Source organism: Aureimonas frigidaquae, assembly GCF_001463905.1.
Classification (GTDB): Bacteria; Pseudomonadota; Alphaproteobacteria; order Rhizobiales; family Rhizobiaceae; genus Aureimonas; species Aureimonas frigidaquae.
Genome location: NZ_BBWR01000020.1, coordinates 1 through 57671, shown reverse-complemented (window position 1 = coordinate 57671; position 57671 = coordinate 1). Strand labels below are relative to the sequence as shown.

At 67.6% G+C, this 57671-nt stretch carries 48 protein-coding genes (1 of these 48 running past the window's edge); 23 read left to right on the top strand and 25 right to left on the bottom strand.

Going from position 1 to position 57671, the window contains the following annotated elements:
• On the bottom strand, positions 1–331 hold the start of the coding sequence (locus tag AUL30_RS18955; protein ID WP_062229470.1) for a putative DNA modification/repair radical SAM protein. It extends 908 nt beyond the left edge of the window; 331 of the gene's 1239 nt are visible here — the first part of the coding sequence; it begins with the start codon at positions 329–331; its stop codon lies beyond the left edge, outside the window.
• Positions 332–654: 323 nt separating this feature from the next.
• On the opposite strand from AUL30_RS18955, the gene AUL30_RS18950 reads away from it, so the two are divergent.
• From AUL30_RS18950 to AUL30_RS18895, 12 genes are all read left to right on the top strand, one after another.
• Entirely contained in the window at positions 655–2604 is a 1950-nt protein-coding gene (locus tag AUL30_RS18950; RefSeq protein WP_244490904.1) for an autotransporter assembly complex protein TamA, read from the top strand.
• The gene (locus AUL30_RS18945; protein ID WP_062229468.1) at positions 2604–7973 is read left to right on the top strand and encodes a translocation/assembly module TamB domain-containing protein; all 5370 of its coding nucleotides are present in this window, start codon (positions 2604–2606) and stop codon (positions 7971–7973) included. The genes AUL30_RS18950 and AUL30_RS18945 overlap by 1 nt, the downstream gene beginning before the upstream one ends.
• A gap of 144 nt (positions 7974–8117) precedes the next feature.
• The gene (locus AUL30_RS18940) at positions 8118–8354 is read left to right on the top strand and encodes a hypothetical protein (RefSeq protein WP_062229467.1); all 237 of its coding nucleotides are present in this window, start codon (positions 8118–8120) and stop codon (positions 8352–8354) included.
• A gap of 172 nt (positions 8355–8526) precedes the next feature.
• On the top strand, positions 8527–10140 hold the full coding sequence (gene pgi, locus AUL30_RS18935; protein ID WP_062229491.1) for a glucose-6-phosphate isomerase: 1614 nt from the start codon (positions 8527–8529) through the stop codon (positions 10138–10140).
• Positions 10141–10143: 3 nt separating this feature from the next.
• Positions 10144–12663 (top strand): glycogen/starch/alpha-glucan phosphorylase, encoded by a 2520-nt coding sequence (locus tag AUL30_RS18930; RefSeq protein WP_083508082.1) that lies wholly within the window; start codon positions 10144–10146, stop codon positions 12661–12663.
• A gap of 138 nt (positions 12664–12801) precedes the next feature.
• Positions 12802–14067: a glucose-1-phosphate adenylyltransferase gene (glgC, locus tag AUL30_RS18925; RefSeq protein WP_062229466.1), complete on the top strand. Its 1266-nt coding sequence runs from the start codon at positions 12802–12804 to the stop codon at positions 14065–14067.
• Positions 14068–14072: 5 nt separating this feature from the next.
• The gene (glgA, locus tag AUL30_RS18920) at positions 14073–15518 is read left to right on the top strand and encodes a glycogen synthase GlgA (protein ID WP_062229489.1); all 1446 of its coding nucleotides are present in this window, start codon (positions 14073–14075) and stop codon (positions 15516–15518) included.
• Entirely contained in the window at positions 15515–17146 is a 1632-nt protein-coding gene (locus tag AUL30_RS18915) for an alpha-D-glucose phosphate-specific phosphoglucomutase (RefSeq protein ID WP_062229465.1), read from the top strand. The genes glgA and AUL30_RS18915 overlap by 4 nt, the downstream gene beginning before the upstream one ends.
• A 13-nt stretch (positions 17147–17159) precedes the next feature.
• A complete protein-coding gene (locus tag AUL30_RS18910; protein ID WP_062229464.1) occupies positions 17160–17732 on the top strand; it encodes a DUF2585 domain-containing protein in 573 nt (190 codons plus the stop codon).
• Positions 17729–19774: a glycogen debranching protein GlgX gene (gene glgX / locus AUL30_RS18905; RefSeq protein WP_062229463.1), complete on the top strand. Its 2046-nt coding sequence runs from the start codon at positions 17729–17731 to the stop codon at positions 19772–19774. The genes AUL30_RS18910 and glgX overlap by 4 nt, the downstream gene beginning before the upstream one ends.
• Before the next feature lie 66 nt (positions 19775–19840).
• Positions 19841–21700: a DNA mismatch repair endonuclease MutL gene (mutL, locus tag AUL30_RS18900; RefSeq protein WP_062229462.1), complete on the top strand. Its 1860-nt coding sequence runs from the start codon at positions 19841–19843 to the stop codon at positions 21698–21700.
• A gap of 66 nt (positions 21701–21766) precedes the next feature.
• Complete coding sequence (locus AUL30_RS18895; protein WP_062229461.1) at positions 21767–21991, top strand: DUF2093 domain-containing protein; 225 nt, start codon at positions 21767–21769, stop codon at positions 21989–21991.
• 50 nt (positions 21992–22041) lie between these two features.
• On the opposite strand, the gene AUL30_RS18890 is transcribed toward AUL30_RS18895, so the two are convergent.
• Positions 22042–23169 carry a saccharopine dehydrogenase family protein gene (locus AUL30_RS18890; RefSeq protein ID WP_062229460.1) on the bottom strand — a complete coding sequence of 376 codons (1128 nt, stop codon included), beginning with the start codon at positions 23167–23169 and terminating at the stop codon, positions 22042–22044.
• A gap of 125 nt (positions 23170–23294) precedes the next feature.
• Here AUL30_RS18890 and AUL30_RS18885 point away from each other — a divergent pair, with 125 nt between their 5' ends.
• Positions 23295–23726, top strand: coding sequence for an Lrp/AsnC family transcriptional regulator (locus tag AUL30_RS18885; protein ID WP_062229459.1), 432 nt, complete (start codon positions 23295–23297; stop codon positions 23724–23726).
• A gap of 11 nt (positions 23727–23737) precedes the next feature.
• Here the strand turns inward: AUL30_RS18885 and lpxK are convergent, their stop codons facing one another.
• The 7 genes from lpxK to AUL30_RS18850 all read right to left on the bottom strand — a co-directional run bounded on the left by lpxK (position 23738) and on the right by AUL30_RS18850 (position 29638).
• Entirely contained in the window at positions 23738–24760 is a 1023-nt protein-coding gene (lpxK, locus tag AUL30_RS18880) for a tetraacyldisaccharide 4'-kinase (protein ID WP_062229458.1), read from the bottom strand.
• The gene (gene waaA / locus AUL30_RS18875; RefSeq protein WP_062229457.1) at positions 24760–26094 is read right to left on the bottom strand and encodes a lipid IV(A) 3-deoxy-D-manno-octulosonic acid transferase; all 1335 of its coding nucleotides are present in this window, start codon (positions 26092–26094) and stop codon (positions 24760–24762) included. Before waaA ends, lpxK begins: the two co-directional genes overlap by 1 nt.
• Positions 26095–26099: 5 nt before the next feature.
• Positions 26100–26885 carry a lysophospholipid acyltransferase family protein gene (locus AUL30_RS18870; protein WP_062229456.1) on the bottom strand — a complete coding sequence of 262 codons (786 nt, stop codon included), beginning with the start codon at positions 26883–26885 and terminating at the stop codon, positions 26100–26102.
• Between the two features lie 13 nt (positions 26886–26898).
• Complete coding sequence (locus tag AUL30_RS18865) at positions 26899–27138, bottom strand: DUF4170 domain-containing protein (protein WP_062229455.1); 240 nt, start codon at positions 27136–27138, stop codon at positions 26899–26901.
• A gap of 97 nt (positions 27139–27235) precedes the next feature.
• Complete coding sequence (locus AUL30_RS18860) at positions 27236–28021, bottom strand: 3'(2'),5'-bisphosphate nucleotidase CysQ (protein WP_062229454.1); 786 nt, start codon at positions 28019–28021, stop codon at positions 27236–27238.
• A 1-nt stretch (position 28022) separates the two neighbouring features.
• Positions 28023–29360 (bottom strand): TldD/PmbA family protein, encoded by a 1338-nt coding sequence (locus AUL30_RS18855; RefSeq protein ID WP_062229453.1) that lies wholly within the window; start codon positions 29358–29360, stop codon positions 28023–28025.
• A gap of 68 nt (positions 29361–29428) precedes the next feature.
• On the bottom strand, positions 29429–29638 hold the full coding sequence (locus tag AUL30_RS18850; protein WP_062229452.1) for a hypervirulence associated TUDOR domain-containing protein: 210 nt from the start codon (positions 29636–29638) through the stop codon (positions 29429–29431).
• 122 nt (positions 29639–29760) lie between these two features.
• Between AUL30_RS18850 and AUL30_RS18845 the strand changes: the two genes are divergently transcribed.
• Entirely contained in the window at positions 29761–30804 is a 1044-nt protein-coding gene (locus AUL30_RS18845; protein ID WP_244490902.1) for a DNA topoisomerase IB, read from the top strand.
• Between the two features lie 3 nt (positions 30805–30807).
• On the opposite strand, the gene AUL30_RS18840 is transcribed toward AUL30_RS18845, so the two are convergent.
• From AUL30_RS18840 to AUL30_RS18815, 6 genes are all read right to left on the bottom strand, one after another.
• Positions 30808–31788 (bottom strand): asparaginase, encoded by a 981-nt coding sequence (locus AUL30_RS18840; RefSeq protein WP_062229451.1) that lies wholly within the window; start codon positions 31786–31788, stop codon positions 30808–30810.
• An 11-nt stretch (positions 31789–31799) separates the two neighbouring features.
• Positions 31800–32726: a patatin-like phospholipase family protein gene (locus AUL30_RS18835; protein WP_062229450.1), complete on the bottom strand. Its 927-nt coding sequence runs from the start codon at positions 32724–32726 to the stop codon at positions 31800–31802.
• Positions 32727–32736: 10 nt separating this feature from the next.
• On the bottom strand, positions 32737–34065 hold the full coding sequence (locus AUL30_RS18830; RefSeq protein ID WP_062229449.1) for a M16 family metallopeptidase: 1329 nt from the start codon (positions 34063–34065) through the stop codon (positions 32737–32739).
• Between the two features lie 3 nt (positions 34066–34068).
• Positions 34069–35547 carry a M16 family metallopeptidase gene (locus AUL30_RS18825; protein WP_062229487.1) on the bottom strand — a complete coding sequence of 493 codons (1479 nt, stop codon included), beginning with the start codon at positions 35545–35547 and terminating at the stop codon, positions 34069–34071.
• 156 nt (positions 35548–35703) lie between these two features.
• Positions 35704–36261: a 16S rRNA (guanine(966)-N(2))-methyltransferase RsmD gene (gene rsmD / locus AUL30_RS18820; protein WP_062229486.1), complete on the bottom strand. Its 558-nt coding sequence runs from the start codon at positions 36259–36261 to the stop codon at positions 35704–35706.
• Between the two features lie 12 nt (positions 36262–36273).
• Positions 36274–38433 carry a pseudouridine synthase gene (locus AUL30_RS18815; RefSeq protein ID WP_083508081.1) on the bottom strand — a complete coding sequence of 720 codons (2160 nt, stop codon included), beginning with the start codon at positions 38431–38433 and terminating at the stop codon, positions 36274–36276.
• A gap of 131 nt (positions 38434–38564) precedes the next feature.
• Here AUL30_RS18815 and AUL30_RS18810 point away from each other — a divergent pair, with 131 nt between their 5' ends.
• On the top strand, positions 38565–38999 hold the full coding sequence (locus AUL30_RS18810; RefSeq protein ID WP_083508084.1) for a nucleoside deaminase: 435 nt from the start codon (positions 38565–38567) through the stop codon (positions 38997–38999).
• A 4-nt stretch (positions 39000–39003) separates the two neighbouring features.
• Here AUL30_RS18810 and AUL30_RS18805 read toward each other — a convergent pair whose 3' ends face one another.
• The 4 genes from AUL30_RS18805 to AUL30_RS18790 all read right to left on the bottom strand — a co-directional run bounded on the left by AUL30_RS18805 (position 39004) and on the right by AUL30_RS18790 (position 44779).
• On the bottom strand, positions 39004–39651 hold the full coding sequence (locus AUL30_RS18805) for a hypothetical protein (protein WP_062229447.1): 648 nt from the start codon (positions 39649–39651) through the stop codon (positions 39004–39006).
• Between the two features lie 102 nt (positions 39652–39753).
• Positions 39754–42714 (bottom strand): isoleucine--tRNA ligase, encoded by a 2961-nt coding sequence (gene ileS / locus AUL30_RS18800; RefSeq protein ID WP_062229446.1) that lies wholly within the window; start codon positions 42712–42714, stop codon positions 39754–39756.
• Between the two features lie 230 nt (positions 42715–42944).
• Positions 42945–43943, bottom strand: a complete 999-nt coding sequence (locus AUL30_RS18795) for a bifunctional riboflavin kinase/FAD synthetase (protein WP_244490901.1) — start codon at positions 43941–43943, stop codon at positions 42945–42947.
• Positions 43940–44779, bottom strand: a complete 840-nt coding sequence (locus AUL30_RS18790; RefSeq protein ID WP_062229484.1) for a TIGR01459 family HAD-type hydrolase — start codon at positions 44777–44779, stop codon at positions 43940–43942. The genes AUL30_RS18795 and AUL30_RS18790 overlap by 4 nt, the downstream gene beginning before the upstream one ends.
• Before the next feature lie 285 nt (positions 44780–45064).
• On the opposite strand from AUL30_RS18790, the gene groES reads away from it, so the two are divergent.
• The 5 genes from groES to AUL30_RS18765 all read left to right on the top strand — a co-directional run bounded on the left by groES (position 45065) and on the right by AUL30_RS18765 (position 49536).
• A complete protein-coding gene (gene groES / locus AUL30_RS18785) occupies positions 45065–45361 on the top strand; it encodes a co-chaperone GroES (protein WP_062229445.1) in 297 nt (98 codons plus the stop codon).
• 75 nt (positions 45362–45436) lie between these two features.
• A complete protein-coding gene (gene groL / locus AUL30_RS18780; protein WP_062229444.1) occupies positions 45437–47071 on the top strand; it encodes a chaperonin GroEL in 1635 nt (544 codons plus the stop codon).
• Between the two features lie 190 nt (positions 47072–47261).
• A complete protein-coding gene (locus AUL30_RS18775; RefSeq protein ID WP_062229443.1) occupies positions 47262–47447 on the top strand; it encodes a CsbD family protein in 186 nt (61 codons plus the stop codon).
• A gap of 183 nt (positions 47448–47630) precedes the next feature.
• Positions 47631–49025 carry a class II fumarate hydratase gene (gene fumC, locus AUL30_RS18770; protein WP_062229442.1) on the top strand — a complete coding sequence of 465 codons (1395 nt, stop codon included), beginning with the start codon at positions 47631–47633 and terminating at the stop codon, positions 49023–49025.
• A 136-nt stretch (positions 49026–49161) separates the two neighbouring features.
• A complete protein-coding gene (locus AUL30_RS18765) occupies positions 49162–49536 on the top strand; it encodes a DoxX family protein (protein ID WP_062229441.1) in 375 nt (124 codons plus the stop codon).
• Between the two features lie 33 nt (positions 49537–49569).
• Here AUL30_RS18765 and hisG read toward each other — a convergent pair whose 3' ends face one another.
• The 4 genes from hisG to AUL30_RS18745 all read right to left on the bottom strand — a co-directional run bounded on the left by hisG (position 49570) and on the right by AUL30_RS18745 (position 53738).
• Positions 49570–50271, bottom strand: a complete 702-nt coding sequence (hisG, locus tag AUL30_RS18760) for an ATP phosphoribosyltransferase (RefSeq protein WP_062229440.1) — start codon at positions 50269–50271, stop codon at positions 49570–49572.
• A complete protein-coding gene (locus AUL30_RS18755) occupies positions 50268–51416 on the bottom strand; it encodes an ATP phosphoribosyltransferase regulatory subunit (RefSeq protein WP_062229439.1) in 1149 nt (382 codons plus the stop codon). Before AUL30_RS18755 ends, hisG begins: the two co-directional genes overlap by 4 nt.
• Before the next feature lie 3 nt (positions 51417–51419).
• Entirely contained in the window at positions 51420–52955 is a 1536-nt protein-coding gene (gene hisS, locus AUL30_RS18750) for a histidine--tRNA ligase (RefSeq protein ID WP_062229438.1), read from the bottom strand.
• A gap of 129 nt (positions 52956–53084) precedes the next feature.
• Positions 53085–53738 (bottom strand): DNA-3-methyladenine glycosylase I, encoded by a 654-nt coding sequence (locus AUL30_RS18745; protein WP_062229437.1) that lies wholly within the window; start codon positions 53736–53738, stop codon positions 53085–53087.
• A 181-nt stretch (positions 53739–53919) separates the two neighbouring features.
• On the opposite strand from AUL30_RS18745, the gene AUL30_RS18740 reads away from it, so the two are divergent.
• Positions 53920–54633: a DUF2927 domain-containing protein gene (locus tag AUL30_RS18740; RefSeq protein ID WP_062229436.1), complete on the top strand. Its 714-nt coding sequence runs from the start codon at positions 53920–53922 to the stop codon at positions 54631–54633.
• A 5-nt stretch (positions 54634–54638) separates the two neighbouring features.
• On the opposite strand, the gene dhaL is transcribed toward AUL30_RS18740, so the two are convergent.
• Both dhaL and AUL30_RS18730 read right to left on the bottom strand, forming a co-directional pair.
• Positions 54639–55268, bottom strand: a complete 630-nt coding sequence (dhaL, locus tag AUL30_RS18735; RefSeq protein WP_062229435.1) for a dihydroxyacetone kinase subunit DhaL — start codon at positions 55266–55268, stop codon at positions 54639–54641.
• A complete protein-coding gene (locus tag AUL30_RS18730) occupies positions 55268–56284 on the bottom strand; it encodes a dihydroxyacetone kinase subunit DhaK (protein ID WP_062229434.1) in 1017 nt (338 codons plus the stop codon). Before AUL30_RS18730 ends, dhaL begins: the two co-directional genes overlap by 1 nt.
• A gap of 182 nt (positions 56285–56466) precedes the next feature.
• Between AUL30_RS18730 and AUL30_RS18725 the strand changes: the two genes are divergently transcribed.
• Entirely contained in the window at positions 56467–56778 is a 312-nt protein-coding gene (locus AUL30_RS18725; protein WP_157070319.1) for a hypothetical protein, read from the top strand.
• Between the two features lie 145 nt (positions 56779–56923).
• Entirely contained in the window at positions 56924–57637 is a 714-nt protein-coding gene (locus AUL30_RS18720; protein WP_062229432.1) for a L,D-transpeptidase, read from the top strand.
• The last annotated feature ends 34 nt before the right edge of the window (positions 57638–57671 follow it).

Here is a 57671-nt window from a genome sequence, read left to right as displayed (position 1 = left end):
ACAGGCCTTCGATATAATTGCGCCGGTAGAAGTTCAGTGTCAGATCCACGACCTCTTCCACCGAAAAGCGCGCCCGCCGCACATTGGAGGAATGGCGGTTCACGCAGTAGACGCAATCGTAGATGCAGAAATTGGTCAGGAGGATCTTCAGGAGCGAGATGCAGCGCCCATCCGGCGCGTAGGCATGGCAGATGCCCGACCCTTCCGTCGAACCGATGCCCCCGCTCTTCAAGGAATTGCGTTTTGCCGACCCGCTCGACGCACAGGAGGCATCGTATTTTGCGGCATCGCTCAAGATGGCGAGCTTGTCGAGAAGGTTCGTCTTGGCCATGGGCTAGAGTTTAGCGTTCTACATATGTTCCTGCCAAGCGGCGGATTGTCGCGCGAGAGGCCATGATTATGGTTACGATCCGATTAACGTTACTTTATAATTATAGATCAATGGCTTAGATGCGACGGGCACGGTTCGGGGGTGTGACCCTTCGCCCACAACGGGGGCGCCGAATCCGCTCTTTGCGTGTCATTGCCCGCCTGGCAACGCGTTCGTAGGTTGTCATTTACCGACCGGTCGGCATGTTACCCATTCGATGCGACGGCAGGCCTTCGGGGGACGTTGGCTCGCATGTCGATAACGGATGGAGGGATAGAGCGGGCGTGGCTTTGCGACGGGGACTGATCCTGACCTTGATGGCTTCGGTCACGTCGGTCGGCCTTCTGGCCGGCACGCTGCCGGCTGCCTCCTTCGAGCTGTTCGGGTTCAAATTCTTCGAGCGCGACGACGAGGACGCCGAGCCGATCCTGGATCCCGTGACCTACAGTGTCACGCTGACCCTGACGCAGGAGGTCGAGGGGCTTCAGGATGCGCTGGAGGCGGCCTCCACGCTGGTGGCGGACGAGGACGAAGCCGTTTCCGGCTCGCTCGGCCTGCTCGCCAAAGCCCGCAACGACCGCAAGCGCCTGGTGGCGGCGCTCTTCGAAAACTCCCGCTACGATGGCATCGTCACCATCCGCATCGAAGGGCAGGATATCGCGACCCTGGCGCCCGATACACAGTTCAACACGAGCGGAACGGTGCCTGTGACGATCACCGTCCAGCCCGGCCAGCTCTACAAGGTGGGCCGTGTCCGGGTGACGACCGATGGCGAGCCGGTCATCGATGCGGACGAGTATGAGCTGACGACGGGCTCCTCGGCCGACAGCACCCGCATCCTGACGATGCAGAATCGCATCTACCGCGCCATCGAGGATACGGGCCGCCCCTTCGCCGCCATCGAGCATCGCGACGTGATCGCGGATTCGTCCCGCGGTGCGCTGGACTATGAACTGGACCTGTCGCCCGGACCGAAGGTCCCCTTCGGGGTCACGACGGTCAAGGGCGCGGAAGCGGTGCGGCCGGGCTTCATCGCCTACATGACCGGCATCCAGCCGGGCACCGTCTATTCGCGGCAGGATCTTGCCGATGCACGTGAGCGCCTGTCCAAGCTCAACGTCTTTTCGAGCGTCAACGTGCGGGCGGCGGATGGGCAGCTTGCCGACGGCACCGTCCCCGTCATGGTGGAGGTGGCCGAGCGTCCCTTCCGCGTCTTCGGCGCCGGCGCCACCTTTTCCAACACGGACGGGGCGGGTGTGAACGCCTATTGGCAGCACCGCAACCTGTTCGGCGGCGCCGAGAGCATCCGCCTGGAGGGAACGGTCAGCCGGATCGGCGCCAACGAGATTTCCGACACGGGGCGAGAGACCGACGGCTTCGACTATCGGGGCTCGGCCGTGTTCCGCAAGCCTGGCGTGCTCGGGCCGGACTCGGTTTATATCGGCTCGCTCACGGCGCTGCGCGAGCAGCCGCTGGCCTATGACCGTGCGTCCGTGGCCGGATATAGCGGCGTGGAATACCGCATCGACAAGCGGCAATCCGTCACTGCCGGCATCCTGATCGAGTATGAGGAAATCACCGACTATCTCGGCACCGAGGATTTCCTGATCGGCTCCGTTCCGCTCAGCTACACGCTGGATGCGCGCAACAACGAGTTGAACCCGACCAGCGGCTACATGCTGAAGGCCACGGCCGAGCCGTCCTACGATGCGCTGAACACGGTGCCCTTCCTCAAGGCGCGCGGCGATGCTTCCGCCTATCTGTCCTTCGACGAGGACAGCCGTTTCGTCATCGCCGGGCGCGCTGCCTATGGCACCATCCTCGGCGCCGATCTTCAGGACATTCCCAATGACCGCCGGTTCTTCGCCGGTGGTGGCGGCTCGGTGCGCGGCTACGTGTTCCAGTCGATCGGGCCCTACTTCCCCGATGTCGCCCTGCCCGGCACCAACCCGGACTTCGTCGATACGCCGACGGGCGGCCTGTCGCTCTTCGAAGCCTCGCTCGAACTGCGCATCGGCGTAACGGAGACGATCCAGATCGTCCCCTTCGTGGATGGCGGCACCGTATCGGACGATCTCTTCCCCGATTTCGGAGAGTTCAAGGTGGGCGCGGGTGTCGGCGCGCGGTACCTGACGAGTTTCGGTCCCATCCGCGTCGATGTCGGGTTTCCGCTCGATCCCGGCCCGCGCGATGGCGATTTCCAGATCTATGCCGGCATAGGGCAGGCCTTCTGATGCTGATGCTCCCCGCGCTCCGCACCCGCTTCCTTGCCCTGGCCGCGCTTGCCGGCGCCGTTCTTATGCCGGCCGCCCCGGCGCAGGCGCAAAGCTTCGTCGCCACCCAGTTGCAGAACCTCATTTCCACCGAGAACGCCGAGGTCCGGATCGAGGGCCTGTCCGGCGCCTTCTCCGGCGCCGTGCGGATCGAAAGCCTGACCGTCTCCGACCCGGACGGCGTCTACCTGACGGCGCGTGACCTGGCGCTCGACTGGTCGCCGACGGCGCTGATCCGCCGTACGGTCGAAATTCAACGGCTGACGGCCGGCACCATCGAGTTGACCCGCCTGCCCGCCGGGACCGCATCGACGGCGGAGGACGAGAGCAGCGGCGGCGGCGGCTTCTCGCTGCCCAACATCACCGCCAATGTGGGCGAAATCTCCATCGGGCGCTTCACGCTCGGGCAGGATGTGGCGGGCGTGGCGGCCGAGTTGTCGGCCACCGGTTCGCTGCAGCTCACACCGAGCCCAGCGGCGTTGAACGTATCCTTCGATGTCGAGCGACAGGACCGCCCGGGGACGATCCGTGCGCAAATCGCCTTCGCGCCGGACGACAACCGCCTCGTGCTGAACGTCAATGCCAACGAGCCGGAAGGCGGCATCATCGCCGGGCTCCTGAAACTGCCGGGCGCGCCGCCCGTCACGGTGAGTGTCGATGGCAACGGGCCGCTCAGCGACTTCACCCTGTCGGGCGGCCTCGACATCGCCACCGAGCGCGCGATCACCATCGATGCTTCCGTCAAGGACGGTGCGGACGGACGGCGCCTGACCGCCGACGTAACGACCATCACCGGCCCCTTCGTCCCGGCCCAGTATGCCGACATGGTCGGCCCGTCCGCCACCGTGGCGGCCGACGTGCTCCTGCGCAATCAGGGCGGCATCGTGGACATTGCCCGCGCGCAGCTCGTATCCGGCGCGCTGCAGCTCGACGCCGCCGGCACCTACGATCCGCAGGGGTCGACGAACGATCTGCGCATCATGCTGGCGACCAGCGAAGGCGACCCGGTGCCCCTGTCCTTCGGCGCGCTCGGTTCACGCAGCTACCTGGAAATATCCTCGCTGAATGCAACGCTGCGCGGGGCCCTGTCCGCCGCGGCGCTGGAGGTGAGCGCGGCGGCGCGCACGGCGGGCTACGAGGATTACCTGGCGCGCGATATCGACCTGCGCGCATCCAGCCCCGGCTTCGATCTCAACGCCATCTCCGGCCCCTTCCGGCTGGCGCTGGACGCCGCCACGGCCAGCGCGCCGGAAGGCGTGGCGGCCAATATCCTGACGGGCCCCATCGCCCTGTCCGTCGATGGCAGCCTGACCGAGGGCGAGATTGTCATTGATTCCAACAGCCTGACCACGGGGGCAGCCAGCGCGGCCGTCACCGGCCGTGCGGCGCGCGATTTCTCGACCTTCGATCTTGCCCTGCGCACGGAGGCGGAAAGCGCCGCCCTGTCGCAGACCCTCGTCGATTATGCGGGCGAGCGCATCAGCCTGCGCGCCAACCTTGCCCGGACGGCCGAGGGCTATGCCGGCCGCGACATCGCGCTGGAAGGCACCGGCCTTTCGGTGACGGGGTCGGCCAGCCTCCTCGGTGAAGCGGTCGCCGCCGATCTGTCCGGCACGCTCGACCAGACCCGCATCGCCGATGCCGGCCTGACGGGGACGGCCAATTTCGACCTGCAGGCGGCCGGCACCCTGTCGGCGCCGCAGATCGACCTGACGCTCAACGGCGCCGATCTCGACATTGCCGGGCGCACGCTGCAGGAGGTCGAGGCGAGCCTGTCAGGCACCTTCGCGCCGGATGCGCCGCAGGGCGCGCTTGCCGTCAATGGCCGCTTCAACGAACAGCCGCTTGCCATGACGGCCGATTTCGCGACCGAGAACGGCACGCGATACTTGCGCAATCTCGATGTCACGCAGGGCGACAACAAAATCACGGGTGAGATCGCGCTCGATGCGCAGAGTGTCCCCAGCGGCGCGCTCACCATCGCCGCGCCGGACGTATCCACCCTGGCGGGCCTGTTCGGCCAGGAGGCGAGCGGCGCCGTGAACGGCGATCTCGCCTTCCGGCAGAACGCGGACGGCGTGCCGGAAGCCACGATCGACATCCGCTCCGGCGCCCTGGCGATCAACCAGATCACCCTGGCGGACGCCGTGATCGACGTGTCGCTCTTCGACTATGTGAACCAGCCGCAGGCTGAGGGACGCGTCGAGGCCGCGGCGCTCAGCCTGCCCTCGCTCGACATTGCGGCGCTTGCGCTCGATCTGTCGCGCCTGAACGAGACGACCGTCGTCGACGGGCGCACCACGGTGAACGGCGTCGACACGGCCATCAACGGCACCGTCTCGTCCATCCAGGGCGAAACGCGGATCGATTTGCGGCAGCTCGATGCGGCAATCAACCAGGCGGACATCGCCCTGCGGGAGCCGGCCCAGATCACCATTGGCCAGAACGGCGTCAATCTGGGGCAGATCCGCCTGTCGGTCGGCAGCGGCGGCCTGGCCCTTGCCGGCGCCCTGTCCGACGAGATCGCGCTGGACCTGACGCTCGACGCCTTCCCGCTGGCGGTGGCCAACCCCTTCGTCGACGGGCTGGACGCGGCCGGAACGCTGACGGGCGATATCAAGACCGCCGGTCCGTCGGACAACATCCGTGCCGATTTCAACCTCGCTTTGGCTGGCCTTGCGACCAGCCAGACGCGGCAGGCCGATCTGCCGGCCGTCGATGGCACCGTGGCGGGCCGCTACCGCGGCGGCATTGCGAGCCTCGACACGGCGCGGCTGACCATTGGCTCCGGCACCGTGGCGCTGACGGGCGATGTCGGCGAAACGCTGGACGCGCAGCTGACCCTGACGGACATTCCCGTCGCGCTCGCCAACGGCTTCGTGGACGGGCTCGGCGCCAGCGGCACCATCAGCGGCCAAGCCGAGGCGACCGGCGCCATCGACAACCCCGTCATCGCCTTCGATCTGGACGGGCGCAACATCACCGCCGAGCGCGTTGCAGCCGCTGGCACGGGCGCCATGACGCTGGACGTCACCGGCCGCCTCGCCAATTACACCGTCCGCTTCGACACGGCCGAGGCGCGGATCGGCAACGGCACGGTCAGTGCCGTGGGCAGCGTCGGCCGCGATCTCGACCTGTCGCTCGATATCGACCGGCTGCCGGTCGCCATCGCCAACGCCTTCGTCCCCGGGCTCGGCGCCACCGGCTCGGTGTCGGGCACGGCAACGGCCGGCGGCACGCTCGGCCGCCCGGAGGCGAGTTTTTCGTTGAATGGCAACGATATCGCGGCGCAGGCCCTCTCACGTTCCGGCGTGCAGCAGGTGGCGCTCGACATAGCGGGCGCCTATCGCAACGACGTGTTGAGCGTGGAACGGGGCCGGATCCAGGCCGGTGGCGGAACGCTCGACATTTCGGGAACGGTCGGCGACACGCTCGATCTGCGCCTCGCCATGCAGAACCTGCCGTTGGCGCTCGCCAATGCCGCCTCACCCGATCTCGGAGCACAGGGCACGCTCTCGGGCACGGCCAATGCCACCGGCAGCCTTGCCAGCCCGGCGGCGAGCTTCGACGTGACCGGAAGCAACTTGTCCGTCGCGGCCGCGCGCGCCGCCGGCGCTCCGGCGGCGAACCTGAACGCGGCGGGCCGCTATGAGCGCGAAACGCTCAACCTCCGCACGGCCCGGGTGGACCTTGCCGGCGGCGGCAACATCACGGCCACCGGCAGCGCCGGCCGCCAGCTCAATCTCGACGTGACGCTGAGCGGCGTGCCGGCAGCCATCGCCGCCGCCGCCGCGCCTGACATCGCGCCGCAGGGCACGATCCGCGGGAGCGTCCAGGCGCGCGGCACGCTGGCGCGTCCCAGCGTGAACTACGACCTGGCGGTCGATGCGCTCTCGCTCGCCCAGACGCGGGAGGCAGGCGTCGGCCCGCTCGACGTCGCGGCACGGGGCGCCTATGCCGGCACCCGCGTCACCCTGGACGGACGCCTCGCCGGCGCCGGCCTCGCCTTCACCGCCAATGGCGCGGTCAACCTGGCGGGCACGCCGGCCTTCGACATCCAGCTCAACGGCAATGCACCGCTCGCCCTCGCCAACCGCATCCTGGCGGAAGGCGGACGCTCCATTCAGGGCGAGGTGCTGGTCAACGCCCGCGTGGCGGGAACGGCCGCTGCACCCAACGTCACGGGCACCGTGTCCACCAGTGGTGCGCGCTTCGTGGATACCGGCATCAACCTGGCGATCGACAATATCAACACCACCATCGCGCTCAGCGGCAACCGCGCCACGATCAGCGCCTTCTCCGCCAGCCTGGCGAGCGGCGGCAACATCGCCGTCTCCGGCGGAATCGGCCTCAATGCCGGCTTCCCGGCCGATATCGTCGTCACCATCCGGGATGGGCGCTATGCCGACGGCGAGCTCTTCTCGACCCGCCTGAACGCAGACCTGACCCTGCGCGGCCCCCTGCTCGGCGCGGCCGTGCTGGGCGGCACGATCAATGCGCAGGAAATCGCCATCGTCATCCCCGACCAGCTCCCCTCCTCCCTGGCCGAGCTGGACGTGCGCCACGTGAATGCGCCGCAGGCGGTCTATGTGCAGCAGCGCCAGATCGACCCGGATGGCGGAGCCACCGGAACCTCCGGCGGCGGCATCGCGCTCGACCTGACATTGAACGCACCCAACCGCGTCTTCGTGCGGGGGCGTGGGTTGGACCTGGAGCTCGGCGGCACGATCCGCATCACCGGCCCGGCCTCCAATCTCGGCATCGTGGGCGGCTTCGACCTGCAGCGCGGGCGCCTGCAGATCCTGAGCCGACGCCTGGATTTCGAGCGCGCCTCCCTGTCCTTCACGGGCAACCTCATCCCGACGGTCGACTTCCTGGCGCAGTCGGATACGGGCCAGGCGACCGTCTACGTGGCGGTGACGGGGCCGGCGCAGGATCCGTCCTTCACCTTCACATCCAGCCCGGCCCTGCCGCAGGACGAAGTGCTCGCCCGGCTGATCTTCGGCCAGGCGACGAGCGATTTGTCGCCGCTTCAGATCGCGCAGCTTGCCTCGGCCGCGGCGTCGCTCGCCGGGGTCGGCGGCTCGACCGGCCTTCTCGACAGCCTGCGCTCGCAACTCGGCGTAGACGATATCGACATCCGCACGACGGCCGATGGACAGGCCGCCGTGGGTGTCGGCCAGTATTTGAACGAAAACACCTATATCGGCGTCGATACGACGGGCCGCGTATCCATCGATCTGGATCTGGGCCGGGACATCAAGGCCCGCGGCGCGGTCAACGCCAATGGCGGCGGCGAGGTCGGCATCTTCTACGAAAAGGAATATTGAGCGCCGACGCTGCTTTGGCGGAACCTTTCCGCCTCACGCCTCATTTCGGACGGATGTGGGTGTTGCAACCCACCTGTGGTCGCCCGTGCGGGAGTGCCGCCCCGGGCGACTTTTCAATCCGTCAACCGGCATGGAGTGTGAACCATGAGCGAAGCACAAGAACCGTCCGAAATTGCCTACAGCGTCGGCAGCCATTTTCAGGAACCGGGCGAAGTCATCGACGACACGCACCTGTCGCGTGGTGAGAAAAGACAACTGCTGGAGGACTGGCGTTTCCGGCTTGACGCACGCGTAGCCCGCCGCGGTAGCAGCGAGCTTGTTCGCCGCCGCCAGATGTCCCTTGCCAAGGCTTTGGAAACGCTGGAACATACCCAGCACTGACGCCGGAACCCCCTCTTTTTTGCTGTTCGCCACGGCTGCGCCCCTTCCCGAATGCCGCAAGGCATAAGATAGTGAGCGGGAAGAACGCGCCGCAACAGACGCATGTTGCGACGCGCCAAATGACAAGCAAGGCAGGCGGCACGTGGCGGATCAAACGATTGAAAATGGCAGAATCCTCGAGCTGACGACATTGGGGCACGCAGCTGCCGAGCGCGGCATCAAGTCCTTGTTCGCGCAGGATCCGGCCCGTTTCCAGAAGTTCAGCGCACAGGCTGTCGGGGTGATGCTCGACTATTCCAAGACGGCGCTGTCGGTCGCGGACCGCGCTGCGCTTTTGGACTTTGCCCGGGCGAGCGGCCTGGAGCAGCGCCGCGACGCCATGTTCGACGGCGCGCGAATCAACGCGACGGAAGGCCGGGCCGTTCTGCATGTCGCCCTGCGCGGCCAGCCTGCGGACGGTTACCGCGCCGCCGGCGAGCCCGTCGGCGAAGAGGTCGAGGCGGTGCTGCGCGCCATGACCGAATTTGCCGAAGGCGTGCGCGACGGAACAATCGCCCCCTCCGGCGGCGGCCGCTTCACCGACATCGTCAATATCGGCATTGGCGGCTCCGATCTCGGCCCCGTCATGGCGACGCTGGCCCTCGCCCCCTATCACGACGGACCCCGGACCCACTACGTCTCCAACGTCGACAGCGCGCATATCGCCGATACGCTGAAGGGGCTGGATCCGGCCACGACGCTCTTCATCATTGCGTCCAAGACCTTCACCACCATCGAAACCATGACCAATGCGGCGACCGCGCGGCGCTTCATCGCCGATGCGTTGGGCGAAGCGGCGGTCGGGGCGCATTTCTGCGCCGTGTCGACCGCGCTCGACAAGGTCGCGGCCTTCGGGATCGATCCCGCGCGCGCCTTCGGCTTCTGGGATTGGGTCGGTGGCCGCTACTCGATCTGGTCGGCGATCGGCCTGCCGCTGATGATCGCCATCGGCGCCAGCCGCTTCCGTGAATTCCTGGCCGGCGCGCGCGAGATGGACCAGCATTTCAGGACCGCGCCGCTGGAAGAGAACCTGCCTGCCCTTCTGGGGCTCGTCGGGTGGTGGCACCGCGTGGCGCAGGACTACCCTTCCCGCGCGGTCATTCCCTACGACCAGCGGTTGGCGCGGCTGCCCGCCTATCTGCAGCAGCTCGACATGGAATCCAACGGCAAGCATGTCGGGCTGGACGGCCGCCGCGTCTCCACCCCGACGGGGCCGGTCGTCTGGGGCGAGCCCGGCACCAACGGTCAGCATGCCTTCTTCCAGCTCATCCACCAGGGGACGACGGTCATTCCGGTGGAGTTCATCCTGGGTGCGCGCTCGCACGAGCCGGCGCTGCAGGAGCACCAGGACCTTCTGATCGCCAACTGCCTCGCGCAGAGCGAAGCGCTGATGAAGGGGCGTACGCTGGAGGAAGCGCGCGAGCAGCTTCTGGCCGCCGGCCGCGCGCCGGACGAGGCCGAGCGCATCGCGCCGCATCGCGAGTTTTCGGGCAACCGTCCCTCGCTGACCATTCTCTACCCCACGCTCGATCCGGCGACGCTCGGCAAGCTGATCGCGCTCTACGAGCACCGGGTCTTTGTCGAAGCGCAGCTCTTCGGCATCAACGCCTTCGATCAATGGGGCGTTGAACTGGGCAAGGAGCTGGCGACTGGCCTCCTGTCCGTCGTCCGGGGCGAGGTGTCGGCGCAGGGGCGCGACGGCTCGACCGCCGGCCTCGTATCGGCAATCGCCAACATGAAAGGCTGATTCATGGCCAATGACGCCATCCTGGATGCAAAGGGTGCCGAGCCGGTGCCCGCCCCCCGTGCGACCCTCAACCCCTTGCCGCGGGGCAACGATGCCGACACGCTGGCGCTCGAGATCGTCGAAAAGCTGACCTACGCGCTCGGCAAGACGACGTCCGTCGCGCGCATGCACGACTGGATGGATGCGACCTGCCTGACCGTGCGCGACCGCATCATCGACCACTGGATCGCCTCGACCCAGAAGGTCAACAAAGAGCAGTCGAAGCGCGTCTGCTACCTGTCGATGGAATTCCTGATCGGCCGCCTCCTGCGCGATGCGATCAACAATCTGGGCCTTGCCGAGCCTGTGCGTCAGGCGCTTGCCCGCTACGGCGTGGAGCTCGACCTCGTCGAGCTGCTGGAGCCGGACGCCGCGCTCGGTAATGGCGGTCTTGGCCGTCTGGCGGCCTGCTTCATGGAAAGCATGGCCTCGACCGAGGTGCCGGCCTTCGGCTACGGCATCCGTTACGTGCACGGCTTCTTCCGGCAGGAAATCGCTGACGGCGCGCAGGTGGAGCTGCCGGAAGACTGGCTCGCCCATGGCAATCCGTGGGAGTTCGAGCGCCGCGAAACGGCCTATGAGATCGGCTTCGGCGGCAAGGTCAGCATGGTCGAGGAAGCCGGACGGCCGCCACGCTATGTCTGGCGTCCGGCCGAGCGCGTCCTGGCAGTGGCCTTCGACACGCCGATCGTCGGATGGCGCGGCAAGCACGTCAACACGCTGCGCCTGTGGAGCGCGCAGGCGCTGGATCCGATCCTGCTCGACGCCTTCAATTCGGGCGATCATATCGGCGCCCTTCTGGAATCGAACCGCGCCGAAGCCATCACCCGGGTTCTCTACCCGGCGGATTCGCACCAGGCCGGCCAGGAACTGCGTCTGCGCCAGGAGTTCTTCTTCTCCTCCGCCTCGTTGCAGGACATTCTGCGCCGCCATCTGCAGACCTACGACACGCTCGACAACCTGTCCGACAAGGTGTCGATCCAGCTGAACGATACGCACCCTGCCGTGTCGGTCGCCGAGTTGATGCGCCTCCTGGTGGATGTGCATGGCGTGGAGTGGGAGAAGGCCTGGTCGATCACCCAGGCGACCTTCTCCTACACCAACCACACGCTCCTGCCCGAGGCGCTGGAAACCTGGCCCATCCATCTGTTCGAGCGGCTCCTCCCCCGCCAGATGCAGATCATCTACGCCATCAATGCCGACCTGATCCGCCATGCGCGGCAGGACGCCGGTCTCGATGGCGCGGAAATTTCGGGGATATCGCTGATCGACGAGAATAACGGCCGCCGGGTGCGCATGGGTCAGCTCGCCTTCGTGGGCTCGCATGCGGTGAACGGTGTGTCGGCACTCCACACCGAGCTCATGAAGGAGACGGTGTTCCACGATCTGCACAAGCTCTATCCGACCCGGATCGAGAACAAGACCAACGGCGTGACGCCGCGGCGCTGGCTGTTCGAGTGCAATCCGGACCTGTGCAGCCTTCTGGACGAGACGATCGGAACCGGCTACCGCGACGATATCGAAAAGCTCGCCGAGCTGGATCGCTTCGCCGACGATGCCGCCTTCCGCGAGCGCTTCGCGGCCGTGAAGCTGTCCAACAAGAAGCGTCTCGCCAAGCTCATCGAAGAGCGCCTCGCCACCTATGTGGACCCGCGCGCCATCTTCGATATCCAGGTCAAGCGCATCCACGAGTACAAGCGCCAGTTCCTGAACATCATCGAGACGGTTGCGCTGTACGACCAGATCCGCTCCTCGCCGCATCTGGACTGGACGCCGCGGGTCAAGGTCTTTGCCGGCAAGGCGGCTCCGAGCTACCACGAAGCCAAGCAGATCATCCACCTGATCAACGACGTGGCGCGTGTCGTCAATGCCGACCCGGCCGTGCGCAACCTTCTGAAGGTCGTCTTCATACCGAACTACAATGTCAGCCTGGCGGAGATCATCATGCCGGCGGCCGACATTTCGGAGCAGATCTCGACCGCGGGCCTGGAAGCATCGGGCACCGGCAACATGAAGTTCGCCCTCAACGGCGCGCTGACCATCGGCACGCTCGACGGCGCCAATGTCGAGATGCTGGAGCATGTCGGCGACGACAACATCTTCATCTTCGGCCTCAAGGCCGACGAAGTGGCGCGTGCGCGCGCCAACGGACATCGCGGCCAGCCGATCATCGACGAGCAGCCGCTGCTGCGGGCGGCGCTCGATTCCATCGAGGGCGGCGTCTTTTCCGATGGCGATACGGAACGCTATCGCGGCCTGACCGGCTCCCTGCGGGACCGTGACTGGTGGATGATCGCGGCCGATTTCGAATCCTACTGGCAGACGCAGCGGCGCCTGGACTCCCTGTGGAACAACCGGGCCGACTGGGACCGGATCGCCGTGCACAACACGGCGCGGATGGGATGGTTCTCCTCCGACCGGTCCATTTCCGAATATGCCCGGGATATCTGGCATGCCGGCGCCTTTGAGGGAGCGCGTCGCTGAATTATCGGCACGGCCTCCTGCATTTGGGTGGGCCGTGCCGCAATCTCCCATGCCGGACATATGGCCTGCATCGGCACGACCGCTAGTTTGAGTATGAATACGGTGACCGGCCGGAAAGGCCAGCCAGGGAGGGAATCAATGACGAACAACCGCCACATGGCGCCGATTTCGCGCGATACGATGGCCTACGTCCTGGCCGGCGGACGCGGCAGCCGGCTGATGGAACTGACAGACAGCCGCGCCAAGCCGGCCGTCTATTTTGGCGGGAAAAGCCGCATCATCGATTTTGCACTGTCCAATGCCGTCAATTCCGGCATTCGCCGTATCGGCGTCGCCACGCAATACAAGGCGCACAGCCTGATCCGGCACCTGCATCGCGGCTGGAACTTCCTGCGCCCGGGGCGCAACGAAAGCTTCGACGTCCTGCCCGCCTCTCAGCGCGTGTCGGAAGACCAATGGTATGCCGGCACGGCCGACGCCGTCTATCAGAACCTCGACATCATCGAGGCCTATGGCCCGCAATACATGATCATTCTTGCCGGCGACCACGTCTACAAGATGGATTACGAGATCATGCTCCAGCAGCATGTGGATACCGGCGCCGACGTTACGATCGGCTGCCTGGAGGTCCCGCGCATGGAGGCGCGCGGCTTCGGCGTCATGCATGTGGACGACAAGGGCCGCGTCACCGACTTCATCGAAAAGCCGGAAGATCCGCCGGCCATCCCCGGCCGGCCGGACACGGCGCTCGCCTCCATGGGCATCTACGTCTTCAGCACCAAGCTGATGGCCGACCAGCTCCGGCGCGATGCGTCCGATCCCAAATCCTCGCGGGATTTCGGCAAGGACATCATCCCCCATATCGTGCGCCATGGCACGGCCTATGCCCATTCCTTCAACCGGTCCGTCGTGCGGTCATCGAACGAGCCGGGCGCCTACTGGCGCGATGTCGGCACGGTGGATGCCTACTGGCAGGCCAATATCGACCTGACGGATGTCGTCCCCCAGCTCGATATCTACGATCGGGACTGGCCGATCTGGACCTATGCCGACGTAACGCCGCCGGCTAAGTTCGTGCATGACGAGGACGGGCGGCGCGGCAGCGCCGTGTCCTCGCTCGTCAGCGGCGACTGCATCATCTCCGGCGGATCGCTGCGCCGCTCGCTGCTCTTCACGGGCGTGCGGGTGCGCTCCTATTCCAGCCTGGACCACGCCGTCGTACTGCCGGGCGTGACGGTAAGCCGGCATGCGCGGATCAGCCATGCCGTGATCGACCGCGGCGTGCACATTCCCGAAGGCCTGGTCATCGGCGAGGATCCCGAGCTCGACGCCCAGCGGTTCCGCCGCACGGCGAGCGGCATCTGCCTGGTGACCCAACCGATGATCGACAGGCTTTCCCTTTGAAGGCAATCAAGGTTCTCTCTGTCGCGTCGGAAGTGTATCCGCTCGTCAAGACGGGCGGGCTTGCCGATGTTGCGGGTGCGTTGCCCCTAGCGCTGGAGCGCCTGGGCGGCGACGTGCGCACCCTGATGCCGGCCTATCCCAGCGTTCTGAACGGGGTGGGCCCGGTCTCTCCGGTGGCCCAGTTCGAGGATTTGATGGGCGGGCCGGCCACCGTCCTGTCGGCCGAGGCGCATGGCCTGAAGCTCCTGCTCCTCGATGCGCCCCACCTCTATGACCGGCCGGGCGGCCCCTATGTGGGCCTGAACGGCTACGACCATCCCGACAACTGGGCGCGGTTCGCCGCGCTCGGCAAGGCCGCGGCGCAGATCGGCCTCGGCGCGTTCGAGGGCTGGCAGCCCGATATCGTCCATGCCCATGACTGGCAGGCGGCGATGGCACCGGTCTACCTGGCCTTTTCCGGCCGGCCACGGCCGCGCACCGTGCTCACCATCCATAACCTCGCCTTCCAGGGCGCGTTCCCGCACACGATCCTGCCGGAGCTCGACCTGCCCGAAAGCGCTTGGTCGCTGGAAGGCGTCGAATATTACGGCTCGGTCGGCTTCTTGAAGGGCGGGCTGCATGCCGCCGATATGATCACGACCGTCAGCCCCACCTATGCCGCGGAAATCCTGACGCCGCATGGCGGCATGGGACTGGACGGCCTTCTGCGCGGCCGTGCCGACCGGCTGGTCGGCATCGTCAACGGTGTCGATGTGGACACGTGGAATCCCGCCACGGACACGGAGATCGCCGCCAATTACACGGTGGGCGATATCTTCAAGCGCGCCATCAACAAGCGCGCCCTGGAAGACGAATTCGGCTTTGCCAACGAGAGCGGGCCGATCCTGGCCGTGGTGTCGCGCCTGACCTGGCAGAAGGGCCTCGACATTCTGGTGGAGGCGGTGGAGGCGATCGTGGCCGGCGGCTTCCGGCTGATCGTCGTCGGCTCTGGCGACCGGCTGCTCGAAGGCGAGTTTCTCGCCGCTTCGGCCCGGCATGCGGGGCGGGTCGGCGTGCGGATCGGCTATGACGAACCCCTGTCGCACCGCGTTCAGGCAGGCGCCGACGCGCTTCTGGTCCCCTCGCGCTTCGAGCCGTGTGGGCTGACGCAGCTCTATGCGCTGCGCTACGGGTGCCTGCCGGTCGTCTCGCGCGTTGGGGGGCTTGCCGATACGGTGATCGACGCCAATGTCGCGGCCCTGACCGCGAGCGTCGCCACCGGCGTCATCTTCGAGCCGGTCACGCGCGATGCGCTGGTGAAGGCGCTGGTTCGCCTGCGCCGCCTGTACGAAGACGAGCCGCTCTGGCGCGATATCCAGATTCAGGCCATGCGCAGCGATGTATCCTGGGCGCTGAGCGCACGCCGTTACGCAGATCTCTACAATGACCTATTGAAAGACGAGAGCCGATGAGCATCCAGACGGTTGAAACAAAGCCCTATGATGATCAGAAACCCGGCACGTCGGGTCTGCGCAAGAAGGTTCCCCACTTCCAGCAGCCCAACTATGCGGAAAACTTCATCCAGGCCACGTTCGACGCGGCCGACAGCCCTGCCGGCGCCACGCTGGTGATCGGCGGCGATGGCCGCTTCTTCAACCGCGAGGTTGTTGGCAAGGCCATCCGCATGGCGGCGGCCAACGGCTTCGGACGGGTGGTCGTCGGGCAGGACGGCCTCCTGTCGACGCCGGCCGCCTCGAACCTGATCCGCAAGCGCCAGGCGGCGGGCGGGATCATCCTGTCGGCGAGCCACAATCCGGGCGGCCCCGACGGTGATTTCGGCATCAAGTTCAACGTGTCCAATGGCGGGCCTGCCCCGGAAGGCGTCACGGAGCGCATCTATGCGCGCACACGGTCCATCACGCAGTATCGCATATCGGACGCCCCGGCGCCGGACCTGTCGAAGGTCGGCCTGTCGCGCATCGAGGATATGGAGGTCGAGGTCGTCGACCCGGTCAGCGACTACGCGCAGCTCATGGAGGAGCTGTTCGATTTCGACGCCATCCGCGCCGCCATTGCCGGTGGCCTGACGCTTCGCTTCGACGCCATGCATGCCATCACCGGCCCCTATGCGCGGGAGATCCTCGAAGGCCGGCTGGGTGCGCCCGTGGGGACGGTCGTCAACGGCATCCCGCTCGAGGATTTCGGCGGCGGCCATCCCGATCCCAACGTGGTCTGGGCCGCGCCGCTGGTCGATCACCTGATGAGCGCCAACGCGCCCGATTTCGGCGCCGCCTCCGACGGAGACGGCGACCGCAACATGATCCTGGGCCGCGGCATCGTGGTAACGCCGTCCGACTCCCTTGCCATCCTGGCCGCCAATGCGCACCTGGCCAAGGGCTACACGCGCGGGATCGCGGGCATCGCCCGCTCCATGCCGACAAGCCAGGCCGCCGACCGCGTCGCAGCGGCCATGAAGATCGGCATCTACGAAACGCCGACCGGCTGGAAGTTCTTCGGCAATCTCCTGGATTCCGGGAAAGTCACCATCTGCGGCGAGGAAAGCTCCGGCACCGGCTCCGACCATGTGCGCGAGAAGGACGGCGTCTGGGCCGTGCTCCTGTGGCTGAACATCCTGGCCGTGCGCAAGCAAGGCGTGGCCGAGATCGTCCAGGACCATTGGAGCCGCTTCGGGCGCAACTACTACCAGCGCCACGACTATGAAGAGGTCGACAAGCCGGCGGCCGAAGGGCTGATGGAATCCCTGCGCGACCGGCTCGCCTCCATGGCGGGCCAGCGTTTCGGCACGCTCGTCGTGTCCGAGGCGGACGACTTTTCCTACAAGGATCCTGTCGACGGCTCGCTGTCCACGGGCCAGGGCGTGCGGATCATTTTCTCGGGCGGCTCGCGGATCGTCTATCGCTTGTCCGGCACGGGCACGAAGGGCGCGACGCTGCGCGTCTATCTGGAGCGCTTCGAGGCGAGCCCCGACCGGCACGACCTGCCGGTCGAGGAAGCCCTGAAGGAACTGATCGAAACGGCCGACGCCATCGGCGAAATCCGCAAGCGGACCGGGCGCACCGAGCCGGACGTGCGGACCTGATGCGGGGAGCGGCATGCGCTCCGTGACATCCATCGGATGGCGTTGGTGGCTGGCGACGCTCGGCGTCGTCCTGGCCGCCGCCGCCATCCTCTACGCCATGGGGCGGGTGCCGATCTGCGAATGCGGAACGGTCAAGCTGTGGCATGGCACCGTGCAGAGTTCCGAGAACTCGCAGCACCTGTCCGACTGGTACACGCCCTCGCACATCATCCACGGCTTCCTGCTCTACGCCTTCCTCTGGTGGATCGCTCGGGATCGCAGCATCGGATGGCGGCTCTTCATTGCCACCATCATCGAGGCTGGCTGGGAGATCGCCGAAAACAGCGATGCCCTGATCGCCCGCTACCGGGATTCGACCATCTCGCTCGACTATTTCGGCGACAGCATCGTCAATTCCGTCTCCGATATCGGCTTCATGATCGTCGGCTTCCTCCTGGCGGGGCGGCTGCCCATCCCGGTGACGATCGGGCTCGCCATTCTGTTCGAGCTCTTCACCGGCTACATGATCCGCGACAATCTCACCCTCAATGTGCTCATGCTGGTCTGGCCGGTGGAGGCCGTGCGCAGTTGGCAGGGCGGCGCATGACGGCACAGCCTGCGCGGATCACCGCCGAGCGCGGCGCCCCGTCGCGTCCCGGCGCAGTCGTCGATAGCGGCGGAACACATGTTTCCGTCGTGTCGCAGAATGCGGACTACATCGAGCTCTGCCTCTTCTCGCCCGGGCTGCCGCAGGAAGATTGCCGCCTGCGCCTGCCGGGGCGGCAAGGCGATGTGCATTACGGCTTCGTGCCGGACCTTGCCGCCGGCGCGCTCTACGGGCTGCGCGCGCACGGCCCCTACGATCCCGCAGCAGGACACCGCTTCGATCCGTCCAAGCTTCTGGTCGATCCCTATGCCCTGACGCTCGATCGGCCGTTCCGCTACGATCCGAGCCTCTCGGCCCCGCCACAGGCGCAGATCGATACCGCGCCCATCGTGCCGCGGGCCATCGTTACCGCGCCGGGCCGCGCCGCGCCCCCCTTGCCGCCGGCCGCACCGGGCTTCACCTACGAAATCCTGGTGCGCGGCTTTTCGATGCGCCATGACGGCGTGGCGGCATCCCTGCGCGGCACGCTTGCGGCGCTGGCGGAGCCTGCCTGCCTGGACCACATTGCCGGGCTCGGCGTCGATACGGTCGAACTCATGCCCATCGCGGCGGCCGTGGACGAGCGGCACCTCTTTGCGCTCGGGCTGCACAATGCATGGGGCTACAATCCCATCACCCACATGGCGCTCGATCCGCGCCTGGCACCGGGTGGCCATGCCGAGCTTGCACGCGTCGTGGCGGCATTCCATGCCCGCGGCATCCGCGTGCTCCTGGACGTCGTCCTGAACCATTCGGGCGAAAGCGACGATGGCGGGCCGACGCTCTGCTACCGCGGGCTCGACAACCGGCTCTACTATCGCACCCATCCGGACGATCCGGGGCTTCTCATCAACGATACGGGCTGCGGCAACACCTTCGCGCTGGAGCGCCCCGCCGTGGCGCGCCTGGCGGTGGATACGTTGCGCACCTTCGTCGAAAGCTGTGGCGTGGACGGTTTTCGCTACGATCTCGGGACGGTGCTGGGGCGCGGGCAGGACGGCAGGTTCGATCCCGGGGCACCGCTCCTGTCCGCCATTGCCGGCGATCCCGTCCTGACGGACCGTATTCACGCCATGGAGCCCTGGGATATCGGCCCCGGCGGCTACCAGGTCGGCCGCTTCCGGCCGCCCTATCTGGAATGGCAGGATCGCTTCCGGGACGATGTCCGCCGCTTCTGGAAGGGCGAGGACGCAATGATCGGGCCGCTGGCGACCCGCCTTGCCGGATCGGCCGACCTGTTCGAACAGTCCGGGCGCGATGCGGCCGCTTCGGTCAACTTCGTGGCCGCCCATGACGGTTTCACCCTGGCCGACGTGACGGCCTACCGGACCAAGCACAACGAGGCCAATGGCGAAGAGAACCGCGATGGCCACCACGACAACCATTCCTGGAACTGGGGGGTGGAAGGCCTGACACAGGATACGGCCGTCCGTGCCGCGCGGGACAGGGATGTGCGCGCGCTCCTGGCCACGCTCTTCCTGGCGCGCGGCACGCCGCTCCTGACGGCAGGGGACGAGATGGGCCGCACCCAGCTCGGCAACAACAATGCCTATGCCCAGGACAATGACATGGTGTGGCTGGACTGGGCCGGGGCGGATCTGGCGCGCGCCGCCTTTACCGGCCGGCTGGCGCGGTTGCGGGCCGCCCATCCCAGCCTGTCGCAGACGCGCTGGCTGACGGGCGAGCCGCTTGCCGGCACGAACGTTCCCGACGCCGCCTGGCTGCGCGAGGACGGGCCGATGCGCGGGCCCGACTGGTCGGACCCGGCGCGGCGGTGCATCGGCCTGTTCCTGCGTACGACGACGGAGGGTGTCCTCTTCTACCTGAACGCCGGAATGGACGAGGTGGAGATCACGCTGCCGCAGCCCCGGCCAGGTGCGCGCCTCGATCTCGTGCTGCGCTCCGATACGCCGGACGATCCGGTCGAGCCGCAGGCGGTCGATGCACCGGCGCTCAAGATCGGGCCCCGCTCGGTCACGATTCTGGTGGAAGCCGTCGATTGACGGTCGCAATGGCGGGGGTACGCCCCTATCCTGGCGCCACGCCAGGAGAAGGCCGAAGACCCGTCCATGCCCATTCGCCAACTGTCCGAAACACTGATCGACCAGATCGCCGCGGGTGAGGTCGTCGAGCGGCCCGCCAGCGTCGTCAAGGAACTGGTCGAGAATGCCCTGGACGCCGGCGCACGCCGCATCACCATCGTCACGGCGGGCGGCGGCAAGAGCCTGTTGCGCATCGCCGATGACGGGCACGGCATCGATGCGCAGGAACTGCCGCTGGCGGTGCGGCGCCATTGCACCTCGAAGCTGGCCGATGGCCTCACCCAGATCGCTACGCTCGGCTTTCGGGGCGAAGCCCTCCCCTCCATCGGGTCGGTGGCCCGCCTGTCGCTCCGCTCGCGGCCGCGCGGCGCGCAGGATGCGGCAGAGATCCGGGTCGACAACGGTGTGGTGGACGGGCCGCGGCCTGCGGCCCTGTCGCAGGGAACGGTGGTCGAGGTGCGGGATCTTTTCTATTCCGTTCCGGCGCGGCTCAAGTTCCTCAAGAGCGAACGCGCCGAATCCAGCGCCATCACCGATGTTGTGCGCCGCATCGCCATCGCCTTTCCGCAGGTGCGCTTCGAGCTGACGGGCGAGGATCGCACGCCCACCATCCTCGACGCGACGGAGGATCCGCTCCGGCGCATCGCCGATGTGATGGGCAAGGATGTCCACGACAACGTCCTGGCGCTCGACGCGGAGCGTGAGGGGGTCGTCCTGTCCGGCTATGCCGGCCTGCCGACCTACAATCGGGGCAATGCGCTCTACCAGTTCTTCTATGTCAACGGACGGCCCGTCCGGGACAAGATGATGCTGTCGGCCATTCGCGGCGCCTACATGGACACCGTCCCGCGTGATCGGCACCCCGTGGCCGCGCTGTTCCTGACGATCGATCCGCGCGATGTGGATGTGAACGTCCATCCGGCCAAGGCGGATGTGCGGTTCCGGGACCCCGGCCTGGTGCGCGGGCTGATCGTGGGTGCCATACGTGAACGCCTGTCGGCCGGGGGCTTGCGCGCCTCGACGCGCGGCGCCAGCGACATGCTGGCGGCCTTTCGGGCCGAGCCGGGCCCGAGCGTGTCCGAACCCGTCGGCTTCGACGTCAAGCCGCGCAATCCCTTCTCGTCCGGCTACCGGGCCGAGCCGGCGCCGGGCGGCTACACGCCCGAGCTTTCGCCCTTCCGTCCGCTCGGCGCAGCGGGACGGGCGCAGGGCATGTCCGATCCGGGGCCGCTTGGCGGGTCCCCCACGCTCGACCGCTTCCAGCCACAGGCCCGCAGCGAGCCTTCGGCACCCGCGGAGACGCCGGACTATCCGCTGGGCGCCGCCCGGGCGCAGATCGACAAAGCCTTCATCGTGGCGCAGACGCAGGACAGCCTCGTCATCGTGGACCAGCATGCCGCCCATGAGCGCCTCGTCTATGAGGCGTTGAAGCTGGCCCTGCACGGCGCGCCCCTGCCCTCGCAACTCCTGCTCATACCGGAGATCGTCGATCTGCCGGAGGGCGATGTCGACCGCCTCGTGGAGGCGGCGGAACTCTTGGCCCGCTTCGGCCTGGCGTTGGAGCGCTTCGGCCCCGGCGCCGTGGCGGTGCGGGAGGTTCCCGCCATGCTCGGCATGGTGGATGCCACGCGTCTGGTGCGCGACCTTGCCGATGAATTGTTAGACCAGGGGACGGCCGAAGGCCTCAAGGCCCGCATCGACCATGTCGCGGCCACCATGGCGTGCCACGGCTCGGTCCGGTCCGGGCGCGCGCTGCGCGCCGAAGAGATGAACGCCCTCCTGCGCCAGATGGAATCGACGCCGGGCTCGGGCCAGTGCAATCATGGGCGGCCCACCTATATCGAACTGAAGATCGCCGATATCGAGCGGCTGTTCGGCCGCCGTTGACGGGCGGCCGTCAAACTGATTGAACCCCGCAATGTCATTCCTGCCCCAATCCGAAAGGCCCCGGCCATGATGAACCGCATGGACAGTGGCGGCGAAGCCAAGATCAGCTATCTGGACGGCGATTTCGAAGTTATCCGGCCCGGTGCCTATGTCACCTGTGCGGTGACGGGCCAGACGATCCCCTTGGATCTCCTGCGGTATTGGAGCGTCGCCCGGCAGGAGCCCTATGTGGATGCCGCCGCCAGCCTGAGCCGCGAGCTGGAGCTGAACCCGGCCCTGCGCAAGCGCTGATCGGGCGGCCGCAGCGCTCCCAGCGCCGCGGCCTGCAAGGCCCATGGGCGTCAGGCAGCCTCCCGCATCGCGCCTTGAAGGCCGCCGGCGGCCACATCGGCCATCCCGCCATAACGCCGGCCGAAGCGGTTGGACAGAAAATCGCCGAGGGCGATGTCCTCCTGGCGCAGGAAGCCTTTGGCGGGCAACCTGCCTTCGTGCAACAGGTCCAGAACGGCGCAGATTCCCGCCGCGGTGGTGATCTGGATGGCGCTGTGCGCCAGGCCGGCAATCTCCCCGCTCAGGATGCGCCGCGCGTCCGTCGCCTGCATCAGGCGCCCGTCCTTCTGTCCGGTGACCGTTACGAAGGTGACGACCATGTCCTGCATGGTCGCCGGCAGGGCATGTTCCAGAATATCGCGGAGCATGTCGCGCCGCTCGCGCAGGCGCAGATCGTTCAACAGGGTCTTCATCAGCGCCGCATGGCCGGGATAGCGCATGGTCTTGTAGTTCAACACACGCACCCGCCCCGCATAGGTCTCGCAGAGCGAGCCGAGCCCGCCTGACGTGTTGAAGGCTTCGAAGGCCGTTCCGTCGATGGACAGGGGCTCGACCTCCTCCATGCTCGGCACGCTGACGCGCCGGCCGTCGCGTATGGCCTCGCAGGGTTCTATATATTCGTTGATCACCCCTTCGGTGCTCCAGGTCAGGTTGTAGCCGAGCGCGTTGGAGGGATATTGCGGCAGGGCGCCGACCCGCAGCCGCACCTCGTCCAGCCGATCGAAGCGGTGCGCCAATGCATGCGCCATGATGGAGATGAAGCCCGGCGCCAGGCCGCATTGGGGCGCGAAGGCGCTGCCTGCGCCTTCGGAGAGGTCCCGCACCCGCCGCGTGGAAGCGACATCCTCCGTCAGGTCCAGATAATGCACGCCGGCCGCCGCCGCGGCCTCCGCGATCGGCACCGTCAGGTGAAACGGCGCCGCGCTCAAGACGGCGAAACGACCTTTGAGGAGCGCACGCAGAGCCGCCGCGTCGGTGATGTCGAGGCCCGACGATGCGATGGCGGGGTGGCGCCGGGCGGCCCCGGCAAGCTCGGCATCCCGATCGACAATGGTGACGCGGTAGTCCCCCGTATCGGCAAGCATCAGGGCGATGGCCGATCCGATCTTCCCGGCACCCACGACGACGATATCCCGCATAATCTTTCCCCTCTGTCCGACTGCATTGGTGCGCCAAGTCGGCCATGTTGGGCTTTGCATATCAAACCGTGTTATCTCACCTTCTGCTGCATATTTTCGTCGATCTGCCGTAGGAGTTCGTCACAGTGAGCAAATCCGACCGCGATGACCAACTCCTGGCGCTTCTGGCCGACAATGCCCGCGCCCCGGTGGCGGAGCTGGCCAGGCGGCTCAACCTGTCGCGCACCACGGTGCAGGCGCGCATCGAGCGGCTGGAGCGCAATGGCACGATCGAAGGCTACACGCTGCGTCGTTCCGTGGCGGCGGAGCGGGGCATGGTGCGGGCGCATGTGCTCATCACCGTCAAGCCCAAGCAGACCGCGCCCACCGTGGCGGCCCTGCGGAGCATGGCCGAACTTCGCAGCCTGCACTCGGTCAGCGGCGAGGTCGACCTGATCGCCGTGGTGGCGGCAGGTTCGGTCGATGCGCTGGACGCGGTCCTGGATCGCATCGGGCTTCTGGACGGGGTCGAGCGCACCCAGACATCCGTCATCCTGGCCACGAAACTGGAACGCTAGCTGCGGAGAGTTCAGCCGAACTTGCGGCGCCGGAAGGCAGTGCGCGTTTCTGCAATGAAACGCGCGGCGAGCGCTTCCGGCTCGAAGACCAACGCGACATCGAGGACATGCGTCTCCGCCAGGAGTTCCGCTGCGGCGGGCTCCCCGGAAAGGCGCACCGCATCCTTGCGGGTCGTCACCAGTTCGAGCCCGTCCCGGCGCGCATCGGCCAGGAGTTCGGTGATCTCGTCGGATGAAAGCGGATGATGATCGGGAAAATCCCGGCGGCGCACTGGGGTGGCGCCGATCTGCCCAAGGCTGCGGTAGAACTTGTCGGGATCGGCGATGCCGGCAAAGGCCAGGAGCCGCCGCCCGGCCAGATCGTTGGCGGCCGGCTCAAGGCGTGCCTCGAAGACGGGCTTGCCGCCGCGTGCCGTCATACGGATGGCGGCCTGCCCGCCCTGGCCGCGCCCGATGACCAGGAGCGCGTCGGCATGGCGGATCTGCTCGGCGAGCGGCGCGCGCAACGGCCCCGCCGGAACCACGCGGCCATTGCCGAGGCCCCGCCCGGCATCGATGGCAATCAGGCTGAAATCGGCGTGGACGCGGGCGCTCTGGAACCCGTCATCCATGATGATGAAATCCACCCCGACGCTGTCCTGAAGGTATTTTGCCCCGGCCGCCCTGTCCTTTGCGACGACAGTCCGTGCCTGTGCCGCAAGGAGCAGCGGCTCGTCGCCCACACTGTGCGCGCCATGCTGCGCCGGGTCCACCAGGATGGGCCCCGCTTCGGCGCCCCCGTAACCGCGCGACAGGAAGCCCGGCGAAAGGCCGGCCGCGCGGGCGGCTGCGGCCAGGGCCAAGGCGGTCGGCGTCTTGCCGCCGCCGCCGACGGTGAAATTGCCGACACACAGCACCGGAACGTCGAGCGCAAGGCGCGGCCCCCGCGCCATCCGCCGCGCGGCGATGCTTCCGTAAAGCCGCGCCGCCGGCGCCAAAAGGGCGGCCATCCATTGTGATCCCCCCCACCAGAAGGCGGGGGTTTCGCCACCCATCACCGGCCGTTGCCCGATCGCTGCCGCCGCTCGAAATTCAAAGCCAGACGGAGCGGATGCAGAAACGGCTCGAGGGCCTGCATGGTGCGCGAGAGAGCGCCCCGCATTTCCTGGACGCTGGCCTTGCCCGAGCGGATCATGGCGGCGCGGGCCTCTGCATCGCCGAGCAGCGCATCGACCTCTGCAACGAGCTGGTCGGCATCCTTGACCAAGCGTGCGCCACCATTGTTCAGGAGGCGCTGGTAAATATCGCGGAAGTTCTGCACATAGCGGCCGGACAGGATGGCCGTGCCGAGCATGGCGGCTTCCAGGGGGTTCTGCCCGCCCTCGCCGGCCAGCGACTTGCCGATGAAGGCAACCTCCGTCAGCCGGAGGTAAAGGCCCATCTCCCCGATCGTATCGCCCAGATAGATGTCCGTCGTGGGATCCGGCAGTTCACCTTCCGAGCGGCGGGCGACACGCAGCCCCTTGGCGGTCAGCTCACGCGCAATGTCGGCCGACCGCTCCACATGGCGCGGAACGATAATCGTGAGAAGCCGCGGCCGGTCCTCCGCCAGCCGGCGGTGGACATCGGCAATCAAACTCTCCTCACCGGGATGGGTCGAGATCGCCGCGAAGGTCGGGCGGCGGCCGATCGTCTGGGCGAGCGCCAGCGCAGCCTCCCGGTCCGGGAGCGGCGGGGGCGGCGTATCGGCCTTCAGATTGCCGGCCACGGTCACGTTGCGCACGCCGAGCATGTTGAACCGCTCGCCGTCCACATCCGACTGCGCGACGATGAGGGAGAGATTCTCGAACAGCGCTTCGGCCAGCGCCGGAACCCCGCGCCAACGCTTGAAGGAGCGGTCCGACAGGCGGGCATTGACGAGCACCTGCGGTATGCGCCGCTGCGACAGTTCCATGAGCGTCATGGGCCAGATCTCGCTCTCCGCCACGATGGCGAGGTCCGGGCGCCAATGGTCCAGGAAGCGGCCCACAGAGGGTTTGAGATCCAGCGGAACATATTGGTGGATCACCACGTCCGACAGTCGCTGCTCCACAAGGGTTGCGGAGGTGACCGTCCCCGTCGTCATCACGATGCGGAAGCCTTCGCCGGCAATCTCGCGGATCAGGGGCGTCACGGCCACGCTTTCGCCGATCGAGGCGGCATGGACCCAGATGAGCGGGCCACCCTCGGGCCGCTCGGCGGTGGTGATTCCGTAACGCTCGCGCCGGCGCGCCTTGTCTTCCTTGCCACGCGCCGCGCGCCAGCCGACATAGCAGCCCACCAGCGGATAGGTCAGTGAACCCGCCATCCGGTAGGCTGTCAGCACACCCCGCGCCCAGCGGTCACTCATGGCCTTTATCCGTCACGTTTCGTCCCCGCATCGGCAAGTTCGATCGCACGGCGATTGGCCTCTTCTATGGCAAGGGTCAGCGCGGCGCGGATCTCTTCCATGCGCGCATCGTCGGCATCGGCCGGCACGTGGATGGGATCGCCCATGCAGACGGCGATCCGGCCGAAGGGCAGCGGCACGGTGGTCTTGTCCCAGCTCCGGGCGATCACGTGGCGGCGGCTCGTGACCGCGGCGGCGGGAATGATGGGCCGGCCGGACAGGCGGGCCAGCGTCACCACGCCGAGCCCGGCCTGGCGCGCCTGCCCCTTGGGCACATCGGCGATCATGCACACGCCGAAGCCCTCGCGCAGGCGGCGGCGCAACTGGATCAGCGCACGCGCGCCACCCTTTTCCGAAACGGCGCGGCGCACGCGCCCGCCCGATCCGCGCACCGTATCGATCCCGAAGCGCTCCACCACGTCGGCATTGATGGCCGCATCCACATTGCGCGACAGGAGCGCGACATAGGGAAGATCGCGCGGGCGGAAGAAGGGCGCGAGAAGATGCTGCCCGTGCCACAAGGCAACGATGGCCGGGTGCTCCCGATGCAGGATCTCATCGAAATCGGATGAGCCCTGTGCCGGGCGCTGCATCGCATGGATGCCGCGCAGAAGCCCGTATATGCCGAGCCCACCCAGCTTGACGGCCGCAGCGGAGCGGCCGAGCGCACGCAGCGTGCGCCGGAACGGGCGCCGACGCTCCCGGCGCCCTCCGCTGTCGTCACTGTCGCTGCGCACCGCCACGTCCTCCATTGCGTCCCTGCCCTCAGGCGGACGGCTCCGGGTCGAGCAGGCGGTGCATGTGCACGATGAAGTAGCGCATGGCGGCATTGTCGACCGTCGCCTGCGCCTTGCCGCGCCAGGCCGCCAGTGCCGATGCGTAGTCCGGGAAAATGCCGACGATGTCGAGATTGTCGAGATCGGCGAAGGAAATGCCATCCAGGCTTTCCAGTTCACCGCCGAACACCAGATGAAGCCTCTGCCGAGGCACCGTCTCCTCTGTCATCGCTGTCGTATCCTGTTGCCGATGGGTCGATGCTGCGCCGCGCTGCCGGACCCTGCGGTCCGGCGGCCAAGACGGCCGATGCTTGCCATGAAATTGCCTATGCGCGCAAGGAAGCAGCCACGTCTTGCAGGCGGGCGATCCGGTTTTCGCCGGCGGCGATCAGCAGCCCATGGCGGCGCGGCTCCAGCGTGTAGCGATGGGTGCCGCCGTCCGCCGTCAGGAGAGCGCCGCCATTGCGCTGCAGGATCAGGTCTGCGGCGGCGATGTCCCAGTCATTGGCGCGCGGCTGGACGAGCGTCCCGTCCAGTCGTCCGCGTGCCACCTGCGCCAGACGATAGGCGAGCGAGGGAATGGACGGCGCGAAATCGATATCCCGGCTCACAGGCTCCGGCAGCCTGCGCCGCAGCCCGTCGGGCATGGACAGGAGCATCCGGCCATCCGTGCGTGCCTGTGCGGGCGCCATGGGCAGCCCGTTCAGAAGGGCTGGGCCGTCGATCGTCGCCGTATAGATTTCGCCGGACACGGGGGCATGGATCAGCCCGGCCACGGGGCGGCCGGCCTCGATGACCGCCAGTGCGATGCACCAGGTCGCCTCGCCGCGCAGGAAAGAGCGGGTGCCGTCGATCGGATCGACCACGAAGAATCGTGTTTCCGCGCCACTGGGCGGTTCGGTCGCCGTTTCCTCAGAAACCCAACCGTAGCGCGGCCGGGCGGAAAACAGGAAATCGCGCAGGAAGCCATCCACCGCCAGGTCCGCCTGGCTGACGGGCGAGTTCCCCTCTTTCCAGAAGACCTCCGGATCCTGGCGGAAGAAGGCAAGCGCGATGCGCGCGGCCTCCGCGCCCGCCCGGACCAGAAGCTCGAGATCGTCGACGGAGCGCACCCTAGTTTCCTGCCACGGTCAGCTCTCCCAGTCCCAGTGTCGGGCAGACGATCGCATGGCGCGGGTCCGCATCGTCGGCCAGCTGAAGCGCCGCAAGCATGGCCGCCAGATGGCCGGCGATGGTGAACTCCGCGACCGGCGCGTCCAGCGCGCCGTTGCGAATGCGAAAGCCCGCCGCCCCGCGCGAATAGTCCCCCGTCACGATATCGGCGCCGTGGCCGATCAACTCGGTCACGTAGATGCCGCCCTCCGCCGCGGCCAGAAGGGCGTCCACGCTGTTCTGCCCCGGCGACAGGACGACATTGCTGGCCGACGGCATGACGCCGCCGCCGCCCCGTGCGGCGCGGCCATTATTGGCAAGGCCGAGTTCCCGGGCCGTCGCCGTATCCAGGAGCCAGGCCGAAAGAACGCCGTCCCGCACCAGGTCCAGCGGTCGGCTGGCGACGCCCTCCCCGTCGAAGGGGCGCGAGCCCCAGCGGCGGCGCAGCGTGGGATCGTCCCGGATGGTCAGGCCCGCCGGAAAGACGGCCTGGCCCATGCGATCCTTGAGGAAGCTGGTGCCGCGGGCGATGGCGGCGCCGTTGATGGCCGACAGGAAATGGCCGATCAGCCCCCTGGCGATGCGCGGGTCGAAGACGATCGGATAGCGCCCGGTGGCGATCTTGTCGGGGCTGAGCCGCCGCACCGTCCGCTCTCCGGCCCTGCGGCCGATCGCCTCGCACGTGTCCAGATCCGACCGGTGGATACGGGAATCGACATCGTAGTCGCGCTGCATGCCCGTCCCCTCGCCCGCCACCGCGCTGACGGAGCGCGAGAAGCCGGACCGCCGGCGGGCGCCAACGAAGCCGTCCGACGTCACGAGGACGAGGCCGCCAATGCCGGCCGTGGCGCTGGCCCCACCGGAATTGCTGACGCCCGACACGCCGAGCGCCGCGGCCTCCGTCGCCAGGGCCTCCTGCGCAAGCTCCTCGGAGCTGACATCCGTGTCATCGACGAGGTCGAGATCGGGAAACTGGGTTGCCAGAAGGTCGGGATCGGCCAGGCCCGCATAGGGATCTTCCGGCGACACCCGCGCCATGGCAACGGCACGCTCGGCGATCCGGTCGAGATCGCCCGCAAGGTCCGCCCCCACCGTGGCGACACGTTGGCCCACGAAGACGCGCAAGGAAATGCTGTCCGATTCGGAGGATTCGGTTTCCTCGACCTTGCCGAGGCGGACCTCGACCGAACGGGCGTTCGAGCGTGCGATCGCCGCATCCGCCGCGGTTGCACCGTGACGCCGGGCAGAGGCGATGAGCGCCTGCCCCGCGTCGCGTAACTGTCTGGTTCTATCGTCCATGAAGCCGGCCTGTGGGACTGAAGATCCCACATGTACCAATTGCGCCGGTTCCATCAACCCACCCAGCGTCAGCCACGTGAGAGTTCGGATTCGCTTTTCAGGGCGCGGTCGCCATCCTCCTGCCGGACGAGGTAGGCGGGATTGTCGCCGTCTGCCTTGCGGGTGATGGACTTGCCCTTGATCTTGCGCGTCACCTTGTCGGTGAAGCGTTCCTCGACCTTGCCGTGCGCCGTGCCGTTTCCCCACGACCACGATACCTTCTGCCCTTTGCGAAACATGGTGACATTTCTCCGCTCGTTCGTTGCAGCCACAATGCCGGCCGGGGCATCCTGTTCCGCCGAACGGCTGTCAGGAACCTGGGCCCCGCAGCGGCGTTGATGGGCTCCATAGGTCTGTCCCCATGCAGCACATCGCCAAACGCCTCGAATTCCATGCCACGTCGCTCGGCCTCGCCATGGTCGACCCTGCCGACTTCACCCTGGAGCGGCGGCCGCACGGGCGCGGGCACAAGGTCTGCTTCGCCAATGGCGACAAGGTCACCGACCGTCGCCTGAAGGAGCGTATCCGGCAGCTCGTCCTGCCACCGGCCTGGAAGGACGTGCGCATCTGCGTGGACGAGAACGGCCATATCCAGGCAACCGGGCGCGACGAGAAGGGCCGGCTCCAATACCGCTATCACGACCGCTGGGTGAATGTGCGCAACGCGGTCAAGACGGAACGGCTCCTGCGCTTCGGCCGTGTCCTGCCCCGGCTGCGCCGCCGGATCGACCTGGACATGCGGCGCTCCGAGCAGGACGAGCGGATGACGGCCGCTGCCGCGGCGCGGTTGATCGATATTTCCGCCATGCGGCCGGGCCACGAAAAATACGCACAGGATGGCGGGCGTGGCGTCGCCTCGCTCGACAAGGGGAACTTGCGGATCGGCCGGCAGGGCGCAGTCCTGAGCTTCGTGGGAAAATCCCGCAAGGAGCACCGGATCGAGGTGAAGGACAGGCGGTTGATCAACAGCCTGACCCGCATCCGCAAGGGCAACGGCAAACGCCTGTTCCGCTTCAAGGACAAGGACCGCACGAGCCACATCCTGACCGCCAACCGCCTGAACGCCTATCTCCACGAATCGGGCCATGCACGCATTTCGGCCAAGGACTTCCGCACGTTCCGCGGCTCGGCCGAGGCGCTGCGCCATCTGATCGATGTGGAAGGCCCGGTTGCGGATACGCAAGCCAAGCGCCGCCGCGCGGTGGCCCGGGCCATGCGCGCCGTCAGCGACGTGTTGCGCAACACGCCGGCCGTGGCGCGCACCTCCTACGTGCATCCGGACATTGTCCTTGCCTTCGAGGAAGGCCGCCTCGACTTCGATCTCCTGAAAGGGCGCAGCCGGACGGGCCTGACGCGGGAGGAAACCGGGCTGATGCGCTTTCTGGAAGAGACGGCCGCGCGCTGACGCTCAGCCCGCCATTTGCGCGAAACGCTCCCGCAGGCGCGCCGCGCCATCGGGCGCTCCAAGACAGACCGCCGCCAGGATCCGGGCCTTCACGCCGCTCAGATCGCCCGCAAAGATGGCGCCGGCGCGTTCGATGTCACGGCCGCCGCCATTGCCGTAGACGGGCTTGACCCTGCCTTCCGGGCACCGCGTGCACATGATCACCTGCGTTCCCGCCGTGACCGCGTCCTCAATCGCGGCGGTGACGTCCGGATGCGCATTGCCCCGGCCGAAGCCCTCCACCACGACGGCACGGGCCCCGCGCTCGACGCAGAAGCGGATATAGTCGCCGTTCAGCCCGAGCGCGGATTTGAACAGGCCGACCCGCGTTTCGATCCGCTCCGTAGGAATGTGCGCCCGCAAGGTGGGGCGGCGGTGGACGGTCACGACGTCGCCATCCACCTCACCCAGCTTGCCATGCTCGCCCGAACGGAACGTATCGGTGCGCGATGCATGCGTCTTGGTCACGTCGCGGGCGACGTGGAAGTCGTCCTCGAACAGGATCATGGTCCCGAGGCCCCGCGCCTGCGGCGCGGCCGCCAGCCGGCAGGCGGAGGCCAGGTTGCGCGGCCCGTCCCCATCGGCGTCCTCGGCGCTGCGCTGCGCGCCGGTAAAGACGACAGGCGTATCACCGGGAACGACGAGATCCGCCAAAAAGGCGCTCTCCTCCATGGAATCGGTTCCGTGCGTCACGACCACGCCGTCGCAATCGGCCCGGGCGGCATGGTCGGCGATGCGCCGGGCCATGGCGAAGGCCATGTCGAGATCCAGGCTGGAACTGTTGACGCGCAGATAATCATCGACCGTCAGCTCCAGGCCCGCTGGCAGACGGGCCCCGAGCGACTGCGCCAGCGCATGGCCGCCGACCTCTGCGGTCACATCGCCGCCAATGGCAGCGCGGGAGGCGATGGTGCCCCCCGTGGTCACGAGTGCGATCCTGGCCATGGACGATTCTCCTATCCCTCGATGGGTGTGGAGGCGTTTTCACCATCGATCCGGTAATCGTGCAACTCGCACAAGGCGCCGATCTTGCGCTTCATTTCCTCGCGCAGGCCGGCGGTCTCGGCCAGGATGGTGCGCACGCGCAGGAAATCCAGGACGCGGTACCGGCTGACCGGCGGCGCCAGCACCAGGTCCGGCGGGGTACAGGTCAGCTTGGCCTGGATGATGGCGTGCATCATCAGTTGCGAAGCGCCGAACATCGCCTCGGTGGGTGTCGGCAGGGCGTTGGACGTCGCCATCGGCCCGCCCGTCACATCCACGGCGATGTTCAGATCGACCCGCCCGGTCAGCATGTCGAACGGCAGGGGATCGCAAATGCCGCCATCGATCAGGACGAGTCCCTCCCGGCGCACCGGACGGAAGATCGCCGGCAGCGCTGCGGAGGCGGCCACGGCGCTGAGAAGATCGCCGCTCTCCAGCGCCATGACGCGGCCGGCATAGAAATCCGTCGCGGTGACGGTCAGAGGGATGGAGAGTTCCTCGAAGCGGGCCGGCATCTCCAGCGGCAGGAAGGCGCCCACGACCCGTTCGGCATTGAGCTGGCCGAGCCGGAAGCCACCATCGGCCAGGAACTGCGAAAAGCTGCTCGGCCGCGTGCTCCACAGCCTTCCTGCCACCAGGCGTTTGTTGCCCAGCATGTCCAGCATGAACTCTTCGATCACACTGGCCGACAGGCCCGATGCATAGGCGGCGCCGATCAGCGCCCCGATGGAGGTTCCGGCGATGCGATCGGGCTTGATCCCCAGATCGTCGAAGGCATGCAGCGCGTGGATGTGGGCAAGCCCCCGCGCGCCGCCGCCGCCGAGCGCCACGCCGATGCGCGGACGCCCGGCCCGCGGCGCCGCCGCGTCCTCGACGATGGGCGCTACGGCTTCGTCCATGCGCGGGCCCTCAGCCCTCTCCCTGGCCGACCGTGATGATGGTCGGGTCCACATCGAGGAGCTTCTGCGCCATGGCCTTCACGTCCTCTGCGCTGACGGCGTCGATCAGCGCCTCGCGCTTGTCGATATAGTCGATGCCAAGCCCGTCGAGCTGGATTCCCACCAGCGTCGAGGCGATCGAAAGCGAGGATGACAGGTTCTGCACCGCATAGGCGCCCTTCACATAGGCCTTGGCCTTGGCCAGTTCCTCTGCATCGGTGCCGTCCTTGGCCAGGCGCGCCATCTGCTCGCGGATCACCGACACGCTTTCATCCGCGCGGTCCGCCCGCGTGGCGGTCGACGCCGCCAGGAAGGAGGCATGGTCGTAATCCACGAGGTAGGAGCCGACGCCATAGGCAAGGCCCCGCTTTTCGCGGACCTCTTCATAGAGGCGCGATGAGAAGGTGCCGCCGCCCAGTATGTGATTCATCAGATAGGCCGCGAAGAATTCCGGATCGTCGCGGGCAATGCCCGGCAGGGCGAACTGGATCGTCGTCTGCGGCACGGCCAGCTCGACATGGTCGCGGGCGCCCGTCACGGGCGTCACATCGGGCACGGCCACGAGCTCTGCCTTTTCGCGGAGCGGACCGAAGACCGCATCCAGCCGCTTGCCGAGTTCCTCGGCGTCGATGGCGCCGACGACGCCGATCACCAGATTGTCGCGCCCGAAGGCGGTATCGCGGTGGTGGCGCAGATCCTCCACCGTGACGGCCCGAAGGCTTTCGACCGATCCCTCCTGCGAGCGCGCATAGGGATGGTTCGGGAAGACGGTCTGCCGGAAGGCTTCGCCCGCCAGCGTGCCGGGATCGTTGCGGTTGGCGATGATGCCGGTTTCGATCTGGCCGCGGATGCGATCCACCGGCTCGGGGTCGAAGCGCGGTTCGTTAAGGGCGAGCCGCAGGAGATCGAAGGCGACGTCCGAATGTTCCACGATGGTGCGGAAATTGCCGCTGAAATTGTCATAGGTCGCGCTGAAGGACAGGCTGACGCCGAACTCGTCCAGCTTGGCCTGGAACGCCTCGCTCTCGATGTCGCCGGCACCCTCGTCCAGAAGCCCGGACAGAAGATTCACCGTTCCCTCGCGGCCCTGCGGGTCGGCCGTCGTGCCGGCGCCCTTGAAGGCGAAGCGCATAGCGATCAGCGGATTGGTATAATCCTCGACCAGGAGCGCGTGGATGCCGCCGGGGCTGGTGACCTCCTGGATCTCGATGGCGGCAGCGGGCGCCGCGCAGGCAAGGCCGCCGCACAGGGTCAGGAGCGCCAGGCCGCCCCGCATGAACTCACGTCGAAAACCGGTCATGCTTCAACCCTCCACGTCGGTCTTGGCCGGCATGGCCGGGGCCGCTTCGCCCGCGCCGGTGCCGCTGGCAGTGGCCGGATCGTCTCCGGCCGGCAGGAGATAGCCGATCACCCGTCCGGTTCCGTCCAGATAGTCCCGCGCCACCTGGCGCACATCGTCCACCGTCACGGCCTCGATCCTCTCTGGCCAGGCTTCCACATCCTCGATGGTCCGTCCCGTCGACAGGGCGACGCCGTAGCGGCGGGCCAGCGAGGTCTGGCTGTCACGCTGGTAGATGAGCGCGTTGCGCACGCGGTTCTTGGCCGCGGCAAGCTCGTCTTCCGTGATCCCATCCTTCACGATGGCGGCGAGCTGCGCGTCGATGGCGGCTTCGACCTGTTCCACCGTGGCATCGCCACGCGGTGTCCCGTAGGTGATGAACTGGCCTTCCATGAGCGAATCGCCCTGGTAATAGGCGCCGACGCCGGCGGCGATCGGGTTCTCGACCACCAATGCGCGGTACAGGCGGCTGGTGCTGCCGCCACCCAGCACGTCCGCCAGTATATCCAGCGCCTCGGACTGGTGCCCCTCTGCCAGCCGCTCGGACGGCACGACATAGGCGGTCTGGACGCTCGGCTGGGTGACGCGCGCATCGCGCAGCGTCACCGTGCGCTCCGTCAGCGCCTTGGGCTCACGCGGGCGGTTGCGCTCACCGGGTTCAGCGCGCCGCGCGACCTTGCCGAACGTGTCCTCTGCCAGCGTGCGGACCTGATCCAGCGTCACGTCGCCGGCCACGATGAGGGTCGCATTGTTGGGCGTGTAATACTGGTCATAGAAGGCGATGGCATCCTGGCGGGAAAGTTGCTCCATCTCCTCTTCCCAGCCGATGATCGGCGTGCCGTAGGGGCTGTTGACGAAAAGCGTCGCGCCCATGGCCTCGGCGAGCTGCGCGCCGGGATCGTTGTCGACCCGCATGCGGCGCTCCTCCAGGATGACGTCCCGCTCCGGCAGGACGGCCGCGTCGTCGAGGACGAGGTTCGTCATGCGGTCCGCCTCGAAGGCCATCATCTGGCCGAGCGCCGACACGGGCACCTGCTGGAAGAAGGCCGTGTAGTCGTAGGAGGTGAAGGCGTTCTCCTCTCCGCCGATATCGGAGACGGCGGCCGAGAAGTCGCCGGCCGGATGGGTCTTGGTGCCCTTGAACATCAGGTGTTCCAGGAAATGCGCAATGCCCGACACGCCGCGCGGCTCGTCGGCCGAGCCGATTTTGTACCAGACCATCTGCGTGACGACCGGCGCGCGATGATCGGGGATGACCACCACCTGCAAACCGTTGTCGAGCGTGAAGCTTTCGATATCCGGGCGCAGGGCCTCGGCCTTCTGCGCGGCGGCGTCCGTTTCCACGCTGGCGGTGGTCTGCGCCAGGGCCGCTGCCGGGGGCAGCCATGCCGGCACGAGGAACGCCGCCATGGCGATGGCTGGCAGTCTGGAGGCAACGGTCATCGTGTATCTCTTCTCCGAGAAGCTCTGCGTGCGGGTCACGATCAAGCGTGAGATATGTCCAATCCCCGGACGCCACGCAACTTACCGTCTCGTAAGGCTGGCCGTCTCGTAAGGCGGGCCGTCTTGTCAGGCTGGCCCTCCCGTCAGGCGGTATCGTCAGTCCTCCAGGCGCAGAAAGCGCAGGACGCTAGCGCCCATGTCCCGCTCGTCGACCGTGCGAAAGCCGGCCACTTCATCGAAGGGCGCGCCGCGCCCCTCCTCCAGCACCGCCAATGCGCCGGGCTTCAGCCAGCCACCGTCACGGGCCGCGGCCAGCGCCGCCTCTCCCAGGCGCCGGCCATAGGGCGGGTCGGCGAAGACGATGTCGAAGGGCTCGACCGTGCCGGCGGGGCCGAGACGCGTGGCATCGCGCCGGAAGACGCGGGTCCGGCCGGTCAGCCCCAGCGCCTCGATATTGGTGCGCAGCAGCCCCCGGCCTTCGACACCCTCCTCCACGAAGAGGCAGTAGCGCGCCCCGCGCGAAAGTGCCTCGAGCCCGAGCGCGCCGGTGCCGGAAAACAGGTCGAGAACGCGGCCATCCGACAGATCGAAGCCGATCCCGTGGTCGAGTATGTCGAACAGGCTGCCGCGATGCCGCTCCGATGTCGGGCGGATCGTGTCCGTCTTCGGCCCCGCCAGCGCGCGGCCGCGAAACTCCCCTGCGACGATGCGCAACATGGCGCGCCGTCAGCCCCGTGGGCTGCGCGGGCCGCGGGGGCCCGAGCGGGGGCCCGAGCGGGGCTTGTCGCCGTCCGGTCGCGGCCGGGACGGCCCCGCCCCTCGTGGTCCATCCTTTCGGGGCCCATCCTTGCGGAACCCGTCCTTGCGGGGGCCCTCGGAGCGTGGGCTGTCGGAGCGCGGGCCATATCCGCGCTCGCCGCCCTCACCATCCTTTTCCGAACGCTTGCGCGGACCGCCCGCACGTGCGCCGGGCGCCATCCAGACATTGGCCGCGCGGCGCGGTGCGCCGGCGCCGGGGCGCGGCGCCTTGCGCTCGGGCTTGTCGTCGGACCGTTCGAACCCTTTGCCGCCGGCACGCGCGGGCGCGCGCCGTTCATCGTCGCGCCCTTCGCGCCGGCCGGCCGGCCGGTCGTCGCGGCCCGGCCTGTCTTCGCGGCTGGGTCTGCCTTCGCGGCTCGGCCTGTCGCCGAAGCCACGCTTGTCGTCACGGCCCTGCCTGTCGGCGAAGCGCCCGCCTGCGCGGGTGCCCGGGCGTGACGTGTCGAGCCGCGACAGCGTCTCTTCACGATGGGCGGCGTCGGCGCGCTTGCGATTGGGGCGCACGCGCTCGCCCTCCGACCGGATCCATTCCTCACGCGGCGCGGCGCGGGACGACTCGTCGGGCTTGCGCTCGCTGCGCACAGGCTTGTTGGAGAAGGGGTTGACGATCGGCGCATCGAAATTGGCGCCCGCCTCTTCGATCAGGCGCTCGCCGAGCTGGTCGCGCAGGGTGCGGCCCTTGACCTCCATCACCGCGCCCTCGGCCAGTTCACCGAGCTGGAAGGGGCCGAAGGACAGGCGGATCAGGCGGTTCACGTCCAGGCCGAGATGGCCGAGAATACGCTTCACCTCGCGGTTCTTGCCTTCGCGCAGGCCGACCGTCAGCCAGACATTCGAGCCTTGGGAGCGGTCGAGCGTGGCCTCGATGGCACCGTAGAACACACCGTCGATGGCGATGCCCTGACGCAGCGCGTCGAGGTCTTCCTGCTTCACCTCGCCATGGGCGCGCACGCGGTAGCGGCGCAGCCAGCCGGTGGCAGGCAGTTCCAGCGTCCGTGCCAGCCCTCCGTCATTGGTCAGGAGGAGCAGGCCTTCCGTATTGATATCCAGCCGCCCGACGGTCAGGACACGCGGCATGTCTTCCGGCAGCCGGTCGAAGACGGTGGCCCGTCCCTCCGGATCGCGGTTGGTGGTCACCAGGCCCGCCGGCTTGTGGAACAGCCAGAGGCGGGTGCGCTCGATGGGCGGCAGCGGCACGCCATCCACCTCGATCACATCGGCGGCGGCCACGTCGATGGCCGGGCTTTGCAGGACCTGCCCGTTCAGGCGGACCCGCCCATCGGCGATCATGCCCTCGGCATCCCGGCGCGAGGCGATGCCCGCCCGTGCCAGGCGCTTGGCGATGCGCATCGTCTCTGTCTCGGGCGCGGGGCGGCGCGGTGCGGCGCGCTCCGTGCCCTCGCCACGGGCCGGGCGATCCCGCCCGCCCTCTGAACGTCCTCCCGGGCGATCGCGCCCGCCTTCCGAACGTCCGCCCGGTCGGTCCGAAAAACTGCGCGCACGCGGACGCGCACCATCGGCATTCCCCTCGCCGTCACGCGGGCCGGAGCGGCGGGGCGCCGCGCGCTCGGTGCCCTCGCCGCGGGTCGGGCGATCCCGCCCGCCCTCCGAACGTCCTCCCGGGCGATCGCGCCCACCCTCCGAGCGGCCGCCCGGTCGGTCCGAAAAACTGCGCGGACGCGGACGTGTGCCATCGGCATCGCCCTCGCCGGGCGTGATGCGGCCGTAGGAACGGGGCTTCTTGGGCGCGCCATCGGCATCGCGCCCGGCATGGGAGCGCATGCCGAAGCTGCGCGGCTTGAAGCCATCCGGCTTGCCCTCGCGCTTGCCCTCGCGGGTGGCCGGGCCGTCGCCGCCAGGGGCGCGGGGCTTGAAGGGGCCGGAGCGCCGCGCGTCCTTGCCCTCGCCGCCCGTGCCTTCCGCCCGCGGCTTGAAGGGCTTGCCGCGCTTGGCATCGCCGCCGTCGCGGCCAGCGCCGCCATCACGGCCGCCGCGCGCACCGCCATTCGATCCGGGCCGACGTTCACCGCCGCGCCGCTTGCCGTCGCGGCCTTCTTCGTCACTCATGCTGGTTCAATTCCATCTGGCATCCGGAAAGCGGTCCGGCAGGCGGACCGAGCTTCCCACAAAGGTTGAAAATGCACTATCAGGTCCAGGCCGCGCAAACGAGAGGGAACCGCGTGAAGGGATCCGAATTCATGGCAGCCGCCCTGGCCGAGGCGGAACTGGCGGCGGCCCGCGGTGAGGTTCCCGTCGGCGCCGTCATCGTGCTGGATGGCGTCATCCTGGCGCGGGCCGGCAACGAAACGCGAAGCCTGAACGATCCGACGGCGCATGCGGAAATCCTGGCCATCCGCCGCGCCTGTGCCGCCCTCGGCCAGGAACGGCTGACGGGCGCGGATCTGTATGTGACGCTGGAGCCATGCGCCATGTGCGCGGCGGCCATTTCCTTTGCCCGGATCCGGCGGCTCTACTTCGGCGCCGCCGATCTGAAAGGCGGCGGCGTGGAACACGGCGCGCGCTTCTACGCCCAGCCGACCTGCCACCATGCGCCGGAGGTCTATAGCGGCATCGCCGAACAGGCGAGCGCCGCGCTCCTGACGCGCTTCTTTGCGGACCGCCGCGGCGGCTGACGCATCAGAAGGGCAGCGCATCCCGAATGCGCGAGCCGAGCGTCTTGGTGCCACCGGCGCGCCGCTGCTTGACCTCTTCGTCCACACCCTGGTCGCCGACCGGGGCGGAGGCTGCAGGCTGGCGGTAGGCCGTAGGCGGCTCCGACAGGTAGCGCCGCTGATCGGGCGTGCCGTATTGGGTGGCTTGCACCGTCTTGGCCTGGCGTCCCTGGCGGCTCAGATCGCGCGGGTCGACCCAGCTCCCACTGTCGCCCAGGCGCGTATTGCCGCCGGCCGGCGGCTGCACGCCCGTGCGGTAATCGGCCGGCAGGGCGCCGTCGCCGGCGGTGGATTGCGCGGCGGCCAGGCGGCGGGCACGCTGGACCTCCGGGGAAACGGGCCAGTTCGGATCGTTGGCGGCGGAGGTCGCCTCACGCGGGGGCGGCAGACGCGTCAGATCGTTCGGCTTCACGAGGTCCGGGCGGGGCTGGTAGGCGATATCGGCCTTCTTGGTCGTGCTGCCCAAGGAGACGAGATTGTCGAGATCGCTCAGCAACTGCTCTCCCTGGGTCGCGCCCGTGCCGTAGGTCGGGCCGACACAGCCGGCGAGCGCGAACCCGCAGGCACCGAGCATGGCCAGACGGGTGGCGCGGCTTGCGATTGTCATGCTCATGAACGTCCGATCCTCGTTGACGACCCTTCGACAGCGAAAGGCCTCCTTACACGCAATTCCGGCGAAATTACAGAACCGCCGGCCACAATCAAAGGGTCACGGTCAGCCGACCGTCACCCCCGCCTCACGCAGCTCGCGCAGGGCCTGCGCATCCCGCGGGGTCACATCGGGAAACTCCGGATCGGAGCCCACCTCCGGTGAGATCTTCCAGGAGCGGGCGCATTTGCGCCCTTCCGCCATGCGGTTGACGACGGCGATGCCGGGCGTGTCCGCCAGCCGGAACGCATCGGCCGGTGCCGGATCCCGCGTCACGCTCAAGCCGCTGGTGATGGCGATCTCGGCGAAGTCGACCGAGCCGACCATCTCCGCCAGGGCCGCATCCTCGATATGGACGATGGGCGCCGCCTCCAGCGAGGAGCCGATCCGCTTGTCGCGGCGCTCCGCCTCCAGCGCGCCCGTCACGACGCGCCGCACGCGCCGCAGCCCGCGCCAGCGCTCGGCCAGCGCCTCGTCGCGCCAGTCCGCCGGAACGGGCCGGAACGATTCCAGATGCACCGAACGCGCCTCCGGGTACCGCTCCAGCCAGGCTTCCTCCATGGTGAAGGGCAGGAGCGGCGCCGTCCAGGTGACGAGCCGGTCGAAGATCTCCCGCACCACCTGCAGGGACGCACGGCGGCGCAAGGACGAGGGCGCGTCGCAATAGAGCGCGTCCTTGCGGATATCGAAGTAGAAAGCCGACAGCTCCACCACGGCAAAGTCCAGGAGCGCGCGGCTGATCCGCTTGAAGTCAAAGGCGTCGTAGGCGCGGTTGATGAGCGTGTCGAGCTCGCTCAGGCGGTGCAGCATAAGCCGCTCCAGCTCCGGCATCTCGCTCAAGGGAAGGGTTTGGCCCGTATCGTGCGCCAAGGTGCCGAGCATCCAGCGCACCGTGTTGCGCAGCTTGCGATAGGCATCCACATTGGTCTGCAGGATCGTCTTGCCGAGCCGCAGATCCTCCGAATAGTCCGAGGAGACGACCCACAGCCGCAGGATATCGGCGCCCGACTGGCGGATCACCTCCTGCGGGGTGACGATGTTGCCGAGCGACTTGGACATTTTCCGCCCGTCCTCGTCCATGACGAAGCCGTGGGTCAGCACGGCGTCGTAAGGCGCCCGGCCGCGCGTGCCGCAGCTTTCCAGGAGCGAGGAGTGGAACCAGCCGCGATGCTGGTCCGAGCCTTCCAGGTACAGGTCCGCCGGCCACTTCAGGTCGGGCCGCTGCTCGAGGCAGAAGGCGTGGGTGCAGCCGCTGTCGAACCACACGTCCAGAATGTCGCGCACCATCGTCCAGCGCGTGGCATCGTGCCCGTTGCCGAGGAAGCGTTCCTTGGCGCCCTCGGCGAACCAGGCGTCGGCGCCCTCCTGCCGGAAGGCGTCGAGGATGCGGGCGTTCACCTCTTCATCCTTCAGGATGGTGCCGGCCTCGTCCACGAAGACGCAGATCGGCACGCCCCAGGCGCGCTGGCGCGACAGGACCCAGTCCGGACGGTCGGCGATCATGCCGCGCAGCCGGTTCTGGCCGGTCGCCGGCACGAAGCGCGTGTCGTCGATGGCGCGCAGCGCCCGGTCGCGGAGCGTATCGCCGGCGCCGCCCAGATCCTTGTCCATATGGACGAACCATTGCGGCGTGTTGCGGTAGATGACCGGCTTCTTGGACCGCCAGGAATGCGGGTAGGAATGCTTCAGCCGGCCGCGCGCCACGAGCGTCCCCTGCGCGACGAGCGCGTCGATGACGCGCTGGTTGGCATCACCCTTGCGTCCCTTGTCGTCCAGGACGCGGGCCGCGCCTGCCGGGGCATCGGGGCCGAAGCCCGGCGCGTCGCGCGTGTAGAAGCCCTCGTCATCGACGGTGAAGGGAATGGTCGTATCGATGCCGCGCGCCTCCAGAGCGCGCCGCGCATCCATGAAGCCCTCGAAATCCTCCGTGCCGTGGCCGGGCGCGGTGTGGACGAAGCCCGTACCCGCATCGTCGGTCACATGCGCGCCGGTGAGGAGCGGCACTGGGAAAGAATACGGCTCGCCCGCGCCGGTGGCTGCACCCTCCGGGTGCCAGCCGCGCAGCGGATGATCGGCCAGAAGCCCGGCAAGCTCTTCGGCGGCAAGGCCGCGCAGCCGGGTATAGCCGCCCTCCGGCACCCGGCCCTTCGCCATGACCTCGGCCGCGAGCGCATCCGCCAGCACGTAGCGGTGGCCCTTGGCGGCCCAGCGGGGCGCTGCAGCGTCGTCCTCGGCCGTCACCTCGTAGAGCCCGTAGGAGACGGAGGGATTGTAGGTGATCGCCCGGTTGCCGGGGATGGTCCAGGGTGTCGTCGTCCAGATGACGACGGCGGCCCCCGCAAGGTCCCCGTCCGCACGGAGCGGGAAGCGCGCCCAGATCGTGTCGGACTCGTGGTCGTGATACTCGACCTCGGCCTCCGCCAGCGCCGTGCGCTCCACGACCGACCACATGACCGGCTTCGAGCCGCGGTAGAGCTGGCCGCTCATGGCGAATTTGAGGAGTTCGCCAGCGATCACCGACTCGGCGCCGAAGGCCATGGTGAGGTAGGGGTTGGCGAAATCGCCCTCCACGCCCAGCCGCCGGAACTCGGCCGACTGGACGCCCACCCAATGCGTCGCGAAGTCCCGGCATTCCTGGCGGAACTCGTTGATCGGCACCTCGTCCTTGTTCCGCCCCTTGGCGCGGTACTGCTCCTCGATCTTCCATTCGATGGGCAGGCCGTGGCAGTCCCAGCCCGGCACGTAATTGGCATCATAGCCGCGCATCTGGAAGGAACGTGTCACCACATCCTTCAGGATCTTGTTCAGCGCATGCCCGATATGGAGGTTGCCGTTGGCATAGGGCGGACCATCATGCAGGACGTATTTCGGCCGGCCGGCCGATTCCTGCCGCAGCGTGCCGTAGAGGTCCATCCCCTCCCAGCGTTCGATCCAGCGCGGCTCGGCCTCCGGCAGGCCGGCGCGCATCGGAAAGTCGGTCCGCGGCAGGTAGAGGGTGCTGGAATAATCGAATGCGTCTTGCGTCATCGTTCGGCTTTTCGTCGAAGCGCACCGGCGGCGGCATGTGCGGGGCGGCACGCGGGGTCAAGTTATGCGCGGGTTCTCGCGCAGGGCTGCTCATCCCGGCTCCGGACACCCGAACGGTTCAGCGGGGTCACGAGGCCGGGCCGGTAATTCGCCTGATGCGCAGAGTGGCAGGTCGAAAGGGCCGCATAGGCGCCTGTCTAGTCCATGACGCAGGGACGATAAAGCGAAATTCAGTTCCCGCCGCCGAATGACATGAGCGCATCGAGCGGCGACAGGGGCGTGGCCGCATCCAAGACGGCCCGCGCCTCGAGGCTGTCCTGGTCCATCTGCCGGACGAGTGCCTCCACCCCGTCGAACTGCAACTCGCCCCGCAGCCGGGCGAAGATCGAGACGCTGACATGCTCGCCATAGAGCTGGTCCGAAAAATCGAACAGGAAGGTTTCGAAGAGCGGCGCGCCGTCGTCGAAGGTCGGCCGCCGGCCGAAGCTCGCCACCCCCGGCAGCGGTGCCCCGCCGCCGGGACGCCGCAGGGCGACGGCATAGATGCCGTGCATCAGGATCGTATCGTCCGGGAGCGTCATGTTGGCCGTCGGATAGCCGAGCGTGCGGCCGAGCTTGCGGCCATGGACGATCTCACCCGCCACCATGAAGCGATAGCCCAGCAGCGCGTTGGCCCCGGCCATGTCGCCGGCTTCGATATCGGAGCGGATGCGGCTGGAGGAAACCAGCGCCCCGCCCTCGTCGTCGAAGGCGTCCACCACGCTCACGCCGAAACCGTGCGCGGCGCCCGCATCCCGCAGCGTCTGTGCCGTACCGGACCGCCTCGTGCCGTAATGGAAGTCGTACCCCACGACGACATGCGCCGCGCCCAGCGCATCGACGAGGCTGTCTGTCACGAAACTGTCGGCCGAGGCCGCCGCGAAGCTGCGGGTGAAATTCTGCTCCACCACGGCGTCGCAGCCGAGCGCCCCGAGGAGCTGCGCCTTGATCGGCGCCGGCGTCAGGCGCGCCACCGGCTGGTCCGGCCGGAAGACTGTGCGCGGATGCGGCTCGAAGGTCAGGCAGACGAGCGGCCGTCCCTCGCGCGTGGCGATGTCCCGGGCGTGGCCGATCACCGCCTGATGACCGCGATGGACCCCGTCGAAATTGCCGATGGCGACCACCCCGCCCCGCAAGGCGGGCGGCAGGTCACGCGCGGTCTCGCAGCGCAGGGGCCCGTTCAGGCTCACGAAAGCGTGCCGATCACATAGGTGGCCGACAGGCGCCGGCGCGCCAACTCCCCGGCCATGGCATCCATGTCCTGCGCAAACGGCGCGAGTTCCTCGGCATGGATGCCGTGCTCGACCAGCAGCACATCCGCCCCATAGGCGTTGGCCCCGCGAATGTCGGTGTTCAGCCCGTCGCCGATGCACAGGACGCGCCCGCCCGCCAGTTCCGAAGCGCGCGCCGCGACCTCGTAGATCGGGCGGTGCGGCTTGCCGGCAAAGAGCACCGTGCCGCCCATCCGCTCATATTCGGCGGCCAGCGCCCCGGCACAATAGATCAGGCGGTTGCCCCGGTGCACGACGACGTCCGGGTTGGCGCAGACCATTTCCAGCCCGCGGGCGGCGAAGCGCGACAGCATGTCGTGGTAATCGGCCGGCGTCTCTTCCTCGTCCCGGAACAGGCCCGTCGCCACGATGCGGCGGGCGGCCTCCTCGGGCACGAGGCTGACGCCGAGGCCGGAATAGATGTCGAGATCGCGCTCGGCGCCCAGATGGAAGATTTCGGGCACCCCCTCCCCGATCAGCGCGCGGGTCGCGTCTCCGGAGGTGACGATGACGTCATAGGCATCGCGCGAGAAGGTGAGCGCGTCGAGCTGCGCGCGAACCCCTTCGCCCGGGCGGGGCGAATTGGTCAGGAGCACGACGCGGGCGCCGGCCTGCCGTGCCGCCGTCAGCGCCGATTCCGCCTGCGGGCTCTTCACCTCGCCATTGTGGACGACACCCCAGACATCGCAGAAGACGACATCGTAGCCGCCCACGACCTGCGCCAAGCTTGCGATTCTCTGCGGTGTCGTGCTCATGCGGTTCATGCCCTGTCCATTTCTCCTGCCACCGGCGACGGCGATGGCCTACGTTCCGGGCGGCCGGGCGTCAACCATAAGGAACGGTGCGGAGGCCGTCCGCCCTCTCGTCGAGGGGCGAAAAGCTGCAAAAAACTTCGTATCCGCTCATTAGGCGTTCTTGACAGATCGAGGCCCTCGCACCTATCTCGGAGCCGTTAGCACTCCCCCCTGGTGAGTGCCAATCCATCCGGGCCGGAATGCCGAACGGGTTTCGGCCCGCCCTACAAGTGAAGGTTCGACGATATGGCTAACGTGAACTTCCGTCCCCTGCATGACCGAGTCGTCGTGCGCCGCGTGGAGTCCGAGAACAAGACCGCCGGTGGCATCATCATCCCCGACTCGGCCAAGGAAAAGCCCCAGGAAGGCGAAATCGTCGCCGTCGGCGCGGGTGCCCGCGACGAGTCCGGCAAGGTCGTTGCGCTGGACGTCAAGGCCGGTGATCGCGTGCTGTTCGGCAAGTGGTCCGGCACTGAGATCAAGATCGGCGGCGAAGACCTGCTCATCATGAAGGAATCCGACATCCTCGGGATCGTCGGCTGAATTCGCGCTAAACACGCTTCCCTTTAAAGCTTATACGGCGTGGCCCGATGGTGGAACGCCGGGGAGACAAGACAAATGGCAGCCAAAGAAGTAAAATTCTCCAGCGACGCGCGCGAAAAGCTTCTGCGCGGCGTCGACATCCTGGCCAATGCGGTCAAGGTCACGCTTGGCCCCAAGGGCCGCAACGTCGTGATCGAGAAGTCCTTCGGCGCTCCGCGCATCACGAAGGACGGCGTCTCGGTCGCCAAGGAAATCGAGCTCGAGGACAAGTTCGAGAATCTCGGCGCCCAGCTCGTGCGTGAAGTCGCCTCCAAGACGAACGACAAGGCGGGCGACGGCACGACGACGGCGACGGTCCTGACCCAGGCCATCGTCAAGGAAGGTGCCAAGGCCGTGGCCGCCGGCATCAACCCGATGGATCTGAAGCGCGGCATCGACCTGGCGGTCGAAGCGGCCATTGCGGACCTGAAGGCTCGTTCCAAGAAGATCTCCACCTCCGCCGAAGTCGCGCAGGTCGGCACGATTTCCGCCAATGGCGACAAGATCGTCGGCGAGAAGATTGCCGAGGCGATGCAGAAGGTCGGCAACGAGGGCGTCATCACCGTCGAAGAGTCCAAGGCGCTCGAGTTCGAACTCGAGACCGTCGAGGGCATGCAGTTCGATCGCGGCTACCTGTCGCCCTACTTCGTCACCAATGCCGAAAAGATGGTGGCCGATCTCGACAAGCCGTACATCCTCATCCACGAGAAGAAGCTCTCCAACCTGCAGGCCATGCTGCCGGTTCTGGAAGCTGTCGTTCAGTCCTCCCGTCCGCTGCTGATCGTGGCCGAGGACGTCGAGGGCGAGGCGCTCGCCACGCTCGTCGTCAACAAGCTGCGCGGCGGCCTCAAGATCGCTGCCGTCAAGGCTCCGGGCTTCGGTGATCGCCGCAAGGCCATGCTCGAGGACATCGCCATCCTGACGGGCGGCCAGGTCATCTCCGAGGATCTCGGCATCAAGCTCGAGAACGTGACGCTCGACATGCTCGGCACCGCCGAGAAGGTCCAGATCACCAAGGAGAACACCACGATCGTCGACGGCGCCGGCACCAAGGACGAGATCCAGGGCCGCGTTGCGCAGATCAAGGCGCAGATCGAGGAGACCACCTCGGACTACGACCGTGAGAAGCTCCAGGAGCGCCTGGCCAAGCTGGCCGGTGGCGTTGCGGTGATCCGCGTCGGCGGTTCGACCGAAGTCGAGGTGAAGGAGCGCAAGGACCGCGTCGACGACGCGCTCAATGCGACCCGCGCCGCGGTCGAGGAAGGCATCGTCCCCGGTGGCGGCACGGCTCTCCTGCGCGCCAAGAAGGCGGTCGAGCAGCTGACCAACGACAATCCGGACATCCAGGCCGGCATCAAGATCGTGCTCCGCGCGCTCGAGGCTCCGGCACGCCAGATCGCCGAGAACGCCGGCGTCGAAGGTTCGGTCGTCGTGAACAACGTGCTCGCGCAGGACGGAGCCTACGGCTTCGACGCCTACTCCGAGACCTATGTCGACCTGGTCCAGGCCGGCATCATCGACCCGACCAAGGTCGTCCGCACGGCCCTGCAGGATGCGGCTTCCGTGGCCGGCCTCCTGGTCACCACCGAGGCGCTGGTCGCCGAACTGCCCAAGGACAAGCCGGCCATGCCGGCGATGCCGGGCGGCGGCATGGGCGGCATGGACTTCTAAGTCCAACGCCTCGCTCAAGACAGAGGAAGGGGTCCGGTTTTCCGGGCCCCTTTTTCGTTGGTACGCCCCTTCGCAAGGCCGCTGGCGGAGATGACGGACTTGTAATCCTTTCCCGGGAACGAAACTCGCGCCCTCCCGTTGTAAGTCCCGAAACCGGCGCCGTGCCGGATTAATTCAGGAGTGACACGACATGGTCGACAAGAACGAGATCAAGGGTGGCGCCAAGGAAATCGGCGGCAAGATCAAGGAAGCCGCCGGCAAGGCCGTCGGCAACGATCGCCTCCAGGCGGAAGGTCTCGCCGATCAGGCCGAAGGCAAGACGCAGAAGAACTACGGCAAGGTCAAGGATGCCGTGAAGGACCAGGTCGGCCGCTGAAGCCAGCCTGCAATCCGGTTATCGAAGGGTCGCCCTGCGCTCGCAGGGCGGCCCTTTTTTTCGTCCCATGCCGGCCTGAACCGATTTTAAGGCCGCCCGGCACACTGCGGCAACTCGACTAGCCCGCCCCGATGGCGCATACCCCATTCCCGGACATCCAAGATTCTTCGGGAGCCATAGGGAATGACGAACACGCGACGCGAGACCGATTCCATCGGCGCCATCGAGGTGGCGACGGACCGTTACTGGGGCGCCCAGACGGAACGCTCGCTGATGAACTTCAAGATCGGCACCGATCGTCAGCCATTGCCGCTCATCCACGCGCTCGCCTTGGCCAAGAAGGCCGCCGCGCGCGTCAACGCCCGGCTGGGCAAGCTGGACCAGGCGCTGGCCGACGCCATCGAGACGGCGGCCGACGAGGTGATCTCCGGCAAGCTCGACGATCACTTCCCGCTGGTCGTCTATCAGACCGGCTCCGGCACCCAGACGAACATGAACGTCAACGAGGTCATTTCCAACCGGGCCATCGAGATGCTCGGCGGGGAGCTCGGCTCCAAGAAGCCGGTCCACCCCAACGACCACGTGAATATGGGCCAATCGTCCAACGACGTCTTCCCGACCGCCATGCACATCGCCACCGTGCTGGAAACGGGCCAGCGGCTGATCCCGGCCCTCGGCGCGCTGGAAGCGGCCCTGGACGCCAAGGCGCAGGAGTTCGCCCATATCATCAAGATCGGCCGCACCCACACGCAGGATGCGACGCCCGTGACGCTCGGCCAGGAATTTTCCGGCTATGCTGCCGCGCTGACCCTTTCGCGCCGCCGCATCGATGCGGCGCTGGACGGCGTCTACGCCCTGGCGCAGGGTGGAACGGCGGTCGGCACCGGCCTCAATTCGCCGGTCGGCTTCGACGTCAAGTTCGCCGAGGAGATCGCCTCCCTGACCGGTGCGCCCTTCCGCACCGCGCAGAACAAGTTCGAGGCCCTCGCCTCGCACGGGGCGCTGGCCTTCTTCCATGGCGCCTTGAACGCACTGGCGACGGACCTGTTCAAGATCGCCAACGATATCCGTTTCCTGGGCTCGGGCCCGCGTTCGGGTCTGGGCGAGTTGTCCCTGCCCGAAAACGAGCCCGGTTCCTCGATCATGCCGGGCAAGGTCAACCCGACCCAGGCCGAGGCGCTGACCATGGTGGCCGCGGAAGTCTTCGGGCACGAGACCACGGTCACCGTGGGGGCGAGCCAGGGCCATTTCGAGCTGAACGTCTTCAAGCCGGTCATTGCCAATGCCGTCCTGTCCTCCATCCGCCTCCTGGCGGACGGAATGGATTCCTTCCGCGAACATTGCGTGGAGGGCATCAAGGCCAATGAGGAGCGGATCCGCTCCCTGATGGAACAGAGCCTGATGCTGGTCACGGCGCTGGCCCCGACCATCGGCTACGACAATGCGGCGACCATCGCCAAGACGGCCCACAAGAAGGGCACCACCCTGCGCGACGAGGCGATCGCCTCCGGCTTCGTCACGCATGAGGAATATGATCGCATCGTCGATCCCCGCGCCATGACCCGGCCGGGCGAGTAAGCCCGTCGCATCAGCTCAGAGGGGGGCCGCGCAGGCCCCCTTCTTCCATGGCCCCGCGGAGCCCCTTTACGCGGCCCGGCAAGTCGGTCACGCTCCCGTGAGTTCGCAACGTCGAACTGAAAATCGGGGGATTGGCATGAACACGACCGTACTTCTGATTGGCCGCATCCTGCTTGGCCTGCTCTTCGTTCCCGCCGGCTTCGGCAAGCTGATGGGCGCGGCCGGCTTTGCCGGCTATCTCGGCAGCCTCGGCGTCCCTGCGCCTCTGGCCATGGCCTATCTGGTGGGTCTGTTCGAGCTCGTCTTCGGATTGATGGTCATTCTGGGCTTCAAGACGCGGCTTGCAGCCTTTCTGCTGGCCGGCTTCTGCGTCGTGACGGCCTTCATCGGCCACTGGGGCGATATGTCGGCGATCCTCAAGAACTTCGCGCTCGCCGGTGGCTTCCTCTATCTGGCGAGCTTCGGGGCCTACCCGCCGGCCGTCGACCGGGCGCCGACCAACCGCATCTGACGGAACGGGTGGCGGGGCGGCGCTGAACGAGCGTCAGCCCGCCACCGTGAATCTGGCGGCGATATCGGCGAGCGTCGCATCTTCCGCCGGACCAGTCCGGGCTGTCAGCGATTGCGCCAGGCAGGCCTGCGACGACAGGATCAGCCCGTCGGACAGGACGCGCAGGCGGTTGGCAGTCAAGGTGGAGCCGGTGGAGGTGATGTCGACGATGATATCGGCCGATCCGGCCGCCGGCGCCCCCTCCGTCGCGCCGAGGCTTTCGACGATGCGGTAGGTCTGGATGCCGTGGCTGCGCGTGAAGAAGCTTTGCGTCAGCCGCCAGTATTTGGTGGCGATCCGCATGCGGTGCCCATGCGCGGCGCGGAAGCTGCCGGCAACATCGCTCAGATCCTCCATCGTGGCGACATCGACCCAGCTGTCCGGCACCGCCACGACCACATCGGCATGGCCGAAGCCGAGCCGCGACAGGATGGCAAGGCGCCCGTCGAAATCCGGCAGGGTTTCCCGCAACAGGTCCTCGCCCGTGACGCCGAGGTGGATGGAGCCGCCGCGCAGCTCCCGGGCGATCTCGGAGGCGGAGAGGAGCAGCACGTCCAGCCCGTCGCAGCCATCGACCCGCGTGCGGTAGGATCGCGAATCCTCGTCCGGCCGCACGAAGATGCGGCGTTCCGCCAGCGCCTCGATGGTCTGATCCTTGAGCCGCCCCTTGGAGGGTATGGCCAGCGTGACGCTCATCGGGCGCCCTCCTCCAGCGTCAGCGCCATGCGCTGCGGCCAGAGCGCAAAGCCCACGGCCGGTATCGTTTCCGCAGCGCCGAGATAGGACACCAGCCGGTCATACCGGCCGCCGCCGGCCAGCGGCCCGTCCAGCCCCGGAGCGGATATCTCAAAGACCATGCCCGTATAATAGTCGAGCGCCCGGCCGAAGGCCGCCCGGTAGCGCAAGCCCGACAGATCGACCCCGGCAGCCGAAAGGGCGGCGTTGCGCGCCCGGAAGGCGGCCAGCGATCCGCCGAGATCGGTCCCGCTTTCGCGGCACAGGAGGTCGAGTGCGTCTACGCTGCGATCCAGCGTGCAGTCGATCGACAGAAAGGCGCGCAGGCGCTCCAGCACCGTGCGGTCGAGCCGCGTCTCGGCGACGGCCACCTTCTCCATCAGCCGTTCGGCGATCTCCTGCGGCGTGCGGCCCCGATGCATGGGCAGCCCGCCCTCCTCCATCCGGTCGCGGATTTCGTCCACGAGGGTGGCAAGATCGCCCGCGACGGCGAGTTCGTAGAGTTCGGCCGCCAGATTGTCGAGCGACACGCGGCCGCCCCCGGTGGCCAGCGCTTCCAGTGCCTGCCGCAGCCCGGCATCCTGCCCGAAGGTGCGGATCAGCCGCCGCTGCCAGCCGGATGGCAGACCGAGCGATTTGAGGAAGGCCTCGAACAGGGCCTGGTCCCCGACCACGGTGTCGAGCCGCCGGGCGTCGATGCCGCAGGCGCTGATCGCGGCAATGGCATCGGCAATGGTGCGCCCATCCGCGTGCGCGCGGTCGCCATCGCCCAGATCCTCGATGCCGGCCTGCGGATATTCGGACGGGCCGGACGCGTTCTGGCGGAAGATCGTGCCGCAATAGGCATAGCGGCGCGGCAGGCCCGCTCCCGCTGCGATGTGCGACAGGCAGACGGGGATGGTGAAATCCGGGCGCAGGCACAGGCCGCGCCCGTCCTCTCCCTTGGTCAGGAAGATGCGGCGGCGCAGCGCCTCGCCGGCCGTGTCCAGATAGGGGTCCGACGGCTGGAGGATGGGAACGTCCACCATGCCGGCGCCGACGCTGGCGAAGAACCGGCCGAGCCCGTCCTCCACCCACCGCAGCCCTTCGGCTTGCCGATCCGCCATGGCTCAGCCGTTCCGCCGCATGGCACGGTCGGCCGCATGGTCGGCCAGCATCTGGCGCACCCGGGCGACGAGATCCTGTTCGGCGACGCTGACCTGCGCGGGACGGGCCGCGCGCCAGGTGGCGTTGTCCTCGATCTGCGCCGACAGGCGCTTGCCCTCTTCCAGATCCTTCACCTGCACCACCCCGGCGGCCTTCTCGTCGGCGCCCTGGATGATGGCGAGCGGCGAACCCCGCCGGTCGGCATATTGAAGCTGCTTGCCGAACTGCTTGGGATTGCCCTGGAACACCTCGACCGCCACGACCGGCTGGCCGGGCCCGTTCAGCCCGGCCCGCAGCTCGGCGGCCAGGCGCTGGTAATCGGCCATGCGGTCGCGGTCCATCACCGTCACGACGATCGGGCCGGGCCGCTCGGCCGTATCGAGCCGGCCGAGATTGCGCAGCGCCGTCATGAGGCGCGACACGCCGATGGAAAAACCGGTGGCCGGGACGGGCTGGCTCATGAAGCGCGCCACAAGCCCGTCATAGCGGCCGCCGCCGCCGACCGAGCCGAACTGCACCTTCTGGCCCTTCTCGTTCACGACATCGAACAGGAGTTCGGCTTCGAAGACGGGGCCGGTATAATATTCGAGACCGCGCACCACGGACGGATCGATCAGCACCCGGTCGTCGCCGTAGCCGGCGGCAGCGGCGAGCGCGCGGATGGTCTCCAGCTCGTCGAGCCCCTCGGCCACGCGCGCATCGCCGCCGAAGGCGGCGCGCACGCCCTCGATCCGCGCAGCGCCCCCGGCATCGGCGAAGCCGAAGATCGACAGGACCCGGTCGATGGCATCCTGCGGCAGCTCCGCACCCTTGGTGAAGTCACCCTTGCCGCCGCCATCGTCACGCCGGCCGGGGCCGAGCAGCAGGCGCACGCCCTCGGCGCCGAACTTGTCGAACTTGTCGAGCGCCCGCAGAACCGTCAGCCGGCGGCTGCCATCCCCGGACAGGCCGATGGCATCCAGGATGCCGTCCAGGACCTTGCGATTGTTGACGCGCACCACATACTGGCCGCGCGGTATCCCGAGCGCTTCCATCGTGTCGGACATCATCATCGCCATTTCCGCATCCGCCGAAACGGACGGCGCGCCCACGATGTCGGCGTCGAACTGCATGAACTGGCGGAAGCGGCCGGGACCGGCCTTCTCGTTGCGGAAGACATAGCCCGCGCGGTAGCTGCGGTAGGGCTTGGGCAGGTCTTCGAAATTCTCGGCCACATAGCGGGCAAGCGGCGCCGTCAGGTCGTAGCGCAGCGACAGCCATTCCTCGTCGTCGTCCTGCAGCGAAAAGACCCCTTCATTCGGACGGTCGCTGTCCGGCAGGAACTTGCCGAGCGCATCCGTATATTCGAAGAAGGGCGTCTCGACGGGCTCGAAACCGAAGCGCTCATAGACGTTGCGGATGGTCGCCAGCATATCGTCCTGGGCGCGCAACTCGGCGGCGGTGCGATCGACGAAGCCACGCGGCTGGCGCGCCTTCACCCGGTTCTGCTTGGGGGACATGGGTCTTGAGACCTTTGGGCCTGTATATCGTCACGGAAGTTCTGCGGCAGGGTCTAAAGGATCGCTCCCCCCTCCGCAAGCACGCGCCCGTCCATGGGAAAACCCCGGACGGGCCGGCCTTTTCGGAGGTCAGCGCGGCCGCACGAAGGCCGCGCGTTCCGCCTCGCAGGGCTGGCGGCAGATGCAGCCCTCCACATGGTCGTTCACGAAACCCATGGACTGCATGAAGGCGTAGCAGGTCGTCGGCCCGACGAAGTTGAAGCCGCGCTTGCGCAGGGCCTTCGACATGGCGGCCGACTGGGGAATGACGGTGTTCTGCCGCAGCCAGGCCAGCGTCATCTGAACGGGACGCTCGGCCGCCGGCGGCTCGAAGGCCCACAGGAAGGCTGCGAGCGAGGACCCCGTCTCGTCCCGCAGGCGGATCACCGCCCGCGCATTGACAATGGCCGCATCCACCTTGCCCCGGTGGCGGATGATCCGCGCATCGGCGGCGATGCGCTCCGCGTCACCCTCTGTCAGCCGCGCCACGCGCTCGACATCGAACCCCTCGAAGAGTTCCCGGAAGGCCGGGCGTTTGCGCAGGATCGTGATCCAGGACAAGCCTGCCTGGAACCCTTCCAGGCACAGCTTCTCATAGAGCGCCCGGTCGTCCGAGACGGGGCGCCCCCACTCCGTATCATGATAGGTCTGGTAGTCGGGCGTTCCGGCCTGCCAGAAGCAGCGGGGCCTGCCATCCGGCCCAAGGACGATACCGTCGGCACATTGCGTCGATTCTGCGCTCATGCGGCGAGCCTAACCCATGCGCGGCATTCTGTTGAGATATCTCACGGGTGTGTTCGATGGCATTTGCGCAACGCCGCCGCGCCAAGATGGGGGCAATCTCCCGCACCGATTGCGCGGGCTCGCGCCTTCGCGCACAAGCATGGCCTCTGCAGCGCGTACCGCCTTTGGCGGAGGAGGCCCCATGGTTCGGCTTGCACCGATTGCCCGCGTCTGGATGCTGCTCCTGGCGCTGGCCGGACCGGGCGTCGCCGCGGACCTGCCGGACGATGCGGAACTCATCCGGGGCTTCGAGCGGATCGTCTTCAATGCCGAGATCGCAGGCCGGTTCAGCGATCCGAGCTTCGTCAAGAAGTTCGAGCGCCCCGTCCGGGTGGTCGTCGACAACACGGCCGCGCGGGATCGAACGGCAGCGGTGGCGCGCTTCGTGGCGCATATCGGCCTGGAGATCCCCAGGCTCGACATCGCCATGGCGCGGCCCGGGGAACGCGCGAACTTCACCGTCCATGTCGTCGATGCGGCCGATTACCAGCGCATGGGGCGGTGGGTGTATAAGAGCCCCTTCATGCGCGTACCGGGCCAATGCATCGTGCGGGCGCAGTATTCGCGCCGGGGCATCGCGCGGTCAGACGCCATCATCGTGTCCGATGCGGGCGAAAGCCTGTTCGACCGCTGCCTGATCGAAGAGGTTCTGCAAGGCCTCGGGCCGCTGGACGACAATCCCGACGCGCCGCAGAGCGTCTTCAACGATCGCTCCCGGATCAGCGTCCTGACGCGCTATGACAGGATCATGCTGACCATGCTCTACGACCCGCGCCTGAAAGCGGGGACGAGCCTTGCTTCAGCCCGCCCCCTCCTGCCCGTCCTGGCGCGCGATGCGCGCCGCGCCGTGCGCTGACGGCTTCAGGCCAGCCGCTTCCTGGCCCCGGCCGCCAGGGTGACAAGGATCAGCGCGCAGGATGTCGCCCCGGCATCGGGCGTTCCGCGCGAGCGCTCGCCAAGCCGGCTCGAGCGGCCGATCCGCGAGACCATGTCCGTCGTCGCATCGCGGCCCGCTTCCGCGGCCGCCGACATGGCGTCCAGCGCGGAGGCGAAATCTCCCTGATCGGCCGTGAAGGCGGTCACGCCCGGCACCAGCGCGTCGAGAAGCGTCTTGTCGCCGACCTGCGCTTCGCCGATCGCCATCACGCCATCCTGCCCGGCAGCGAGCATGGCGGCGAAGGCGGCCTTGTCGATCCTGTCCAGCCCGTCCACGGCGCTCGCCATATCGTCGAAGAACATGCCGTAAAGCGGGCCCATGGAGCCGCCGATCTCTCCCATCAGGACATCGGCCAGGACATGCATGGCGCTTGCCAGCGTGTCGTCGTCGGCGATGCGCTCGCGTGCGCGGGAAAAGCCCTTGGCCATGTTGTTGCCGTGATCGCCATCGCCGATGCGGCCGTCGATCTCGGACAGATGGGTACGGTTGGCAACGATGACGTCGGCGATCTCTCGGACGATCGCGCCGCCGCCCCGGTTCTGCAATTGCGACATTACTGGCCTCCCGTGGCCCGGACGCTCAGGCCGGGCGATTGCGCATCGGCATCGATCAGCGCGGCGAGCTCGTCGTCGAGCTTCATGACGGTCAGGGTGGCGCCGACCATTTCGAGCGAGGTGAAGTAGTTGCCCACGAAGGCGCGGTGCACCGCAACGCCGGCCTCGGCCAGACGCCGCTCGACCCGGTCATACAGGACGTAGAGTTCGTTCACCGGCGTCGCGCCCAGGCCCGAAAGGAGCACGCAGACCCGGTCGCCGGACGACAGGTCGTGATCGGAAAAGACGATGTCGAACATGCGGTCTGCCACGCGGTCGGCAGTCTCCAGCGCAACGACCTCCGTCCCCGGCTCCCCGTGATGGCCGATGCCGACCTCCATCGTGCCGGGTTCGATGGTGAAGTTCGGCCCGGAATTGGCCGGCAGGGTGCAGGGGCCGAGCCCGATGCCGACCGAACGTGTTGCGTCGATGGCCTTCTGGGCGGTGTCACGCACCTCGATGGCGCTGGCGCCGAGGGCGGCCTTGGCACCCCCGACCTTCCACATCAGGATTTCGCCGGCAACCCCGCGGCGCTTGGCGCGTTCGGATGGCGGGGCTGAGCAAACATCGTCGTTGGCGACGACGGTCAGGACCTCGATCCCTTCCTTGGCGGCCATGCGCTGCGCCATCTTCACGTTCATATTGTCGCCGGCATAATTGCCGTAGAGGACGCAGACGCCGGCGCCGCCATCGGCCACGCGGACCGCTTCCAGGAACGCCTTCGCGGTCGGGGACGAAAAGAGTTCACCCACCGCCACCGCATCCACCATGCCGCGTCCGACATAGCCGAGAAAGGCCGGCTCATGCCCGGACCCCCCACCTGTCACGATGCCGACACGCCCGCGCGCCGGCACGCCATGGGCCACGACGACGCGATCATTGTTCGGATGAAGCCGCACCAGGTCGCCATGCGCCTTGATGAAGCCGCGGACGGTTTCGTCCACGATATCGTCCGGATCGTTGACAAATCTCTGCATCGTCCCTCCCTTCCATTGCGGGGCCCGGTCCCATCGAGCCCTGGGACATGGCCCAAGGTCACGCGGATCGGGCCACTTCCGGTGAATGACATTTGTCACCGCATATCCGACATATGTCAATCGTGACTGCAATGTCATTCGGCCTTACAGCGCCGTTAACCCTTTTCCGGCACCTTCGCAGCATGAAACGAAGCGCCATCCCCATCTGCCTGTGCCTGACCTCTATGGTGGCGCCCGCTCATGCGCGCGACCGGGCCCCCGTCTTGCTGCCGCCAGAGGTGGTGGCGCAGCGAGTGCTGCAACTGTCGCCCGGGAGCGGGGTGTTTCCGGGCTACAGTCGGCCCCGGCTTGTGCCGGCCTATACCGGCCGTACCGTCATCCAGCAGAGAGGCGTTCCCATCGGCGTCGTCGATCGCTCGGGGCAAAGCCATCCCGTGGGTTCCTACGATGACGGGCGCGGCGGCCCCTTGCCGGAGCCTGTGGTCAAGGATTGAAAGCCGCCGCGGGCGATGTCGCAGGAATGCAACAGGCTCCGCCATTTCTCCGTGCGCACGCCGTCGTAAACGCAACTATAAGTGAGTAGTGCGCGTAAACTCCCGCAGGAACGGGGGCGTCGCCCCCGACGAGGGGGACTGAAGGATGATCCGCATTCGACTGGCTGGCGCCGTGCTCGTTTCGCTTGTCGCTCTGAGCGCAAGCCTTCCGGCGTCTGCGCAGACCACACGCTATTACGATCATAATGAGCAGCGCTGGAACGAAGGCGCGCGCACGACGCGCGCCATGCCCAAGCCCGACAGCCGTTTCCAGCGGACACCGGTGCTGATCTCCACGCAGGAGAAGCCGGGGACGATCATCATCGATACGGACCGCAAGTTCCTCTACCACGTGGAGCCGGACGGCAAGGCGACCCGCTACGGCGTCGGCGTCGGCAAGGACGGCTTCTCCTGGGGCGGGTCGATGCGCGTCGGCCGCAAGGCCGAGTGGCCGGGTTGGACGCCGCCGGCGCGTATGCGCGAGCGCGAGCGCGCCAAGGGGCGCATCCTGCCGGCCTATATGGCAGGCGGTCCCGACAATCCGCTCGGGGCACGGGCCCTCTATCTGTATCGGGGCGGCAAGGATTCGATGTTCCGCATCCATGGCACGAATCAGCCCTGGACGATCGGACAGAACATGTCGTCCGGCTGCATCCGCATGATGAACGAGGATGTCACCCATCTTTACGAGAATGTGGCGCCCGGCACGAAGGTCGTGGTGATCGGCCCCGGCGGCGCGGGGCGCGATGGCGTCTATGTCGAGAAGGCGGTCGGCCGCTACAAGCAGGCCGGCTTCCTGCAGAACATCTTCGGCGGCTGAGTAGGGCGCGGCGGGCGGCGGATCACTCCGCCGC

Bases quoted from the DNA above. Each gene is read 5' to 3' on its own strand.
- AUL30_RS18945 (WP_062229468.1), top strand. From the start codon at position 2,604: ATGCTGATGCTCCCCGCGCTCCGCACCCGCTTCCTTGCCCTGGCCGCG.
- AUL30_RS18940 (WP_062229467.1), top strand. From the start codon at position 8,118: ATGAGCGAAGCACAAGAACCGTCCGAAATTGCCTACAGCGTCGGCAGC.
- AUL30_RS18930 (WP_083508082.1), top strand. From the start codon at position 10,144: ATGGCCAATGACGCCATCCTGGATGCAAAGGGTGCCGAGCCGGTGCCC.
- glgC (WP_062229466.1), top strand. From the start codon at position 12,802: ATGACGAACAACCGCCACATGGCGCCGATTTCGCGCGATACGATGGCC.
- AUL30_RS18915 (WP_062229465.1), top strand. From the start codon at position 15,515: ATGAGCATCCAGACGGTTGAAACAAAGCCCTATGATGATCAGAAACCC.
- AUL30_RS18910 (WP_062229464.1), top strand. From the start codon at position 17,160: ATGCGCTCCGTGACATCCATCGGATGGCGTTGGTGGCTGGCGACGCTC.
- glgX (WP_062229463.1), top strand. From the start codon at position 17,729: ATGACGGCACAGCCTGCGCGGATCACCGCCGAGCGCGGCGCCCCGTCG.
- mutL (WP_062229462.1), top strand. From the start codon at position 19,841: ATGCCCATTCGCCAACTGTCCGAAACACTGATCGACCAGATCGCCGCG.
- AUL30_RS18895 (WP_062229461.1), top strand. From the start codon at position 21,767: ATGATGAACCGCATGGACAGTGGCGGCGAAGCCAAGATCAGCTATCTG.
- AUL30_RS18890 (WP_062229460.1), bottom strand. From the start codon at position 23,169: ATGCGGGATATCGTCGTCGTGGGTGCCGGGAAGATCGGATCGGCCATC.
- lpxK (WP_062229458.1), bottom strand. From the start codon at position 24,760: ATGGGTGGCGAAACCCCCGCCTTCTGGTGGGGGGGATCACAATGGATG.
- waaA (WP_062229457.1), bottom strand. From the start codon at position 26,094: ATGAGTGACCGCTGGGCGCGGGGTGTGCTGACAGCCTACCGGATGGCG.
- AUL30_RS18870 (WP_062229456.1), bottom strand. From the start codon at position 26,885: ATGGAGGACGTGGCGGTGCGCAGCGACAGTGACGACAGCGGAGGGCGC.
- AUL30_RS18865 (WP_062229455.1), bottom strand. From the start codon at position 27,138: ATGACAGAGGAGACGGTGCCTCGGCAGAGGCTTCATCTGGTGTTCGGC.
- AUL30_RS18855 (WP_062229453.1), bottom strand. From the start codon at position 29,360: ATGGACGATAGAACCAGACAGTTACGCGACGCGGGGCAGGCGCTCATC.
- AUL30_RS18850 (WP_062229452.1), bottom strand. From the start codon at position 29,638: ATGTTTCGCAAAGGGCAGAAGGTATCGTGGTCGTGGGGAAACGGCACG.
- AUL30_RS18845 (WP_244490902.1), top strand. From the start codon at position 29,761: ATGCAGCACATCGCCAAACGCCTCGAATTCCATGCCACGTCGCTCGGC.
- AUL30_RS18840 (WP_062229451.1), bottom strand. From the start codon at position 31,788: ATGGCCAGGATCGCACTCGTGACCACGGGGGGCACCATCGCCTCCCGC.
- AUL30_RS18835 (WP_062229450.1), bottom strand. From the start codon at position 32,726: ATGGACGAAGCCGTAGCGCCCATCGTCGAGGACGCGGCGGCGCCGCGG.
- AUL30_RS18830 (WP_062229449.1), bottom strand. From the start codon at position 34,065: ATGACCGGTTTTCGACGTGAGTTCATGCGGGGCGGCCTGGCGCTCCTG.
- AUL30_RS18825 (WP_062229487.1), bottom strand. From the start codon at position 35,547: ATGACCGTTGCCTCCAGACTGCCAGCCATCGCCATGGCGGCGTTCCTC.
- AUL30_RS18815 (WP_083508081.1), bottom strand. From the start codon at position 38,433: ATGAGTGACGAAGAAGGCCGCGACGGCAAGCGGCGCGGCGGTGAACGT.
- AUL30_RS18810 (WP_083508084.1), top strand. From the start codon at position 38,565: ATGGCAGCCGCCCTGGCCGAGGCGGAACTGGCGGCGGCCCGCGGTGAG.
- AUL30_RS18805 (WP_062229447.1), bottom strand. From the start codon at position 39,651: ATGAGCATGACAATCGCAAGCCGCGCCACCCGTCTGGCCATGCTCGGT.
- ileS (WP_062229446.1), bottom strand. From the start codon at position 42,714: ATGACGCAAGACGCATTCGATTATTCCAGCACCCTCTACCTGCCGCGG.
- AUL30_RS18790 (WP_062229484.1), bottom strand. From the start codon at position 44,779: ATGAGCACGACACCGCAGAGAATCGCAAGCTTGGCGCAGGTCGTGGGC.
- groES (WP_062229445.1), top strand. From the start codon at position 45,065: ATGGCTAACGTGAACTTCCGTCCCCTGCATGACCGAGTCGTCGTGCGC.
- groL (WP_062229444.1), top strand. From the start codon at position 45,437: ATGGCAGCCAAAGAAGTAAAATTCTCCAGCGACGCGCGCGAAAAGCTT.
- AUL30_RS18775 (WP_062229443.1), top strand. From the start codon at position 47,262: ATGGTCGACAAGAACGAGATCAAGGGTGGCGCCAAGGAAATCGGCGGC.
- fumC (WP_062229442.1), top strand. From the start codon at position 47,631: ATGACGAACACGCGACGCGAGACCGATTCCATCGGCGCCATCGAGGTG.
- AUL30_RS18765 (WP_062229441.1), top strand. From the start codon at position 49,162: ATGAACACGACCGTACTTCTGATTGGCCGCATCCTGCTTGGCCTGCTC.
- hisG (WP_062229440.1), bottom strand. From the start codon at position 50,271: ATGAGCGTCACGCTGGCCATACCCTCCAAGGGGCGGCTCAAGGATCAG.
- AUL30_RS18755 (WP_062229439.1), bottom strand. From the start codon at position 51,416: ATGGCGGATCGGCAAGCCGAAGGGCTGCGGTGGGTGGAGGACGGGCTC.
- hisS (WP_062229438.1), bottom strand. From the start codon at position 52,955: ATGTCCCCCAAGCAGAACCGGGTGAAGGCGCGCCAGCCGCGTGGCTTC.
- AUL30_RS18745 (WP_062229437.1), bottom strand. From the start codon at position 53,738: ATGAGCGCAGAATCGACGCAATGTGCCGACGGTATCGTCCTTGGGCCG.
- AUL30_RS18740 (WP_062229436.1), top strand. From the start codon at position 53,920: ATGGTTCGGCTTGCACCGATTGCCCGCGTCTGGATGCTGCTCCTGGCG.
- dhaL (WP_062229435.1), bottom strand. From the start codon at position 55,268: ATGTCGCAATTGCAGAACCGGGGCGGCGGCGCGATCGTCCGAGAGATC.
- AUL30_RS18730 (WP_062229434.1), bottom strand. From the start codon at position 56,284: ATGCAGAGATTTGTCAACGATCCGGACGATATCGTGGACGAAACCGTC.
- AUL30_RS18725 (WP_157070319.1), top strand. From the start codon at position 56,467: ATGAAACGAAGCGCCATCCCCATCTGCCTGTGCCTGACCTCTATGGTG.
- AUL30_RS18720 (WP_062229432.1), top strand. From the start codon at position 56,924: ATGATCCGCATTCGACTGGCTGGCGCCGTGCTCGTTTCGCTTGTCGCT.